Source organism: Chlamydiota bacterium (assembly GCA_012729785.1).
Taxonomy (GTDB): domain Bacteria; phylum Auribacterota; class Tritonobacteria; order UBA1439; family UBA1439; genus UBA1439.
In genome coordinates this window covers 1-55650 of sequence record JAAYCL010000042.1, presented here as the reverse complement: position 1 = coordinate 55650, position 55650 = coordinate 1, and the positions used below count along the sequence as shown (strand labels likewise).

Below are 55650 nucleotides of genomic sequence, written 5' to 3'. Positions count from 1 at the left end.
GTCCCGCTCCATCCTCTTGATGGCGTACCCGGTGCGCACCAGTTGCACATGCTGCCAGACGTAGAGGAGCGACAACGAGACCGCGATGACGGCGACGAGCATCCATCTGCCGGTGAGCGCGGCGGTCGAGAACCCCTCGTTGAGCCTCCGGTTCCTCTTCCTCATCCCCGCTCCTCCTCCGCCGCCGCGCGCCGCGTTCAGGCGCACTGCAGGGCGGTTTGGATCGTGTCCCGCACGAACGGTTTCGAGATGACCGTCTGCGCGCCGCGCTCCATCGCCGACTCGGCGTAGAGCTCGCCGAGCGCCGACATCACGATGACCGAGGTGCGCGGACAGATCCGCTTGAGCTCCCCGAGCAGGTGCAGACCGTCCATCCGCGGCATCTGCACATCGGTGATCACGTAGTCGTACCCGCCGCCGGCGGCCTTGCGAAGCGCCTTCTCGCCGTCCTCGGCCTCCTCCACGATGAAGCGCCCGCGCAGGTATATCCCGATGAGCCTCCTCACGACCGGCTCGTCGTCGACGATCAGGACCCGCTGCATCGCTCCGCCCTCCCCGCCTCGAGCCGCGGAATCCGAAAACGCGCCGGGAGCAGGACCGGCGACGGCAGGGACCTTTAGGGTTGGAGGTGCATCATTGACGAGCTGCACCGCGCAGCTCCTGGTCTCTTCAATGGATGCGGATAAAGATCTTCCGTCCATCCCGGCCTGCCCCCGTGTGCGCGTTCAACGCCGTTTACAGCTTCTCCGCCGCCCGCAACCGCGCGCTCCGCGCCCGCGGGTTCGCCGCCGTCTCCTCGGCTGTCGGCCGCAGCGGCTTGCGCGTGATCAGCCGCAGCGCCGCCGCGGCGCCGCACCCGCAGACCGGCAATCCCGGCGGGCAGATGCACCCGCGCGCCCCCTCCGCGAACGCCCTCTTCACGATCCGGTCCTCGAGCGAGTGAAAGCTGATCACCACGATCCGCGCCCCCTTCGCGGCCGCCGCCGCCGCCTGCGGCAGGGCCGCGGCGAGGGCGCCGAGCTCGTCGTTCACCGCGATCCGGAGCGCCTGAAAGATCCGCGTCGCCGGATGGATCGCGCCCTTCCTCCCGAAGCGCCGGTAGACCCGCGACGCGATCCCGGCGAGCGCCTCCGTGTCGCGCGGCGCGCCCGCCCTGAGGAACTCCCGAACGATCGGCCGCGCCAGCGTCTCCTCGCCGTACTCCCTGAAGATCCGCTCCAGTTCCCGCGGATCCTTCTCCCTGAGGAGCGCCTCCGCGGTGACGCCGCGGCGCCGGTCCATCCGCATATCCAGGGGTCCCCGGGCGCGAAACCCGAATCCTCGCGCCGCCGTGTCGAGCTGCAAGCTCGAAACCCCGAGGTCAAAGAGCAGTGCGTCCGCTTCCCCGATCCCCTCTTCCGCGAGCACCGCCGCGAGCTCCGCGAAACTTCGCCGGTGCAACCGCACCGCCGGGCCCGCCTTCTCGAGCCGCCTCCGCGCGATCTCGAGCGCCTCCCCGTCCCAATCGAGCCCCACCAACACCCCGCCGGGCCCGATCCGCCTCGCGATCTCCTCCGCGTGCCCCCCGCACCCCACCGTCGCGTCGACCACGCGCATCCCCGGCCGGAGGCCGAGCAACCGCAGCGCCTCCTCCCGCATCACCGGAAGGTGGGGCGCATCCATCAGGCCATCGGGCGGATGTAGAACCGGTAGTAGTTCCTCGCCCGCCCCGCGCGGTCGATGCTCCCGCTCACGGCCATCATCGACGCCAGCGTCCCCGCGTCGCCCCCCCCCCGCCGCGCATCCTTCGCGCATGCCGCGGTGAGCGCCGAGGCGAGTCTGGGGCACCAGAAGAGGATCTTCTCGGCAAGCGGCCTTCTCGTTCGAGCAGGTCTCATCAGAACCCCCCTCCCGAATTCCAGCTTCCCGAACACCGTCGATCCCGTCGCCGCATGCATCGTCGTGCGCGTCCCCCCGCCCGGTCCCCTCACAGCCCCCGCGCCGCATCGAGCTGCGCGTTGAGCTGTTCGGCGATCTCCTCGAAGTTCTCCCCTCGCTCCTCCTCGTACCTCTTCCAGCTCGCCTCGTCCCATATCTCGAACCTGCTCAGCATCCCCGCCACCACCACGTCCCGGGTGATCCCGGCGAGCGCGAGGAGGTTCTGCGGGAGCATGATCCGCCCCTGCTTGTCGCATTCGACCTCGGAGGCGTTGGAGACCATGCCCCGGAGGAAGTCCCTCGCCTTCCCGGCGGTGAGGGAGAGCTCCTTGAACTTCGCCATCAGGAGGTTCCACTCGCGCGGGGTGTAGACGTAGACGCAGCGCTCGATGCCGCGGGTCACCCAGAACTTCTCGATGTAATTCTCGCGGAGCGCGTCCCTGAATTTGGCGGGGATGATCAGGCGTCCCTTGCTGTCAATCGAATGTCTGAACTGGCCGTAGAACATTGTCTTGACACCTCGGGCTTAGAAGCGCTTACACCACTTTACTCCACTTCTCACCACTCTGCGCCAAAATATAGAGTAGTCCCCCCACTATGTCAACGAGAAAAATCAGTATTTTTCCAATTCCGGTATGTCGTTCTCCCGGTATGTCGATATGTCGTTTGGGAGCGGAATTCGACGGTGCGGCCGGTGGGAAGAAGAATGGTGTGCGCCTGTATACCGCGGGAAAGAGGCGTATGGAAAAGGGCCGTGCCCGACAGGCCCGACGCGTCTCAGTACCTGCCCCTGCACTTCTCGACGGGGTATTTCTTCTCGTTCCTGACGATCTTCTTCTCGATGCACGAGGAGAGATCGAGGCCCAGCGCGTGGCAGAGACTCAGGGTGTAGATGGCGATATCCGCGATCTCCTCCTCGATCCTCTTCCGCAGCCGCGGGGAGGCGGCCTTCCGCCGCGCCTCCTCCACCTCCATCCACTGGAAGAGCTCCATCAGTTCGGCCGCCTCGATGCTCACCGCCATGCTGAGATTCTTGGGCGAGTGGAACTGCTCCCACTCCCGCGCGCGGATGAAGCGCGCCACCGCCCCTTTGAGCGCCGCGACGGTCGCGGTCCGGTCCTTCATCGCTCCTCCCCCCGTCCCGCCGCGCCGCCGAGTTCCGCCTCGAGTCTCTGCACAAGCCCCGCGATCTCCCGGAGCAGCGCCGCGGAGAGGAGCGTGGAGACCTCCGCCTCCCGAGCGAGCGACCGGAGCGTCCCGAGAAGCCGCTTCAGCGCCGCCCGCTGCCGCGTCGCGAACGCCTCGTCGGGATCGAGCTCCCGCCGTTGCGTGATCATCCGCGTGAGCTCGCGCTTGACGTCGCCGGGGTCGTTCCCCTTCTCGAAGACCGACGAGCGCAGCGCCGCATAATCCTCCTCGTCGATCTTCTTCCCCTCCTTCGCGCGCCGCAGGAGGTCGATCGACTCGACCGGCGGCACCCTGACCGCCTCGGAGGAGTCCAGGTACTCCTCGTCGAGGTACGGCGAGCGCTCCTTCTCGAGGAAGTAGTACGACTTGAGGAGCTTCAGCGCCGTCGCCTTCCGTATGCCGATCTCCCCGGCGGTGTAGGCGTCGAAGGTCGTGTAGCCCCACGACTTGAACAGCTTGTCTTTCCATGCCGTGTAGAGCGCCCTGCCGAGCTCCACCCATGAAACCTTGAACTCCTTGGCGCTCTTCAAGATCCGGTGCCGCAGCGACCCATCCTCGACGCCCCGCATCGCCTCCTCGATCCGCCCCACCGCCTTCGTCTTCAGCGTGTCCATTTCGCATTCCTTCCGTTGCGCAGCGGGGGGTAGTATATGCCCTGCGAGCGGCAGACGCAACCGCGCCGTGGGAAACCCCGCGCGCCGACGCGTCCGCGGCGCCGAAGGGGTCGCCGTTCCCCGTTGCCCTCCGCGCGCGGGCTCGGGTATACTGCTCTGGGAAACCGGACAACACGAGGGGGCCGCACCGCATGAAGACGATCGCAGCAGCAGCCGTTCTTCTCCTCCTCGCCGGCGCCGCGCACGCCGGCGGGGTCGACATCAAAATCGTCAAGGAGACCATCGCCGTGAGCCCGATCGACGCGCAGGGGTTCGTCGTCGTCCAAGGGGCGCCGGGGACCGTGATCGGCGGGCTGGCGCCGGTGCGGGTGATGGCGCAGAGCAAGAAGACCAAGCAGAGCGCCGCCGGGATGGTCGCCGCCGACGGCTCGTTCGCGGTGCGGATCCCCTCGATGCTGAAGGACTCGATCAAGCTGACCTTCCTCGGGGCGGACGGGAAGAAGAAGGACCGGAAGGTGAAGGTGGAGGCGATGGGGCAGATGCTGGTCCCCCCGCCGGGAGTGGAGACGGTGACCGAGCAGGTGGCCCTGCCCGCCGGGGCGCCCCCCGATCCCGAACCGCAGCTCGTCCCCGCGGACGCGCCTCCCCTCCCTCCCCCGCCGTCCGAGGCCCCGAGCGACGCCGAGATCGTCGAGGGGGAGCGCGCCTTGGACGCGGCGGGGATGGTGGAGTAGGCGCGCGCGGCGGGGGACGCCCGGACGGCCGGATTCAGTAGCTGAACCGGAGGGTCTCCTTCCTGATCTTTCCGTCGGGCTGGTGGATGACCGAGCCGACGCACCGGTCGTTCAGGAAGTAGACGGTCCGCATCACCGGCTTGGCGCCGGGCCGGGAGGGGTAGTAGTAGTTCCACTTGCGGTCGTGGCTGATGCCGTTCTCCGTGCGGGGTTTCCTCCCCACCCCGATCTTCTCGCGCGGCTCCCCGAACCTGCGCAGCACCCGCGCATGATCGCTCGCGAGCGCGCTCCTCTTCCCCGACGCCGCCGCGCCCCCGAAGACCCCGCCGAGCGAGTCGAGCACCCCCTGCAGCCGGTCGCACCCGCAGCACAGGCCCGCCCCCGAAAGCAGCAGCGCCGCGGCCGCCATCCGAACCGATCCGATCTTTGTCATCCGCACCGCTCCGCTTGGTATCACCGCCTCGGTTCCCCCTCACTCCACGATGATGTTCGTCAGCGTCCGCACCACGCCGGGGACGTTCTGTATCTGCGAGACGATGAACTCCCCGAGCATCCCGATGTCGTCCCCCTCCACGCGGGCGATCAGGTCGTAGGGGCCCGTGACCGAGTGCACCTCCTTCACGCCGCGGATGACCGCGACCCGGTCCCTGATCTCAAGCGCCTTGCCCTGCGTGACCTCCACGAATATGTACGCGCGCACCGCCATGGCAAACCTCCCGGTTGCTGCTCGCCCTTTTGTAGCACACCCGCCGCCCTGAATCAACCGCGCCGATTCGGCGCATCGTGAACGCGGCGCGGTGAACCGAGCCGATGCAGGCGCGGGCGCCCGAGGGGGTGCGCGGGCTCACGGCGCTCACCCCGCCCCCCTCGAGGCGGCGGGCGCCGCGGCCGAGGTTCCGCCACCGGAGGGAGCAGGAAGAGGCCTCGGGGAGGGCGGGGTCCTCCTCCATCCATCGGCGCGGAATCTCGATCCCCGGCCGCATGATCGGTTTCTCGGACGCATCGGAGCGGGCCGGGCGCGGCGCAGGCGAGAGTGGCGGGGAGGCACCGCGCGAGGGCGAACCGCTCCATCGGGCTTGTCTCCGCCGGCGGCGGCGCTCCGACGCGGCGGGACGCGAGGAGATCCGGCGCGTCAGCTCCCGCGCATCAGGGGACGACGATCTCCCGCTGCGCCAGATAGCCGTCGACCGCGCTCTCGGGACCGGTCGGCGCCACGCCCGCCGGCACGAGCCCGGCGACGATCCGGTAGCCCCCGGAAACGCCCTGCGGGACGGTCAGGGCGAGCAGCCGATGCGAATACGCGCCCGCGAGCCCCGGGATGGAGACGGCCAGCGGCGCGGCACGGTTCAGGAGGGAGGCGGGATCGGCGGGATTGAACGAGTAGACGGCGCCCTGCGGACTGAAAATGACCGCCCACGCATCCACCGTCCGCCCCGACCAGGGCTGTACCGTCACGTCGACGGTGAACGGGGCTCCCACCGTGGGAGGGTCGGGGGCGCATGAGAGGAGCACCGGAGGGACCGGCGTGGGCACCGGGCCCGCGGAGGCGTCGTAGACAAGGTAGCTGACCGCGCATGAGACCCTCGCGGCGCCATAGCGTATCCGCATGTAGCCGTCCTCGCCCCAGTCCCGTCCGTACGAGTTCCGCAGGATCCAGTATCCCCCTCCGCCATCCGGGGGGCTGTCGTCCCATCCCACAAGCGAGACCGCGTGGTCCGTCTCCGTCTGGTCGCCATCCGGACAGTCGGTGTTGGCGTCATCGTAGACGCCTCCCGTATAGGCGAGGAACGCATCGTTCGTCAAAACCGCCGCGTCCACCGGGCCGTAGGCGTTTATCGCGGTCTTGATCGCCTCGATGTCGCCGCTGGTGATCCGGTGCCAGGATTTGAACACCGCCCGCGGGGCGGCACGGGCCGCGTCGGGGCACGCCTGCGAATCCTCGTCGGCATACCGAAACACCGACTCGAACGGAATCCCCTCGCGGGTGAGGGCGTCGAGCTCCGCGTATTTGTAATCGGCGCCGCCGCAGCCGTAGAGGTGGGTCTGGTACTCCGGCAGTGCGCCGAGACACCAGACGATGAACGCCTCGGAGAAATCGACGCAGGCGCCGTCGTACATGCCGAGGGCGAAATTGTACGTCCCCTCCGCCGCGGCCGCCGCGGCGAAGGCGTAGCACGAGCCGCAGGTCCCCTGGTTCCGGATCGGGCCTATGTAGGAGCGTCCGGCGAGGTCGCGCCAGTCGAACTTTTCGGGGAGCGTTTCCCCGAGGCGGTTGGCCAGCGGGCCGATGTCGTCCGCGGCGGAGGCGACGACCGCGCCCGGACGGCGGCCGCGCATCGCCTCCCGCGCATCCGGGGAGAGATCGTAGACCCAGGTGCGGCCGACCGTGAACGAGTAGCCGTTGTGCCTGATCTTGAAGCGGAGCGTCTCCAACGAATCGCCGCGCTCGAAGCGGAGAAGCTCCCTCGGCGCGCCGGCGGCGGGGGCGCCCCACGGGACGCAGGCGACGACGATGAGGAGGACTTTTTGCAGACGCGGCATCGAACGTTTCCCTTTGTTTTTCAATGTAGCACGGACTGCCGGCCCCCGCAATACGGGCCTTCCGGAGACGCCCCCCTCCCTGAACTCTGGTATACTGTATCGTTGGAGGAGACGAATGACCACGCGCGGCCGCGGCCCCGTCGTCAGGGGCGCCGTACATCTTTTCTACTGCCACGAGCTCGCCTACGCGGTGAAGGTGGACACGCTCGAGAGGCTCCTCAGCGCGCAGCAGACCGAGGGGGTCCTGTCGATGCGCCGCTCCAGGAGCCACTACCTCCGCTTCGAGAATCTGCCGCTCATCATCCGGCTCGGCGAGGAGAAGGTGCGGCTCCGCCATGCGGCCGTGTCCGTGTCGGTGCAGGCGCGCGTCTTCGACTACGGCGTGGTCAGCCTCCGCTTCTCGCTGCCGTTCCACGGCGGCCTCGAGACGCTCGCCGCCCTCTCCGCGGAGCTCTCCGAGGAGGGGCCGTTCCCCGCGCTCTCGGCGCACTACCTCCGGAAGGTGCGCGGCATCGTCGCCCCCGCCCTCCACCGCCCGATCGAGAGCGACCTCGTGGAGGACTATACCATCATCCATGTCACACGCCTGGACGAGCCGCTGACCGAACAGGAGTTGATCGAACGGCACGGAGACGAGATCGCGAGGATCCTCAGGGCCGAGGAGCGTCCGCTGAGCGCCCAGGAGACGGCCAACGCCCTCTCGAACCGCATCTCCTACTACCCCGACGACCTGCTCGTGGTGGACTGGGACCGGGCGTTCATCTACGACCGGGAGGAGCACACCGACCATATCCACATCATCGAGTTCGCCAACACCCAGCTCCTCGAGATGCGGTACTACGACTGGTGGCTGGACGGGGAGCTGGACGCGCTGGAACGCGACATCCGCCGGGAGGGGGGGCGCGGGTCGACCCTCGTCGGGACGGGGGTGCGCCGTCTCTCCAAGCGCACGATGCTGCTGATGGCGGAGGTCGTCTGGCTCACCGACCAGATCGACAACTCGCTCAAGGCGATCGACACCCTCTACGCCGCGCGGGTGCACCGCGCCATCGGCGCGCGCCTCTATCTCAACGAATGGAAGCGGGGGCTCGACCGCAAGCTCGCGGCGCTAGGCGAAATCTCCGACACCCTCACGATGCGCGCCTACAACATGCGCTCCAACCTGCTCGAACTGATCATCGTGCTGCTCATCCTGTTCGAGATCGTGATGGCGTTCGTCCGGGCGGCCTGAGCGCCCTACTCCTCCCGCAGCGTCTTCCCGGTCCGCTCGTTGACGAGCTTCACCGTCTCGATGTGGAACTCCTCCCTCGGCTCGATCGTGACGGTCCCGCGATAGTGCTCCTCGAGCTCCCGCAGCGCCTCCCGGTCCCCGTGCTCGAGGAGCCGGCAGACGCTCGGGTGGGCCTGGACGCGGATCGGCAGCCGCCGCAACCTTCGGGTCCCGCGCAGCGCCAGCTTCACCAGGCGCTGCACCTCGATGCTCATGCTCTCCGCCGACTTGACCTTGCCGCCGCCGCCGCAGTAGGGGCAGGCCTCGTAGACGGCCTCGCTCAGGCTCTCCTTCACCCGCTCGCGCGTCATCTGGAGTATCCCCAGCGGCGACAGGGAGAAGATGTTGGTCTTGGCCTTGTCCCGCCGCACCGCCTGCTCCATCGCCTTCTCGACCATCCGCTGGTGCTTGCGGAAATGCATGTCGATGAAGTCGATGATGATGATCCCCCCGATGTTGCGGAGCCGTATCTGGCGCGCAGCCTCCTCGACCGCCTGCATGTTGGTCTCGAGGATGGTGTCGTCGATGTTGCGCTTGTTCAGGCACCGGCCGCTGTTCACGTCGATGACCACCATCGCCTCGGTCTGGTCGACGATCAGGTAGCCGCCGCACCTGAGCCACACCTTCCGGCGCTGCGCCTTCTCTATCTCCTTCTCGATCCCGTAACTGTCGAAGACATGGTCGCGGTCGCCGTGGTAGACGATCTTCGCCCCCATGTTCGGCATCAGGGCGTCGACGAAGCGCGCGATGGCGGCGTGCTCGTCCTTGGAGTCCACGACGATCTTCGATACGTCCTCGGTGAGGGAGTCGCGGAGCACGCGGAGGACGAGGTTGAGCTCCTCGTGCACGAGGGAGGGACAGGCCGCCTGCGGGGCCTGCCGCTGGATGCCGCGCCAGAGGTCGGTGAGGTAGCGGATATCCTTCTCGAACTCCTCCCGCGATGCGCCCTGGCCGACGGTGCGGACGATAAACCCGACGTCGTGGGGGGGCTGAATCTCGCGGAGGATCTGCCGGAGCCGGCGGCGCTCCGCCTGCTCCTCGATGCGCCGGGAGATCCCGATCTGCCGCGCACCGGGCATCATCACCAGGTAGCGGCCGGCTATGGAGAGGTTGGTGGAGAGGCGGACGCCCTTGGTGCCGATCGGCTCCTTGATGATCTGGACCAGCACCTCCTGGCCCTTCTGGATCAGCGTGTCGATCGGCTCCCGTTTCAGCTCCCTCGGGGAGAGTTCGATCCCCTCGACCTCCTCGCCCGCGATCTCCCTGCAGGCGGCCACCTCGCTGGTGATGTCGGAGGCGTGGAGGAAGCCGTTGCGATCGAGCCCGATGTCCACGAAGGCGGCCTGGATCGCCGGGAGGACGTTCCGGACCACCCCTTTATAGATGTTGCCGACGAGCGTCTTCTCCTGCGCACGCTCGATGAGTATCTCCTGGAGCTTGCCGTCCTCCAGTATGCCCACGCGGGTCTCGCGGGGCTCGACGCTGATGATGATCTGCCGGTCCATCGAACTGGATCCTTTCCGGTCCGCGCGACGCGTTGCACGGAGCCGTGCGGAGAGGGCGGGCGCGCCGAAAGACCGGGAGGATCGCCTCCCAGGGCGGCCGGGCGGCCGTGTCCCGGCCCCCGCCGCTTTCGCGCCCTGTCACCGTTCCGAACGTACGTTGCATCAGGTGGCTCCGACGGCGGCCGCGTGTCCGGTCACCGCCTCTTCAACGCAGGCCCGCGCGGCCTGTCCTGTGACGTGTCCCTGCTCGTGTGGAGCGCCGTGCGCGTGACGGGGATCTCCCTCGCGCGCTCCGCCGGCACCCCGAGCAGCGCCTCGAGAAGCTCGTGCGGGTTCAGGTTCCCCTTGTCCCCGACGCCGACCGTGCAGGTGAGCCGGACGGTGCCCCCGGGGCCTTCTCCGCATTCGAGCCGGTGCACAAGGGGACGTATGTCGCGGTACCGCTCCCCTTTCGCGGTATGCTTCTTCACGACGATGCTCGCGGCGGCTTGCGCGGCCGCGATCTTCTCCGCGGCGCCGTTCGCCTCGGCGCCGCACAGCTCCGCCTCGTACGTCGCGCGATCCAGTTCCGCGCAGAGCGACGGGCCGTCTTCCGGGACCGGCCGGAGCTCGACGACGCGAACCCCGGCGGGGAGGGCCTGCTGAAGCCGTTCCCGCGCCCCCGAGAGGTCGCAGCCGACGTCGAACGCGACGTCGAGCATCTCCCGTTGTCCCGCCACGCCAAGCGGCAGGGGCGGGCCGAACGACACGGACGGATGCGGCGTGAATCCGCGCGACATCCTCACCGGCAGGCCGGCTCTCCTGAACGCCCTGTGCCAGAGCCTGATGAGATCGAGGTGGGAGATGAACCTAATCAGCCCCTCTTTGGAGTAGGTGACCCGGTGCATGACGCAAGGGACATTATCGCATACCCCCGCCGACCGGCAAGGATAAATAACGGCGCGATCGGTTGCCGATCGAGGCGCGCCTCCGTGCCGCCGCCCGGAACCGGCGCACGCACGCCCCCCGCCGCGGCGCGCGCGGGGCGGAAGGCCCTCGCCTCGTCAACCGCGCCTCGCCGGATCCCTGCGTGCGAGCGTGACGCTGAACGGGAGGAAGCCGAACCTCGCGTAGAAGGCGCGCGCCCGTTCGTTTCCCTCCGCCACGACGACCGACCGCGCCAGCGCCCCCTCCCCGTCCATCCAGTCCAGCGCCCGCCGCACGAGCTCGCTTCCGATCCCGCGCCCGCGGAATCGCTCGTCGACGAAGAGCGAGTCGATCTCCCCGTCCCCGTTGGACTGGACGGAACCGGCGCAGTAGGCCGCGTCCCCGACTCCGGGGAGGACGGCCAGCTCTATCCGCACGGCGCCGCGGCGCGCCTTTTCGAGGAGCGCCGCCTCCCTGAACGAGAAGCTGAATCCCGCGAACCTGTCCGCGAAGTGCGTCGAGAGCCCGCGCTGGTGGCGATTGAGCTCCTCCCAGAGCGGCCGGACGCGCGGCAGCAGCTCCGCGCCGCCCGCGACGAACTCGATCCCCTTCACCTCGTTCACGCCCTCCTCACCTCTCCGCGAGACGACGCACCGCCGACTCGAACTCCTCGAGGTCCACCCGCGTGTTCCTGCACGGCCCCTCGGGCCTGCGATTGGCGATGCAGAGGACCGGAATGCCCCCGATGCCCGCGATCCCCTCGAGCAGTTCGCGCTCGCAGGCGACCGCGATCACCCCGGACGGCTTCAGGTCCCGCACCAGCGCCCGCGCGAGCCGCCCGCCGGTCGCGACCGCCATTTGGAACCCGTACCGCTCCATCAGGGGCACGAGGTTCGAGAGATCGCATCCGCCGCACCGGCGGCAGTTCCGCACATCCATGCTGACCGCCTGCGCGCACCCCTCGCGCTGGAGGCAGCGGGGAAGAAGAACGAGCAGGCCCCCGCCTCCCGGACGCGCCGCCCCCCGGACCGCCAGGGCGTTGCTGTAGGCGATGAACGAGGCCCCGACCGCTTCGGCGGAGCGGCCGAGGAGGCGTCCCGCCGCGCGGCAAAGCGGGTAGCACGCGCCCAGGAGCGCCCGCCGGACCCCGGGCGCCCGCCCCAGAAGGTCCTTCCCAAGCCCGGCGGAGAGCCCCTCGACGGCGATGTACGCGCCCCATGCGGCGGCGAGCGCCGCCAGCGCGCACCAGGAGGCCGCCGCGGCGGACGGGTGCCATGCGGCGAGATGCGGGGCGAGCAGAAGCCAGAGGCCCGCGGCGGCCGCGGCGAGCAGCGCGGAGACGGCGGCGGTCAGGGAAAGGTACAGGACCGGCGTGGCCCGGCGTTCCGGCTCCTCCCCGGCCCGCCCCCGACTCCTCCGGATCCCGCTCCGTCCCATGCGGCCGCCCTCCCCCGTCTCCCCCATTATCGCACAGTGCCGCCCGGCCCGCCCACCCGTTCACCGCGCCGCCCCCGGCCCGCCGCCGAGAAGGCGCCGCGCGCCGGTCAGCCCCCCCCTTCCATCTCCTCGATCCAGCCCTGTACCTCCGCCGCGTCCGGCGCGTCCGGCCGCAGCTCCAGGTAGGCGCGGTAATGCTCGGCGGCCGCTTTCGAATCGGCCGCCTCCCGGTGGCAGATCCGCGCGAGGCTGTAGTGCGCATCCGCGTGGGAGGGGACGAGATCGATCACCTTCTCGTACTCCGCGATGGCCCCCCCGTAGTCGCGACGCGACGCGAGGACCTCGCCGAGCTGGAAGCGGGCGTCGGCGAACGCGGGGTCGAGCGCGAGCGCCCTGCGGAACTGCGCCTCCGCCTCCTCCCTCTTCCCGAGGCGGATGTAGCAGACGCCGAGGTTGTACCAGGCGAAGCGCATCTCAGGGGAGAGCTCCCCCGCCCTCCGGAACGCATCCGCGGCCTCCGCGTGCCTGCCGATCTTTTCGTAGACATTCCCAAGGCCGAACCAGGCCGTGCTCATCCCCGGCTGCGCCTCCAGCGCCCTGCGGTAGTAGCCGATACACCGCTCCTCCGGGAACCCCGCGCCGTAGCGCTCGGAACCGGAGAACTCGCTGAGGAACGCCAGGCCGAGGCACGCGGCCGCGGAGGACGGGTTCCGCCTCAGCAGCGCCGAGAAGAGGCGCTCCGCCTCCGCCCGGTCCCCCCCCGCGACGGCGGCGCGCGCCCGCCCGAGGAGCTCCTCGTCCTCCTCCCGCCCCGGGGCGGGGGATGCGGCCGGGGCGGGCGCCTCCCCGCCGAGGGCGGTGTCGAGGTCGAGATTCTCGGCCCGCAGCACCGGCATGAGGGCGAAGGCGCTGCGGGCGGCGCGCCGCGCCTCCTCCTTCCGTCCGGAATCGAGGTAGAGCCGCGCGAGGGCGAGGTGCGTCTTCTCGTCGTCAGGGAACGCCGCGGCGGCCGCCCTCAGCGCCTCCTCCGCTCCCCGTGCGTCGCCCCGCGCGGCGAGCACGACGCCGAGACTGTATGCCGCGCCACGAAGACGGGGGTCCAGCCCCAGCGCCCTGCGGAGCGATTCCACGGCGGCATCGGTCCGCCCCAGCTCGGCCTGCGTGATGCCCAGGTTCAGGTGCGCCTCGGCCATCCGCGGATCGAGCGCCGCGGCGGCCTCGAACTCATCGATCGCCTTCCTTTTCAGGTGGAGGACGCGGTAGCAGCTGCCGAGGTTGTTGCGCGCGGCGGCGGCCAGGGCGGGACAGGCGAGCGCCTTCTCGAACTCCGCCGCCGCCTCCGCGTGCTTCCCCATCCGAGCGAGCACGAGACCGAGCCGATAGGCGAGCGCGCAGGCGAACTCTCCGTCCCCTTCAGGCGCCTCGTCCGGGGCGGCGCGCCGATAGGCGTCCAGCGCCCGCTCGAGATCCCCCAGCTTCTCGTAGCAGTAGCCGAGACGGTAGTACATCCCCTCGTCGGGGATGCCCGTAAGGATCGCCTTCTTGAGCTCGGCGATCCCCCGTGCGAAATCCTTCGAGGCGCCGCGGCGCGACGGATCCACCTCCGGATCCACGAGCCGGTACCGCCGGTCCCAGCGCAGAAGAAACTCCGTGGACGCCCCCTGCGTCTCGAGCGGCGGCGGGGAGGGGACAACGGACGGCGTCGGGGATGGCGGTGACGGCGGAACGGCAACGACCCCCGGTTGCCGTGAAGAGGCGGAACCGCCCCCCGCCGGCGGCGCGGGGATCGCCGCCCCCGCGGCGATGCCCGGCAGGAGGGCGGCGAGGATCAGGGCGGCCGCGCCCGGGCCTGCTGCCGCGGCGGCCCGCGCACGGCGGAGGGTGCGCACACTCATCGCCCAGAGTATACCACAGCGGGGGCGGGCGTCCGGGGAGAGGGCCCTCGCCTCTCAGTCGACGCAGATCCGGTCCCTGTTGCGCTGGAAGAGCTTCTCCCCGATACCGGGGACCTTCTTCAAATCCTCGATGCGGTTGAATCTCCCGTTCGCCTGCCGGAACTCGACGATCATCGCGGCCTTCGCCGCCCCTATCCCGCTCAAGGCGTCGAGCTCCTGCGCCGAGGCGCTGTTGATGTTGATCCTCTCCTTCGAGGCGGAACGGGCGGCCGCGGCGCCCTGTGCAGGCGGACCCGGCCCTCCCCCCGCGTCCGACCCGCCGGCCGAGGCGACGGTGATCCGCCCGAACTGTTTGACGCCGATGCCGACGCCGTTGCTCTCCAGCACCAGCGCGCCGCGCGGGCCGTACGGGGCGCCGCACGCCTTCAGCTCCGCGACGTCGCCCGTAAAGAGGAATCCGGGGAGCGCCGCGTCCACGGGCGGCTGCGCGGGCGCCGCGCCGGCGCGCGCGCCCCTGGAGAGCAAAAACGAGTTGCCTCCGTGGACGATGCAGAGGCTCACGCGCCTGCCCCCCGCCGCCTCGTCCCCGAACGATCCCGCGCGCACGACGTACATCCTGACCGGCCCCAGGGCGAGGTTCTCCATCGCCCGCACCACCCGGTAGTCGACCTCCTCTCTCCTGAGCAGGTCGATATACTCCGCGTAGCGCGCCTCCCCGCTCCCGAAGCCCGGGTCGAACAGCTGCGCGACCTTGAAGCGCCGCATCAGTTCCACGACCGAGCGCAGGCAGCCGCCTTCCGGCTCCGCGCCGATCAGCACGGCGATCTCGCCGACGCCCAGCTCCGCCAGGTAGCCGGCGATCCGCTCGCCCTCGCCGTCCCGCCCGCCGACGAAGACCGCCGTCTCCCCTCCGGGACAGCGGCAGACGAACGAGCAGCCGGAGGCGCCCGCGTCGAGGCAGTGGATCTTGAGGAGCCCCGGTTCCTCCACCCTCCTGCAGACGGTGCGGCACGCGGGACAGCGCCCCGCCGAAGCCTGCTGGAGGACGGTGAACACCTCCCCGCAGCGCCAGCAGCGGAGCGCCGTCTTCTCGGCCTTCTGCGCGCCGGCCGGCGCGGACAGCAGGGCGACGAGCGCCGCCGCCAACGCCGCGCGGCGCCGAACCGCCGGAGATAGACGATGCAGGACGCGACGCGCGCTCACGGCTGCCCCGGCTTCGCCCCCGCTTTCCGTGCGCCTCGTGCGCCTACGCCGACGCGGGCGCATCTGTCTACTACAGCAAGATTCGTGCCCAAGCCGCCGCGACCGGCCTGGCCGCGTACAGCACACAACGTGTTCGGGCGCAAAACGCAACGATGCCGGTTCGTGCGGGATGCCGGGGACAGGCGCGGGGAGGGTGTCAACGCCGGTTGTCACTGTCAACCTTGGTTGCGCCGCTCTCGTGCACGCGATACGAGGCGCGAGGCCGACAACCGGAACGGAAGGAGCCCCGGGGCGGGGCGGATGATGCGCCTGAACCGGGGATTGTCACCTGCTCAAGGTGAGGAACCCGGAGGAGGACGAGGAGCTGCCGGGCAGCGGCAGGCGCCCCTTCAGGAAGCTCCTCTCGTACAGCTGGGCGACGTGCACCACGGGATTTCCCATCCCCTGCCGCGCGAGCTGGTCCTCGAGCTGGAGGATGCAGCCCGGACAGGAGGTCGCCACGATGGTTGCCCCGCTCGCGCGGATCGAGGCGACCTTCGCCTCCCCCAGGAGACAGGAGATATCGTAGTGGGAGAGACTGAAGCTGCCGCCGAGACCGCAGCAGTCCCCCGCCCTGTCCATCTCCACGTAACGGGCACTCCGCCGGAGGACCTCCCGGGGCGGCTCCCCCACCCCCCTGCCCCACCGCAGGTGGCACGGATCGTGGTAGGTGACCGTGTCGTCGAGGGGGAGGTTGCTGTAGCCGAGGCGCGCGTGTATGAACTCGGAGATGTCGGTGATCTTCGCCGCGAGCGCCTCGGCCCCCCCGAGCAGCCGCGGATAGTCCCGCTTCATCGTGAGGGCGCACGAGGCGCACCCGAAGACGACCGCGTCCACCTTCCCCGGCTCTAGACAGGACAGGTTGCGCCGGGCGAGGCGGCGCGCCGCCTCCTCGTCGCCGGAGGCCAGTACCGGCGCCCCGCAGCAGAGCTGGGCCTTCGGGACGATCACGTCCACGCCGTGCAGCGAAAGGATCTTCAAAATCGACGCGGCGATGTCGGGATAGACGTAGTTGAGCAGACAGCCGAGGAAAAGCGAGACCTTGATCTCCCCGCGCCCCTTGTGCAGCTCCGGAAGCGAATGCAGCGCCGAACGCCGGGCGAGCGCGGGGACGCTGCGCCGCCCTTCGTAGAGGAGCGGAAGGTGGCGCAGCGGCTGCGCCCGACTCCTGCGGAGAAACCGCTGGGTGAAGCGCGCGAGACGCACCGCCGCGTCGTAGAGCCGGCGGCGGGGGAGGACGTGCCGGAACAGCAGGCGCGCGGGGAGCGGGATGCCGAACCGGCGCGCCGCCATCTCCCGGGCGCGCTGCATCAGAAGATCGACGCGGACGCCGCTGGGGCACTGCTCCACGCAGCGCGTGCACCCGTAGCAGCTCGTCAGCAGCTCGGCTGCGCGCGCGCTGAACGGCGCGGCGCCGTCGAGGATCGACTCCATCAGGTTGATGCGCCCGCGGGCTGCCCGCGCTTCGTCCCTGGTGGCGAGAAACGTCGGGCACACGGCGCGGCATTTCCCGCAGCGCGCGCAGCGCGCGATCTCCTGCCGCAGCTCGTGTATGCACGGATCCGTCGCCATGGGGCGCGCCCCCTCCGAACCGCCGCCCGCACCGCGCGCGGGGCCCGGCCCGGTTCCCTCGGAATCAGTCCGGGAATATCTTGCCCGGATTGAGGATCTCATTCGGGTCGAGGAGTCGCTTGATGCTCCGCATCAGGGCGATCTCGCGCGCCCCGACCTCCCAGCTGAGGAAGCGGGCCTTGGCGGTGCCGATCCCGTGCTCGCCCGAGATGCTCCCCCCCGCCTCCAGCACCAGGCGGAACAGCTCCTCGACCGCCTTCTCCGCCCTCCCCCGCTCCGCCGCGTCCGCGGTGTCGTAGAGGATGTTCACGTGGATGTTTCCGTCGCCCGCATGCCCGAACGAGGCGATGGCGACCCGGTTCCGCTCCGCGATCGCGGCGGCGCCGCGGAGCAGATCCTTCATCCCGCTCAGCGGCACGCAGACATCCTCGTTCAGCTTGCCCGGGCTCAAGGCATAGAGGGCCGGAGACGCCGCCCGGCGTATCTCCCAGAGCAGGTCGGCCTCCGCCCGGTCAGGCGGACAGTCGACGGCGAGCGCGGAGGAGGATTCAAGGAGCCCCGCCATGCGCCCAACCTCCCGGGACGCTTCCTCCGCGCTGCCATCGGACTCCGCGAGGACGATCGCCCGGGTGCCCGACGGCATCGGGAACGGCTTATAGGCCACGATGCACCGGATGGTCATCTCGTCCATCAGCTCGAGCGTCCTGGGCAGGATGCCGCTCCGCATGACGCCGTGCGCCGCGTCCACGGCGTCGTCGACACGCCGGAAGAACGCCATCACCGTCCGCACGCACGCCGGGAGGGGGATGAGGCGCAGGACGGCGCGGGTGAAGACGCAGAGCGTCCCCTCGGAGCCGACCAGGAGGCGGCCAAGGTCGTACCCGACCACGCTCTTCAGGGTCCGGCTCCCCGTGTGGACGATCTCCCCGGTCGGCAGCACCGCCTCCGCCGAGAGGAGGTAGTCGCGGGTCACGCCGTACTTCACGCAGTGGAGCCCCCCCGCGCACGCCGCAAGCGTCCCCCCGACGGTGCAGAACCCGCTGCTCGCCGGGTCCGGCGGGTAGAAGAGGCCTTTCCGCTCGACGGCGGCCTGGAGGTCGGCGAGGACCACCCCGGGCTCGACGACGGCGACCAGGTCGTCTGGATCGACGGAGAGGATGCGGTTCATCCGCGCCATCTCGAGCGCGATGCCGCCGCGCAGCGGGGACGCGCCCCCGGTGAGCCCGGAACCGGCCCCGCGAGGGTAGACGGGCACGCGCCGCTCGTTGGCGAGGCGGAGCACGCCGGAGACCTCCGCGGCGGTGGCGGGCCGCACGACGACGTCGGGCACGGCGCGCACCTTCGCGGCGTCGACGCCGTAGCAGGCGAGCTCCTCCGGCGCCGACACGACGTGGTCCTCTCCCACGACGGCCGCAAGGGCCGCGAGGAGGCCTTTGGCATCGTCCATTTAGCGGTTTCCTCCCGCCGCCGTGCGCGGCGTGGCACCATGGTACCATCGCCGGGGAGGGGCTTCAATCCTGCAACGGGGCCCCCGGTCGATCTTCGTCGATCTTCGGCGTTGACTCCGCCGCGCGCGATCGTCTACCATGGCACCCTGCACGCTGCACGCACCACCATCCACGGGAGGGCGCCGACGATGCGCGCGTACGAGATCATCCTCAAGAAGCGGGACGGGAAACGCCTGGAGGACCGCGAGATCGAGTTCATGATCGAGGGGTACACGAAGGACGCCATCCCCGACTACCAGATGGCGGCGTTTCTGATGGCGGTCTTCATCCGCGGGATGGCGCCGGAGGAGACCACGGCGCTCACGATGGCGATGCTCCGCTCGGGGGACACGATCGACCTGGGCGCGATCGGCAGGAAGACCGTGGACAAGCACTCCACCGGCGGGGTCGGCGACAAGACGAGCCTGGTTCTGGCCCCGATCGTCGCGGCGAGCGGCATCCCGATCCCGATGATGAGCGGCCGCGGCCTCGGTCACAGCGGCGGAACGCTCGACAAGCTCGAGTCGATCCCCGGATTCCGCACCGACCTCACGGAGGCGGAGTTCGTCGAGGCGATCAAGGCCACCGGGCTCGCCATCATCGGGCAGACCCGCTCGCTCGCCCCGGCCGACAAGAAGATCTACATGCTCAGGGACGTGACCGCCACGGTGGACAGCATCCCGCTCATCTGCGGCAGCATCATGAGCAAGAAGCTCGCCGCGGGACCCGACGCCTTCGTCTTCGACATCAAAACCGGCAACGGCGCCTTCATGAGCACGATGCCGCTCGCCGAGGAGCTCGCCCGCACGATGACCGCCGTGGCGAAGAACGCCGGAAAGGATGTCGTGACCCTCATCACCGACATGAACCAGCCGATGGGCCGCGAGATCGGCAACGCCCTCGAGATACGCGAGACGATCCGGGCGCTCAGGGGCGATTGTCCGGAGGATCTGAAGGAGCTCGTGCTCGGGCTCGCCCAGTGGATGATGGTCTTCGGCGGCGTCGCCGGGAACGTCGATGAGGGGCGCCGCATCGCCGAGGAGAACCTGTCGGGAGGCAAGGGCCTCGAGAAGTTCAGGCAGATGGTCGCCCGGCAGGGCGGCGACCCGTCGGTCGTGGACAACCCGGATATGCTCCCCACCGCCGCGCACCGGGGGGAGATCGTCGCGGCGCAGGACGGATGGATCGGGTCCGTGGACACCCTCGAGGTCGGTCTCTGCGGCGTGGCGCTCGGGGCCGGGCGCGACAGCGTGGATGCGAAGATCGACATGGCGGTGGGCTTTACCGTCAACAAGAAGATCGGCGATGCGGTGAAAAAGGGCGAGAGTCTCCTGACCGTCCACTACAACGACCAGAAGAAGGCCGACGCCGTCCGCGGGCGTCTCCAGAGGGCGTTCCGCATCCAGGGCTCGCCCGCGAAAAAGCCGCCGATGATCTACGAGACCGTCACGCCGTAAACGGCGGGGACGGCCGGTGCGCCGGGGGCCGTCGAGCCAGCCGGTCCGGCGGGCTCGGCGGCTTTTTGGGACTTGCCGCCCACAGGGGGGCATGCTATGCTTTTCGGATCAGGGAAAGGAGGTGTATCCATGAGGTGCCTGGCAGCAGTGGTGCTTCTGGCGGTGGTCGCCTCGTTGCTGTGCGTCTCGCCCCTTCAGGCGCAGTGCAAAGAGGGACAGGTGGACATCAACACGGCGACAGCGGCCCAGTTGAGAACGGTCAAGGGCATCGGCGAGAAGAAGGCCGAGGCCATCATCGAGGGGCGCCCGTACAGCAGCGTCGACGACCTGGACAGGGTCAAGGGCGTGGGCGCGAAGACCCTCGAGAAGTGGCGCGAGCATCTGTGCGTGGGCAAGAAGAAGGCCGCCAAGGCCTCGGTTCCCGCAGCGGTTGAGGAGCCGCAGGAGGAGGAAGCCAAGCCCGCGGAGATCGAATAGCGAGTCGCATGGGGCGCGCGGAGGGGGACCCCGAACGGGTCTCCCTCCGCCGTTTTTTCGGCGCAGACAAAGGCGGCGGGGATGTGAAGCCTTTCAAGGTTCCCGCGTGCATCGACGGATACCTCAGGGACCGACTGCGACCTCCGTATGCGGTCTCCTCGCCGCTGCGCTTCCCCCTCCTCCCTTCCCCCCCTCCTTCGGGCGTCGAGGGCGCCGTCGAGGCGCTCCTGGACGCCGCCGCCGCGCAACGCCCCGTTGAGATCTCGGTCGAGGATTCCGGGGATGCCGTCGCTGCGGCGGCGATCGTCCTGGCCCTCGCGGCCCGCCTCGACATCCCCGCGCCCCGCCTGCAGGGCGATCTGTTCGACGCCGTTCCCGCGCGGCCGAGCCTCCGGGTGACGGTTCAGGGCACACGACTCGGAATCCTCGAGGGCGGGGCGGGCGTTTCGATTTGTCCCCCCCCGGGATGCTCGCTTTCCGGAGCGGCGCTCGCCTTGGTGGACGCCGCGGCGCGCCGCGGCGCCTTGGACTATCCGTCCGACTTCGTCGCATTCGATTTCGAGACCACCGGCAGGGACCCGTGGGCGGACGAGATCATCGAGATCGGCGCCGTCAGGTTCGCCGACGGCGCCGAGGTCGAGGCCTACTCGACCTTCGTGAAACCCGGCGGCCCCATCCCCGAGGAGATCAGCGGGATCACGGGGATCACGGAGGAGATGGTGCGGGACGCGCCCGCGGCCCCGGACGCGCTGCGGGGACTCCTCGGCTTCTGCGGGGGGCGCATCCTGGTCGCCCACAACGCCCCCTTCGACCTCGCCTTCCTCCGGCAGCAGACGCTGCTCGGCCTCGGCCGCGAGGCGGGGGGGCGCGCCGAGGACACGCTCGCCCTCTCCCGGTGGCTCCACCCGGACGCGCCCGGCCACCGTCTCGGGGATATGGCGCGCCTGATGGGCATCGCCTTCGAGGGGTGGCACCGGGCGGTGAACGACGCGCGGGCGGCCGCGCTGCTCTACCTCGCGCTCCTGAGGGAGGGGGCGGGGGCGATCCCCGAGCTCAGGGTGCGGGAACAGCTCGAGCTCGCCGCGCTGGGGACGCTCGCGTCGGGGCTTCCGCTGGAGGGGGCGAACGGCCTGCTGGTGACGCACGGGATCAGGATGGCAACGCGCGCCTTCGGGCTCCGGGGCTGCGCGCGCGCCGAGCGGCTGGACCCGCCGCCACCCCCGCGCGCGGTGGCGGAGATGCTCCTCTCCCTCGACGACCGGGTGAAGCAGCGCGCCGCGCTCCACCTGCTCGCCCCCGCGGTCAGCCCCCGATGAATTGGGAGAACGTCCCCGCCTCGAAGACGAACCCGCGCGCACCGAGCTTCCCGGCGTCCTCGGCGCCGAGGAGCGCGAAGAAGAGCGTCGCCTGCGCGACCTCCTCACCCTGGCGGGTGATGCGGCAGGCGACCCGCGCCCCCTCCTCCCGCCGCTCCTCGATTCTGGCGGTCACCTGGAGGCGGTCGCCGGGGCGGGTGAGCGCCGTGAATACGGCCCGGTCGATCTTGGCGAGGATGACATCGCGCCGGAAGCCGTGGAGCTTGCCGACCAGGATGCCCCCGGTCTGCGCCATCGACTCGATGAGGAGGCTGTGGGGCATCAGGGGGAACGACGGATACTGGTCGTGCATGAAGTCGAGGTCGGACGGGACCGTGCGGACCGCCTCGGCGGACTCCCCCGCCGCGGTCTCGCGCCACTCCTCGATGTGAATCCAGCGCATCGAATCACCCGTACAGGATTGCGCACGCCACCGCGTGCCCGCGCGTCTTCGCGACGGAGAGCTCGATCGACGACGCGCCCATCTCCCGTCTCCTCCTCTCCGCCCCCCCCGAGAGCCGGACCTCCCAGCGGCCTCCCGGCGTCCTGACCACGGAGACCTCGCGCCACCGCGGCCCCTGCCCCCACCCGCGCCCCAGCGCCTTGAAGACCGCCTCCTTGCCGGCGAAGGCGCAGGCGAGGCGGAGGTCCCGCCGCACGGATGCCGGGCCGCCGCGCGCGGATAACTCGGCGGGGGTGAAGACCCTGCGGAGGCGCGGCGTCCCGTGGCGGAGGAGACGGGCCATGGAGCCGATCTCGACGATGTCCGCGCCCACGGAGAGGGGAACCGGGCGTCCGGGCGTCCCTCCCCGCTCAGCCGAGCATGCTCTCGACATAGCGGTTGATCATCTCGACGGTAAAGAGGTTCGAGAAGTTGCTCACGCGGGGGTCCTTCTCGAACGAGGCGAGGTTCGCGCACGGCATCCGCTTCCTGAGTTCCTCGATGCCCCGCGCGGTCACCTTCCCGTCCTTGACGAACTGGTCGTTGGAGAGGATGTTTTCGGGGAAGAGGCCGCCGCGGGGGATCTTGATGCCGAACGCCTTCTCGAGCCTGAAGACGATGTCGAGGAAATCGATCGACTCGGCCCCGAGATCGTCCATGATGCGGGCGCCGGGAACGATCTCGGCCTCCTCGACGCCGAGCGCCTCCACCAGACACTCCTTGATCTTCCCGTAGACTTGGCTCTTGTCCACCATCTCCCCCTCCTGCTCGTATTCCGGACGCCGCGCCCGACGGCGGCGCAGTGCTCACGCGTTCGTTGTCCGCTGCCTCCGCGACGTGAGACGCGAATAGAGAATTATTCTATCGCAGCGCCGAGGCCGCCGTCCACAGCAATCACCTGCCCGGTCAGGTACGAGGCCGCGGCGGAGGCAAGGAACAGGACCGTCCCGACGATGTCTTCGGGCTCCGCGAAACGCCGTGCGGGGATCCGTTTTTTGAGCCTGTCGCCGGCGAGCCCGCGCACCGTCTCCGTCATCTCCGTCACCACCATCCCCGGGGCCACCGCGTTCACGGTGATCCCGCGCGGCGCCAGTTCGAGCGCTGCCGCCCGGGTCAAGGCGTTCAGCCCCCCCTTCGACGCGGCGTAGTTCGCCTGGCCCCGCCCGCCGCGCTCCCCGGCGAGCGACGAGACGTTGATGATCCTCCCGGACCTCCGGAGCACCATCCCCGGGACGACCGCGCGCATGCAGTAGAAGGCGCCGCTCAGGTTCGTGTCGATCACCTCCCGCCACGCCTCCGTCTCCATCGAGGCGAGCAGGGCGTCCCGCACGACCCCGGCGCAGTTGACGAGGATCTCGATCGGTCCGTGCGCCGCCTCGGCCGCCGCCGCCGCGGCCGCGACCGCCTCCGGGTCGCCCACGTCGCAGCAGATCGCCATCGCCGCCGCGCCGTGCCTCCGCATCTCGGCGACTGTGCGCTCCGCGGCCGCACGGTTCCTGGCGTGGATGACGGCGACGGAGGCGCCGCGCCGGGCGAACGCGAGCGCGATCGCCCTCCCGATGCCCCGCGCGCCCCCGGTGACCAGCACCGACGCGCCCGTGAATACGGCCTCCATCAGCCCTCCCGCCTCGACTCCGTCACAATCCCCTGTCGCACTCCATGAGCGAGGGGAGCCGCTCCTCCAGAAGCCGCGCGATCGTCTCGTCCGTCTGAGCCAGTCCGGGGCCGAGTCGGGCGAGGGGCACCCGCCTGAGGACGAACCGCCCGAGGACGGCGTTTTTGTCCCCCGTCCTCCCGCTCCCCTTGAAGGAGGCCTCGCCGCCGCCTCCGTGCACGAGCTCCACCTCGACCCTGAGTTCGTCGCCGGGCTTCACGACGTTCCCGTAGCGCACCGCCCGCGCCTCGCGGAGGACGATGACCGGCGGGGAGAACCCCTCGCTCAGACGCATCAGCCAGGCGCCGGCCTGCACCATCGCCTCGAGCATCAGCACCCCGGGCAGGATCGGAAACGAGGGGAAATGGTCGGCGAGGTACTCCTCGCCGCGCGACAGCACCTTCAGCGCCGAGAGGCGTTTCCCCTTCTCATACCCGACGATCCTGTCGATCATCGACAACGACATCCCGCCCCGCCTTTCCGGAACGAACGCCTCATGCAGTCCCCCCGGCGTCCGGCTCCGCCTCGCCGGTCCCGGTCCCCGCGCCCGCGGGGGCCGGCTCCGCCTCCGCCGCCGCCGAACCGGGGGCGGCGGGGCGCGCATCCCGGCGATGCCCCTTCCCGAACTTGACGGAGACGACCTTCGAGACCCCGGACTCCTCCATCGTGATCCCGTACATCACGTCGGCCATGCTGATGGTGCGCTTGTTGTGCGTCACGATGATGAACTGCGTCTGCGCCAGGAACTGCCCGAGCATCCCGAGGAAGCGGTTGATGTTCGATTCGTCGAGCGGGGCGTCGATCTCGTCGAGGACGCAGAACGGGCTCGGCCGCACCTTGAAGATCGCGAACAGGAGCGCCACCGCCGTCAGCGCCCGCTCCCCGCCGGAGAGAAGGGAGATGGGCTGCTGCTTCTTGCCCGGGGGGCGCGCGACGACGTTGATGCCCGCCTCAAGGAGATCCACCCCCTCCTCCAGGAGGAGGTCCGCGCCCCCCCCGCCGAAGAGCTCCCGGTAGATCCCCTTGAAATTCCCCCTGATCGCCTGGAACGTCTCGGAGAACATCCGGGTCGTCTCGGCGTTGATCCTCGCGATCGCCTTCACCAAAGACTCCTTGGCGGAGAGGAGATCGGCCTCCTGCGTGGTGAGAAACGTCAACCGCCCGGCGAGCTCCTCGTGCTCCTCGAGCGCCACCATGTTGACGGGCCCGATGCGGCGGAGCTTCTCCCTGAGTTCCGCCCCCTCCGCCTCGAGCGCCGCCCACTCCTCGGCGGAGGCGTCGTCCGCGGCGGGGACCGGATCGTCTCCGTACTGCTCGCGGATGCGCTCGACGACACGGGCGCGTTCCGCGCCCCGCTCGGCGAGGGACACCGCGACCGCCGCGGCCCGGTCCTTCACGGCGCCCATCGCCGCGACCTTCTCGCGCAGAAGCTCGTCCAGTTCCCGCTGCCGTTCGTACAGCGAGGATTTGCGCGCCTCCCGTTCCCGCGCGTCGGTCTCGGTCGTGTCCCGCTCGGCGAGGAGGGCGTCGATCGAGCGGCGCAGCTCCTCGTTCTCCGCGGCGAGCTCGAGGCGCCGGGACGCCTCGCGATCGCGCTGGGCGGTCCTGGCGGCGAGCGCCTCCCTCCCCTTCGCGATTTCTCGCGCGACGCGCTCGCGATCGGCGCGGAGCGCGCGTTCCCGCGCCCCCGCCGCCGCGAGCCGCATCTTCACGTCGACGGCGGCGGCCTGCCGCTCCTCGAGCCCCCGGCCCGCCGCCTCCGTGTCCGCCTGCGAGGCGGCCAGGTCGTCCTGGATCGACTTCTCCCGCGCCTCGCTCTGGGCGATCTCCCGCCCGATCCGCTCCTCGCGGGAGGCCGACTCGCGCCGCTGTTCCTCCAGCTCCGCCGCCTCCAGGCGCACCGCCGCGAGCTCGGCCGCGAGCCGCTCGAGCTCCCCCGCGGACTGGGCCTCCTCGGTCCGGGCCTCCGCGAGCTCGATCTCCCCCCGGCGGAGCGTCTCGCGCGCCGCCCCAAGCGCCTCCTCGCGCAGGCGGCACTCCTCCTCCCGCCCGTTTCGCGAGGCCGTGTGCGCCTCCCGGTCCCGGGAGAGCGTTTCGGCGCGCTTCGAGAGCGCGTCGAGGTCGCGATCGCGCGTGATGAGCGGCGACGCGGCGCGCCCTCGTCCCACCGTCTCCATCGGCCCGCCGGCGACCAACAGCTCCCCGGAGAGCGTGGCGAGGCGCGTCCCGGGGGCGCACGAGCCGAGCAGGGCCGCCGCGGCGGCGAAATCCCGGACAAACCAGGTGTCGCCGAGCAGGAAATCGGCGGCCGCGGCGGCCTCCGGGTCGCAGTCGACCCGGTCGCGGGCGCATCCGACGATCCCGTCGCCGCTCGGGGGAGGGAGGGCGCCCTTCGCCGCGAGGCCGGCGCAGGGGAGAAACCCCGCGTCGGAGACGTCGCCCAGAAATTCGATCGCGGCGCGGGCGTCCGCGACGGAGCTCGTCAACAGGTACTGGAGCGCGTGCCCGAGAGCCGCCTCGAGGGCGCGCTCGCAGCCGGGGTGCGCCCTGATCCTCTCGGCCGCCGCCCCGATGACGCCCACCAGGGCGGACCCCGGACGCCCCGCCTCTCCCAGGACGGCCCGCACGCCTTCCGCGTAGCCCTCGCGGGACGCGCGGTAGCGCGCCAGAACCGCGCGCTCCGACTCAACGCAGGCGAGCTCCTTGTCGACGGCGCGGATCGCCTCCCGCGCCCGCGCCGCCTCGGCGCCTGCGTCCGCCGCAACCTTCGCCGCCCGTTCCACCCCGGCCGCCGCCTCGCGGCACGCCGCCTCGAGCTGCTCCCGGCGCGCCTTCCGCTCCCGCAGCTCCTCGCGCGCCCGCCCCTCCTTCTCGGCGAGCTCGCCCTCCTCGACGCCGAGGCGGGCCCCCCTGAGCTCCGCCGTACGCGCGCCGTAGCGCAGCCCCGAGAGCTCGTTCCGGTTCTGCGAGGCGCGGTTGATGAGCTCGATCAGCTCCCCCCGCTGGCGCTGGGTTTGCTCCTCGGCCGCGCGCAGCGCCAGGCGGAGCTCCTCGCACGCCTTCTCAGCCGCCTCGAGGTCCGCGGTCGCGGCCCGGCACTCCGCCTCGGCCGCCGATTGCGTCTCGGCGAGCGCCCGCTCCTCTTTCTCGAGCGCCGACAGCGCCTCCCCGAGCTCGGCGATCTCCCGGGCGCAGGCGCCCTCGCGCTCCTCCAGCTCCCGTATCTGGCGCTCGTTCGCCTCGATGCGCGTCCTGCCGCCCTCGATGCTCCCGCTCACCCCCACGCGGCGGGCCTGGACGGAGTCGAGCTCCTCGTCGATGGCCCGCAAGCGCTCGTGCAGCGCCTTCCCCTCCTGCTCTAGCGCGGCGATCGTGTTCGTCGCCTCCTGCTCGTCGCGCCGCGCCGCGTCCCGTTCGACCCGGATCGCCTCGATCGCGGCGTCGAGATCCGCGAGCCGCTTCCCCGCGCAGCGCAGGTCGATCGCCTTCAGCCGGTCCCCCGCCTCCCGCGCCCGCCGGGCCCGCGCGGCCTGGCGCTCCACGGAGACGAGCTGCCTCCGCACCTCCCTGATGATGTCGCTCAACCGGACGAGATTCTCCTCCGTGGAGTCGAGCTTGCGGAGCGCCTCGCGCTTCTTCTCCTTGTATTTGGTGATCCCCGCCGCCTCCTCGAAGATGAAGCGCCGGTCCTCCGGCTTGGAGCTCAGCACCATGTCCATCTTCCCCTGCTCCATGATGGAGTAGGCGCTCAAACCAATGCCGGTGCCCGCGAACAGATCCTCGATGTCCTTGAGGCGGCACGGGGCGCGGTTGATCAGGTACTGCCCCTCGCCGGAACGGAAGGCGCGGCGCGTGACCGTGATCTCGCGGTAGTCCACGGAGAGGGCGGCGCCGACGTCGGTGAGGGTGAGGGACACCTCGGCGAGGCCGAGGGGCTTGCGGAGGTCGGAGCCGTTGAAGATCACATCCTCCATCCTCTGGCCCCTGAGGAGACGCGCGTTCTGCTCCCCGAGAACCCAGCGGATGGCGTCAGCGATGTTGCTCTTGCCGCAGCCGTTGGGACCGACGATCGCCGTGACCCCTGGCTCGAATTCGATGCGGGTCCGGTCGGCGAACGACTTGAATCCCGAGAGATCGAGGGATTTGAAATGCATAACTCTTCACGCACCGGGGGCGGCGGACGCGGTGCGGGCCCCGTCCGTCATCGCCCCGCCTTCCTTCGGCGCTGGATCTCTCTGGTGAGGCGCGGGACTATCTCGAACAGGTCGCCGACGATGCCGAAGGTCGCGACCTTGAAGATGGGCGCGTCGGGGTCCTTGTTGATGGCGACGATGGTGTCGGCTGACTGCATCCCCACGAGGTGCTGTATCGCGCCGGAGATCCCGCACGCGATGTACAGCTTCGGCTGGACCGTCTTCCCCGTCTGCCCGACCTGGTACGCGTAGGGCACCCAGCCGGCGTCGACGGCCGAGCGCGACGCACCGACCGCAGCGCCGAGGGCCTTGGCCAGCTCCGAGAGGAGGGCGAACTGCTCCGCCCCCCGCATCCCCCTGCCCCCCGACACGATGACGTCGGCGTCGGCGATGTTGACCGTCCCGGCCGTCTCCTCCACGCTCTTGAGGACCCGCGCGCGCGTCGACAGCTCCTCCTCCGCGCACGGGATCTCGACGATCTCCCCCGCGCGGCCCTCGTCGGGCGCCGACGCCTTCATCACCTTGGGACGGACGGTCGCCATCTGCGGCCGGTGCCGCGCGCACAGGATCGTCGCCATGATGTTGCCGCCGAACGCGGGGCGCGTCTGCGCCAGGTGCCGCGTCTCCTCCTGGATCTGGAGCCCGGTGCAGTCGGCGGTGAGGCCGGTGCCGAGCTCCACGGCGACGCGGGGGATGAGCGCCCTGCCGATGCAGGTGGCGCCGGCGATGACGATCTCCGGCTTCTGCTCCCGGATGATCCGCGCGAGGATCCTCGCGTAGGCCTCGTCGTTGAACCCCTCGAGCGCCTTCGACTGGGCGACGAGCACCCGGTCGGCGCCGAAGGCGATGAGGCGTCGGGCCTGCGGGGCGACATCGTGTCCGATGAGGACCGCCGTCAGCGCGCCGCCGGCGTCCTCGGCGAGCCGTCGCCCGGCGCCGAGCAGCTCGAACGAGACGTTCTGCACCGTGCCGCGCTTCTGCTCGGCGACCACCATCACGCCGCGGTAGCCCGGCGGCGCGGAGGGGACGGCCCCGTCCTTGCGCAGCACGAGCGCGTCGTACGGGCAGGAGTCGACGCAGGCGCCGCAGAGCGTGCAACGGTCGTTGACCTGGACGATGGAGCTCTCGATCGAGAGGGCGTCGTACGGACACGCCTTCAGGCACGCGCCGCACCCGACGCACTTCTCCTCCACCACCTCGAGCCGCGCCATCGCCGCTTCTCCTGCGGATGTCCGGGGGCGGAAACCGTGCCGCGCCCGCCGGCCCTCAGCCGAGCTTCAGCTTCTCGATCTCGTCGAGGAGCTGCCCGACCTGCTCCTCGGGCTCCCCCTGCAGCATCCTGCCGGCGCCCCGCTGGGGAGGCGGGAAGACCTTCTCCACCCACGTCGGGGAGCCATCCAGGCCGATCCTGGCGGGATCGGCGTCCATCTCCGCGGCGCTCATCGTGCGCAGCGCCGCCTTCTTCGCCCGCATCTTCCCCTTCAGCGAGGGGAGGCGGGGCTCGTTGATCTCTTTGGTCACGGTGAGGAGGGCCGGCAGCGGGGTTTCGACCAGGTCGTACCCCTCCTCCATCGACCTCTCGACCGTCAGCCGCCCGTCCTGCACCTCGACGATTTTGCGCACGCAGATCGCCTGCGGCAGATCGAGCTGGACCGCGATGCCGGGGCCGACCTGCGCCGTGTCGCCGTCGCTCGCCTGCTTCCCGCACAGGATCAGGTCAAAGGCGCCGAGCTTCCGGATCCCCTGGGCGAGGACATAGGAGGTGGCGAGCGTATCGGAGCCCTTGAAGGCGGCGTCGCAGAGGTGGACCCCCTCGTCGACGCCGAGCGCGATCGCCTCCCGGAGCGCGGACGCGGCCTGCGGCGGCCCCATCGTGATCACGGTGACGGTGCCGCCGTGCTTCTCCTTCAGGCGGAGCCCCTCCTCGATCGCGTACGCGTCGAACGGGTTGATGATGCTCGGGACCCCCTCCCGGATGAGGGTCAGGGTTTCCGGGTCCATCCTCACCGAGGTGGTGTCGGGCACCTGTTTGATGCAGACGATGATCTTCATCGCAGTGGAGATGAAAACGCGGGTTTCCGCAGCCCCCGATCGTTCACCCTCAGTCCTTCTTCCCCGCCAGCTCCTTGACCATCTGGGAGGCGATGATCGTGCGCTGGATCTGGTTCGTCCCCTCGTAGATCTGGGTGATCTTCGCGTCGCGCATCATCTTCTCGACCGGGTACTCCTTCATGTAGCCGTAGCCGCCGAGGATCTGGACCGCGTCGACGGTGACCTGCATCGCCGTATCGGAGGCGAAGACCTTCGCCATCGCGGACTCCTTGGAGATCCGCTTCTCCCCGCCGTCGATGGCGCGCGCGACCGCGTAGACGAGGGAACGGGCCGCTTCGATCTTGATCGCCATGTCGGCGAGCATGAACTGCACCCCCTGGAAGGAGATGATCGGTTTGCCGAACTGCTCGCGCTGCCGCGCGTACGAGGCGGCCTCGTCGAGCGCCCCCTGCGCGATCCCCACCGCCTGCGCGGCGACCCCGGGGCGCGACGCGTCGAACGTCTTCATCGCCACGATGAATCCCTGCCCCTCCCGGCCCAGCAGGTTCCCGGCGGGGATGCGGCAGTCCTGGAAGACGAGCTCGCGCGTCGCGGAGGCGCGGATGCCGAGCTTGTTCTCCTTCTTCCCGAAGTCGAAGCCCGGGGTGCCCTTCTCCACGATGAAGGCGCTCGCGCCGCGCGAACCGCGGGACTTGTCGGTCATCGCCACGACGGTGTAGATCTCCGCCTCGCCGCCGTTCGTGATCCATTGCTTGGTCCCGTTGAGGACGTAGCTGTCGCCGTCCTTGCGGGCGGTCGCCTGGATCGCCCCCGCGTCGCTGCCGGCGCCCGACTCGGTGAGGGCGAAGGCCACGAGGCGCTTCCCCGCCGCGATCGCGGGCAGATACTTCTTCTTCTGCTCCTCGCTCCCGAAGAGGAGGAGCGGGAAGGTCCCCAGGGCCGTGGCGGCGAGGCAGAGCGAGATGCCGCCGCAGACCCGGCTGAGCTCCTCCACCGCGATGCAGAGGTCGAGGACGCCCCCGCCGGTCCCCCCGTACTCCTCGCCGATGTAGACGCCGAACAGGTTCGAGTCGGCGAGGACCTTCACGATCTCCCAGGGGAATTCCTGCGCCTCGTCGAGCTCCGCCCGCACGGGGAGGATCTTCTCCCGGGCGACGGTGGCGGCGATCTCCTTGATGAACTGCTGCTCCTCGGTGAGGAAATAGTTCATGGCGTCCCTGTAGCTCCCGTCTGTCCGGCCCCCGCGCCGAGGCGGGGGCGTCCCTGTGCGTTCGCCGCGCCCGGCGCGCAAGACGGCGCCGCCGGGATGGGGTGCGGAGGCGGTGCGGGCGGCGCTACGCCTCGAACTTCCGCACGGCGAGCGTCGCGTTCTGGCCGCCGAACCCGAACGAGTTGGAGATCGCGATGGTGACCGTCTGCTCCCGCGCCGTGTTCGGCACGCAGTCGAGGTCGCACTCCGGATCCGGGTTCTCGTAGTTGATGGTGGGGGGGATGATGCCGTGGATGATCGTGTACACCGTGCTGATCAGCTCGACGCCCCCGGCGGCGCCCAGCAGGTGCCCGAACATCGACTTGTTCGAGCTCACCGGCATCGTGCGGGCGCGCTCCCCGAATACCGCCTTGATCGCCTGCGCCTCGCACCGATCGTTGAACTCCGTGGATGTTCCGTGCGCGTTGATGTAGTCGACCTCGGCGGGGGGGATACGGCCGGTCTCGAGGGCCATCCGGATGCACGCCGCCGCCCCCTCCCCCCCCGGGGCGGGGGCGGTCATATGGTAGGCGTCGGCGCTCGCCCCGTACCCGACGAGCTCCGCGTAGATCCTCGCGCCGCGCTTCCGCGCGTGGTCGAGCTCCTCGAGGACGACGATCCCGGCCCCCTCCGCCATCACGAAACCGTCGCGGTCCCGGTCGAACGGGCGGCTCGCCCGCTCCGGGGCGTCGTTGCGCGTGGAGAGGGCCTTGAGGGCGCAGAAGCCCGCGAAGCCGAGAGGGGTGACCGCGGCCTCGCTGCCGCCGGCGATCATCGCGTCGGCGGCGCCGGAGCGCAGGACGAGAAACGCCTCGCCGATGGAATGCGCCGCCGAGGCGCATGCGGAGACGATGCAGCAGTTGGGCCCCTTCACCTTGAGCTGCATCGCGATCATCCCGGGGGCCATGTTGACGATGAGCATCGGGATGAAGAACGGGGAGATGCGCTGGGGGCCCTTGGTCACCATCAGGGTGTGCTGGTCCTCGATCGTCTTGATGCCCCCGATGCCGGAGCCGACGATGACCCCCACCCTCCCCCGGTCCTGCGTCTCGAGGTCGATCCCGGAGTCGGCGACGGCCATCTTCGCGGCGGCGACGGCGAACTGCACGAAACGGTCCATCCGCCGCGCGTCCTTGGGACTGACCCACGCGCCGGGGTCGAACCCCTTGACCTCCCCCCCGAACCTGGTCGGGAACGGGGAAGGATCAAAGGCGGTGACGCGGCCGATGCCGCTTCGGCCGTTGCAGAGCGCCTCCCACATCCGGGGAGCGCTGTTGCCGTTGGGGGCAATCGCGCCCACGCCGGTGATGACTACACGCCTCACGCCGTCCCGCTCCTCTGTCCCGGACCCGGCACCCTACTCGTGCTTCTGACAGCGCTCCTCGATGTACTTGATCGCCTCGCCGACGGTCTTCAGATTCTCCGCGTCCTCGTCGGGGATCTCCGCATCGAACTCCTCCTCGAGCGCCATCACGAGCTCCACCGTGTCGAGGGAATCGGCCCCGAGATCGTCGATGAACGACGCGTCGGGCGTGACCTCGTCGGGGTTGACCCCGAGCTGCTCGACCACGATATCCTTGACCCTTTGCGCGATATCCGACATGATACACCCTCCTCTTGTGTGCGACCGATTCCGCCCGAGAACGCCCCCCCTACATGACCATTCCGCCGTCGACCACGATGGTCTGCCCGGTGATGTAGCTCGCGAGATCCGAGGCGAGGAACAGGGCGGCCCCCGCCACGTCGGCCGGGGCCCCGAACCGTCCCAGCGGGATCATCGCCTGCATCCTCCCCTTTATCTCGTCCGGGAGGACGCCGGTCATCCGGGTCTCTATGAATCCGGGGGCGACGGCGTTGACGGTGATCCCCCTGGAGGCGAGCTCCTTCGCCACCGACTTCGTGAATCCGATGAGCCCCGCCTTGGAGGCCGCGTAGTTGGCCTGCCCCGCGTTGCCGATCAGCCCGATGATCGAGGCGATATTGATAATCCTGCCGGCGCGCTGCCGCAGCATCGTCCGGGCGACCGCCCGCGTCACGTTGAAGGCGCCCTTCAGATTGACGGCGATGACGGCGTCCCAATCCGCCTCGGCCATCCTCAGGATAAACGTATCCCTCGTGATGCCGGCATTGTTGACGAGTATATCAATCCGCTTCATCGAGTCAACGATTTTGTTCACCGCCGCCTGCGTCTCGTCCGACCGGGAGATGTCCACGGCGAGGGCGACCGCGCGGCGGCCGAGCGCCTCCGCATCGAGGCGCGTCTTCTCGAGCGCATCGGCGTCCCGGTCGAGCAGGGCGAGATCCGCCCCCTCCCGCGCAAAACGCAACGCGATCTCCCTCCCGATCCCCTGGGCCCCTCCGGTCACGAGCGCCGCCTTCCCCTCCAGCATCACGTCGCACCTCCCGTATCCGCGGCCAGGGCCGCCCGCAGCCTCTCCAGGCCTTTGAGGTCCCCGACGTTCGCCGCCCTCTGCGCCCGGTCGATGCGGCGCAGGAGGCCGCTGAGGACCCTTCCGTGCCCAAGCTCGATGAAGAGCCCGGCCTTCATGCCGATGATGAACCGCACGCTCTTCTCCCAGAGCACCGGCGCGCAGAGCTGGCGCACCAGCGCCCCGCGGATCTCCTCCGGGTCCGTGGCGGGAAGCCCGGTCGCGTTGGCGATCACCGGGTACCGCGGCGGGGAGATCGTGGCCGCCGCCACCGCCTCGCGGAGCCGCTCCTCGGCCGGTTTCATCAGGCGCGAATGGAAGGCGCCGCTCACCTGGAGCCTGACCACCTTCTGGGCGCCCCGGCGCCCGGCCTCCTCCATCGCCGCCTCGACGGCGGCCACGCACCCCGAGATCACGACCTGCCCGGGACAGTTGAGGTTGGCGATGCCGATGACGCCGCGCGTCTCCTGCGCGGCGCAGATCTCCCCGACCGTTTCCGGGGAGAGGCCGACGATCGAGGCCATCGCGCTCGAAACCAGGTCGCACGCCTCCTGCATCGACTCGGCGCGCCGCCGCACGAGTGTGAGCCCGTCGGCGAAGGAGAGGGATCCGGCGGCGACGTGCGCGCTGAATTCGCCGAGGCTCAGGCCCGCGGCCGCAATCGGGACGGGAAGCCCCGGCACGGCGGCGAGGAGGGCCTTGAGGCATGCGATGCTGACGGTGAAGATGGCGGGCTGGCTGTTCTTCGTCAGGGAGAGTTCGGCCTCGGGGCCCTCGAAGCAGAGCCGCGCGAGGTCGAAGCCGAGCAGCCCGTTCGCCTCGTCGAAGACCCGGCGCGCCTCGGGGAAGGCGCCGGCGATCTCCCGGCCCATCCCCGGCTCCTGGGACCCCTGTCCGGGGAAGATGAAGGCGATCCGTTGCGCGGATGCCATTCGACGCCCCTCCCGCCGCGGCCGCGGCGTCAGACCGTCAGCACCATCCCGCCCCAGGTGAGACCGCCGCCGAAGGCGACCACCAGGACGCGGTCGCCGGGCCGGATCGCGCCGCGGCGCATCCCCTCCTCGAGGGCGACCGGGATGGAGGCGGCCGAGATGTTGCCGCAGTGATCAACCGTGACGTAGACCTTCTCGAACGGAACAGCGAGCTTCTTGGCGACCGCCTTGAGGATCCGCATATTGGCCTGGTGCGGGATCACCCAGGAGATCTCTCCCGCGGTCATGCCTGCGCGCTCGAGCGCAATCTCCGCCGCGTGGCACATCGCCGTCACCGCCTGCTTGAACGTCTCCTTCCCCTCCATCCGGAGATAGTGGAGACGTTTGTCGACCGTCTCGCGCGAGGCGGGGGTCCGCGACCCGCCCGCGGGCAGGTAGAGCAGCTTCTGGAAGCGCCCGTCCGCGCCGAGGTAGGCCGAGTGGATGACCGGCCCCTCCGCCCCGGTCGGCGCGAGGACCGCCGCCCCCGCGCCGTCCCCGAAGAGGACGCAGGTGTTCCGGTCCTCCCAGTCGGTGATCGCCGACAGTTTCTCCGTCCCGATGACGAGGGCGTTGGCGTAGCGGCCGTTGCGCACGCATTGCCAGGCGATATCCATCGCGTAGATCCAGCCGCTGCAGGCGGCGTTCAGGTCGAAGCAGGCGGCGCGGAAGGCGCCCAGATGTTCCTGGACGATGCAGGCGGTGGAGGGAAACGCCATGTCGGGGGTGACGGTGGCGATGATGATGAGCTCGACGGCATCCGGCGCCAGGCGCGCCCCGGAGAGGGCCTGCCGGGCGGCCTCGAGAGCGAGGTCGGAGGCGGCCTGGTCGTTTCGCGCGATCCGGCGGGTTCGGATGCCGGTCCGCTCCACGATCCACTGGTCCGAGGTGTCGACCATCTTCTCGAGGTCGGCGTTGGAAAGCACCCGCTCGGGGGTGTAGGCGCCGAGGCCGACGATGCCGACCCTGCGCACGCACGCCGTCTCCACGCCGCCGGTCTGTTCGGGATTCGCCATCGCCGTCACTGCGCCTCGTAGAGCGACGCGACCTTCTCGGTGATCGCGTCGTTGACCTTGTAGTTCACGAAGCTCTCCGCCACGCGGATGGCGTTGCGAATCGCCTTCGCGTTGGAGCTCCCGTGGCAGATGATGCAGTTCCCGTTGACCCCGAGAAGCGGGGCGCCGCCGTACTCGGTGTAGTCCCCGCGGCGCGCGATGCGCTTGAACGACCCTTTCAACAGGAGGCCGCCGAGGCGGTGCCAGAAGTTCCTCGAGACCTCCTCCTTGATCATCTTCATCATCGCCCAGGCGAGCCCCTCGGTGCACTTGAGCACGACGTTGCCCACGAAGCCGTCGCAGATGATCACGTCCACCTTGTAACCGTAGACGTCGCGGCCCTCGACGTTGCCGATGAAGTTGAGGTTGGCGTCCTCGAGGATCGTGAAGGTGTGCTTGACGAGGGCGTCGCCCTTGCCCCGCTCGGTGCCGATGCTGAGGAGGCCGATCCGCGGGTTCTCCTTGCCCTGCACGAGGCGGGCAAACGCGTCGCCCATGATGGCGAAACCGAGGAGGTGCTCGGGCTCGCAGTCGATGTTCGCCCCGGCGTCGATCAACACGCCCACCCCCCACGGGGTGGGGAGATAGGTGGCGATCCCGGGCCGGTCGATCCCCTTGAGGAAGCGCCACTTCAGCTTCGTGGCGGTGATGACGGCCCCGGTGTTGCCGGCGGAGATCATGGCGACGGCGTCGCCGCGCTTCACCAGATTCGCCGCCTCGCCGATGGAGGAGTGCTTCTTCTTCCGTATCGAGGTGATCGGGTTCTCGCCCATCTCGATCACCTCGGGGGCGTGGACGAAGGAGATGTTGCGGGCGGCCTCGGGCTTGTCGAAGCGCGCGACCTCCTTCCGGAGCTCCTCCTCCCGGCCGACGAGAACGATCTCGCGCTCCGGCTTGTGCTCGATCGCTTCCAGCGCCCCCTGCACGATGGCGCGGGGCGCGTGGTCACCCCCCATTGCGTCGAGTGCGATCTTCACGCGTTCACTTTTCCTTGATCGTCATCACCCGCCTGCCCTTGTAGAAGCCGCAGGCGGGACAGGCCCGGTGGATGGGTCTGGGTTGGGAACATTGCGGGCAGATCCCGGGGCTCGAAACCGCCAGTGCGTGGTGGGACCTGCGCTTCCTCGTGCGGCTCTTGGACTGTTTGCGCTTCGGCGTCGTCATCGGTCTTTCTCCGGGGGAGGTTCAAGCCCCTCAAGGGCGTTCCACCGCGCGTCCCCGCGCGGGGGCGGACAGGAACACGGCTCCAGATTGCGGTCTCTGCCGCATCGGGGGCACAACCCCCTGCACTCCGCCCGACAGAGCGGCTTCAGAGGCAGGGCAATGATGATATCTTCGCGCACACTCTCCGTCAAGTCGATTATCTCCCTCTCATGGACCGTGCGGGTGAAGAAATAGCGGGGGACCCTGAGTCTCTCCCCGTAGGTCTTCAGGCATCGGGAGCAGACGAGTTCGAGGGGGAGCTCGAGGCTCCCCCGCGCGATAAGCTCGCGGCCCGCCAGCTCCAGGCGGAGGTCGTACTCGAGCGGGCCGGCGGGGGCGATCCCCGCGCACTCGAGCGAGAGCCCGTGCGCATCGAGCGCGCCGGCGAGCCCCATCCCCTCGGGAGGGATCTTCTGGATCTCCAGCACGATACCCATGCACACCCTCCCCTGCCGCGCGGCGGCGCACGGTACGGCCGCGCCGTTTCGCGGACCCGGCGCGGACGGCGCCGTCGCCTGGCGGGACCGCGTCACCGCTTCCTCCCCCCCTTCTCCCGCAGCATCGCCGCGACCGATTCGGAGACGAAATCCCGCACGTCCCCACCGAGGGCGGCGATCTCCTTGATCATCCGGGAACTGAGGTAGGAGTACTGCTCGCTCGGCATCAGAAAGATCGTCTCGATCTCGTTGTAGATCTTGCGGTTGGTGAGGGCCATCTGGAACTCGTATTCGAAATCCGAGAGCGCCCGAAGCCCCCGTATGATCACCCCCGCGCCGCGCCGCTTCGCGTAGTCCACGAGGAGGGTGTCGAAGCTGTCCACCTCGACGCCGGGGATCTCCTTGGCGGCCTCCCGCAGCATCCCGAGGCGCTCCTCGACGCTGAAAAGCGGGGACTTCCCCTCGCTGACGGCCACGGCCACGACGAGGCGGCCGAAGATGCGCAGGGCGCGTTCCATCACGTCGATGTGCCCGTAGGTGACCGGATCGAAGCTCCCCGGATAGATCGCCAGCGTCATGACAACCTCGCTGTTTCGCGGCGGAGGCTGCGGGAGAAGGGGCCACAACCGATCCCGCCGCGGTTCTCGACGGATCGACGCGGTCGGCGCATCGCGCGTTCGTCGAAGTCGCGCACGCCGAAAGGTCCCGTGGCGCCCCGCGGCAGGACCGTGGTGTTCCTCCGCGCCCCCGACGGCGCGCACCAACCGCCCGTCCGACGCCGTTACGGAACGGTGAAAAAGGAGAGCGCCGTCTCCCCATAGCGGCGCTGCTCCAGCATGCGGAGGACCCGGAGACCGTCCGGGGGCTCGTCGAACCTGCAATGCTCCGCCGCCACGAAGGCGCCGCGGGCCAACGTAGCACAGCCGTCGAGCGCGAGCAATATCTTTCTGAACTCGCTCGCCCCGTTGCGCAGGCGCGGAACGCGGGGGGTATCGCCCCCCGGAGGCGCCCCCCTGCCTCCGTGCGGCGCCCTCGCCCCGGTGGCGTACGGAGGATCGACGAAGACGAGGGTGAAGCGCCCCGCGGGCCCCGTCGGCAGCTCGAGCGCCCGGGCGGCGTCGAGGCGCAGCACCGCGGCTCTTTCCCCGAGGCCGAGTGCGGCGATGTTGTCCCGCAGCACGAGGCAGGCGGCGGGCGACTTCTCGACGAAGAGGCAGGTCGCGGCGCCGCGGGAAAGGGCCTCGATCCCGAGATTCCCCGTTCCCGCGTAGAGATCGAGCACCCTGGCGCCGGCGACGCGCGGACCGAGGACCGAGAAGAGCGACTCCTTCACCCGGTCAGCCGTGGGGCGCACGGCGACCCCGCGCGGCGCCCGCAGCCGCCTGCTTCCGAACTCACCCGCGATGATGCGGACCATCGCAGCCGCCCCCCTACCCTGTCACGCCCAGCAGGAACCTCCCCTTGTAGTTCCTGCGTACCAGCGCCCGCAACGGCGCGTGCTCCTCCTTTTTCAGCATCCGGTCCTCCTCGGCGATCCGATTCGCCGTTTCCCGGGCGCGATCGAGGAGCTCCCGATCGCCCGACAGGTCCGCGAGCCGCAGGTCCGGCCCCCCGTGCTGCCGGTCCGAGAAGAATTCCCCCGGCCCCCGCAGGGCGAGGTCCATCTCCGCGATTTTGAAACCGTCCGTCGTGGAGACGAGCGCCTCCAGCCGCTTGCTCGCCTCCTCCGTCGCGGGCTCGCCCGCGACCAGGAAGTACGACCTCCCCTTTCCGCGCCCGATCCGCCCGCGCATCTGGTGGAGCTGCGAGAGGCCGAACCGCTCCGCGTGCTGCACCAGCATGATGCACGCCGCCGGCACGTCGAGCCCCACCTCGATCACCGATGTCGCGAAGAGCACCTTGATCGCCCCCGCGCGAAACCTCTCCATCACCGCGTCCCGTTCCTCCCGCGGCATCCTGCCGTGGAGCACCCCCACCGCGACGTCAGGGAAGACCTCGCGTTTGAGTTTCTCCGCCATCCCGGTCGCGTCGCCGAGCGGCAGCTTCCCGCTCTCCTCGACGAGCGGGTAGACGATGTACGTCTGCTTCCCCTTCAGCGCCTCCCCGCGTATGAATCCGAGCGCCGCCGCCAGCTTCTCCGGGGGGACGAGGTGGGTCGTGACCTTCCCGCGCCCCGGCGGCATCTCGTCGAGGATCGAGACGTCGAGGTCTCCGTAGAGGGTGAGGGCGAGCGTCCGCGGGATCGGCGTCGCCGTCATCACCAGCACGTCCGGATTGCTCCCCTTGGCCTTGAGGCGCGCGCGCTGCGCGACGCCGAACCTGTGCTGCTCGTCCACGACCACGATCCCCAGGCGCGAGAAGGCCACCTCGCGCTGGATCACCGCGTGCGTCCCCACGACAAGCGCCGGCCGGTCCCGGCGAATCGCCGCGCGCACCGCCTCCTTCTCCGCCGCCTCCATCTCGCCGATGAGCAGGTGCGGCGCGATCCCCGCCGGGGCGAGGAGCGCGGTGAGCGTCCGCCAGTGCTGCGCGGCGAGGATCTCCGTCGGGGCCATCAGCACCCCCTGGTGCCCCGCGTCGACGGCGGTGAGGAGGGCCGCCGCCGCGACGACGGTCTTGCCCGACCCGACGTCGCCCTGGAGGAGCCGGTGCATCGGATGGGGCTGCGCCATGTCGCCTCGGATCTCGCCGATGACGCGCCGCTGCGCGCCGGTGAGGGGGAACGGGAGCGCCGCGAGAAACCGGCGGTACCGCGGGCCGTTGCCGGCGGACCTCGCCGCGCCGGGCTTCTCCGCGAGCTGCCGCTTCTTCAGCACCATCGCCAGGGTCATCAGCAGGAACTCGTCGAAGACGAGGCGCCTGCGCGCGCGTTCGAGCTCCGCCGGGGTGCCGGGGAAGTGGATGCCGCGCAGCGCCGCGGCGGTCGCGCAGAGACCCAGGGCATCTCGGAGGGCGGGAGGAAGGATGTCGGGGACCGAGCCGGCGAATCTCTCGAGGCACGCGTGCACCATCCCGCGGAGAGCGCGCTGTCCGAGGCGCTCGTTCGCCGGGTAGACCGGGACGATCCGCCCCGTATTCAGGAGGTCGTTTCCCTCCCCCCCGAGCACCTCGAACTCCGGTCCGACGATCTGGAGCTCGGGCCGCCTCTGGACCTTCCCGGTCAGGATCAGTTCCTGCCCCACGGAGAAGCGCCGCTCCAGAAACGGCTGGTTGAACCAGGTGGCATAGACGACGCCGGTGTCGTCCCCCACCGCGAGCTGGAACAGACTGAGCCCGCGCCTCAGCCGCTTTGTCCCCATCGTGAGGATCCGGCCCCGCACCGTCTCCTCCCTCCCCTCCTCGAGGTGCGCGATCCTCCGTATCTGCCGCCGGTCGTCGTAGCGGCGGGGGTAGTGGCGGAGCAGATCCATCACGCTGCGGACGCCGAGCGTCTCGAGGAGGGCCGCCCGCCGCGGCCCTACGCCCTTCACGTACTGGACCTTCACCCCGTCCAGATCTTCCCTTTCGGGATTCGCGCCCTTCGGACCCATCCCGCCCCTCTCGCCTGTTTCCCCGCACAGGCGGACCTCGCCGTCGCGGCACCCCGTACGGGTTCCGTCGGTTCCGGCGGGGAAAGTATCTCAACCTTGGCGAGAAAAGTATTGCACAAACGCCCCGGGGCGTCTATTATGCGGGCCTACACGCTGAGATCAAAGGAGTCACCCGATGGCGAGAGTATGTTCGATCTGCGGCAAGCGCCCGGTGGCGGGCAGGAGATACGTGCGGCGCGGTTTGGCGAAGAAGAAGGGCGGCGTCGGCAGGCGCATCACCGGCGTGGCCAAGCGGCGTTTCATGCCCAACCTCCAGAGCATCCGCGCCGTCATCGACGGCACGACGAAGCGGATCCTCATCTGTACCGGCTGCCTCAAGGCCGGCAAGGTCACCAAAGCTGCCTGACCGCAGACGTTGTATCCAATTGCTTGCCCTGCAATGAAATGCGCCTTTAATCGTCCCGAGGACGATTAAAGGCGTATCTCTTTCCTCCCGAAACAGTTACGTACAACGTCTACAATTGCTGACGTGCGTACGGATGGCGGCAAGGAAAACGGAGCCGAACTGTCTGCACTTCTTTTCCCCCACTCCGTTGACTTCCATGAATTCCGCGGGAGTGCAGGGTCTCCTGCGGGCCATGTCGCGGAGCGCGGCGTCGCCGAACACGACATACGCCGGGACCCCCTTCCTGCGCGCGACATCCCTTCGCACCGCACGCAGCTCCTCGAATAGTCCCGCGTCCACCCCCTCCCACGAGTCCTTTGCCGTCCTGGCCGTTCTGGGCCGGCCTTTCGCGGGCGCGAGCAGGCGGGGGCTTTCCTCCCCCCTCAGCACGCGCCAGCCCTTCTCGGTGACCTTGAGGACGTGGTAGTCGCCGGTCTTCCGTACGCACCCCTGCGCCGCGAGCTGTTCGAGCCAGTCGCGTACGGCGCGTTGAGGGAATGCGGACAGGATGCCGTAGGTGCTCAGCGCATCGTGCCCGTTCCCGAGAATCCGCTGATCGCGCGAACCGATCAGAACGGCGGCCGTGTAGTCGCCTCCGAACCGCTCCCCGAGACGCACGACGCAGGAGAGGATCTTTCGGCCGAGCGTCAGGGGGTCCTCCACGCAGTCCAGATCCCCGAGGCACACGTCGCAGGCCGCGCAATTCTCCCTGTCCTGGCCCTGCCCGAAGTAGTCCAGGATCGCCCGGTGCCGGCACACCACCCCGGTGCAGTACCGGTACATGTCGTTCAGCTTGCGGATGGAGATCTCACGCGCCTCCGGCTTCTCCCCGCGCATGATCCGGTTCCAGATTCCATAGTCGCCGCCGGAGTAGAGCAGGCAGCACTCGGCCTCGAGCCCGTCGCGGCCGGCCCGTCCGCTCTCCTGCTGGTAGTGCTCGATCGACTTCGGCATCCCCGCGTGGATCACGTACCGCACGTTGGACTTGTCGATGCCCATCCCGAAGGCGATGGTGGCGACGATGATGCCGCACCGCTCCTCGATGAAGGCGTCCTGGCTCGCCTTCCGGTCTTCGTCCGCCATGCCCGCGTGGTACGGCATCGCGCGATAGCCCTTCGCGGCCAGGGCGGCGCACAGATCGTCGACATCCGCCCGCCGGATGCAGTAGACGATCCCCGATTCGCCCTTGTGCCGGTCCAGGACCGCTTGGACCTGTTGCATCCTTGCCGTGCGCCGCTCGACCTTGTAGACGAGATTCGGCCGGTCCATCGAGCCGACCAGCTCCTCGGGATCCTCCAGACGCAGGTACCGCGCGATGTCGCGGCGCACCGGCTCCGTGGCGGTGGCGGTGTAGGCGTGGACGGCGACGCCCGGCAACGCATCCTTCAGCAGGCCCAGCCGCCGGTACTCCGGCCGGAAGTCGTGCCCCCACATGCTCACGCAGTGGGCCTCATCGACGGCGAAGAAGGAGGGGCTGGCCCGTTGGAGAAACTCCATGAAGCCGTCCGCGAAGATCCGCTCCGGCGACAGGTAGAGGAGCTTGAGCCCCTTCTTCCGTATCCGGTCCAGAACGGCTCGACGCTCCCCGGGCGTTTGGGTGCTGTCGATGCGCGCCGCGGGCACCCCGCACTCCGTCAACGCGTCGACCTGGTCCTTCATCAGCGACAGCAGGGGGGAGACCACGACCGCCATGCCCGGCATCGTGACCGCCGGCGCCTGGAAGCAGAGCGACTTCCCTCCCCCCGTCGGCAGGACGACGATGCAGTCGCGGCCCGCGACGACGCACCCCATCGCCCGCTCCTGGAGCGGCAGAAACCCCTCGTAGCCCCAGTACTTCCTCAGCGCCTTCTTGACGCCCTCGATCATGTCGGCCCCGCCCGCATCGCGGTGGATTCCGCGCGCTTCCGCCCTTCGCGCCCGCGCTTCCCGCCGCGGAGCATCGACGTCCCGGAATGCATCAGCAGTGTAATCAGTTGCGGGGGGTGTGTAAAGACGCGGCGATAGGAGCGGGGCGGGTCACCAGGCACTGCGGCGATGGGCGCTCCCATGATCGCACGCGTACACGCATTTTTCAGGGTCGATAAACGCCTGTACGGCCATTTTTGAGGGGGTAAAACGGCGTAACACGCTGGTGTTGAGAAGGGTATCGTGGTCCGACCCCGATTTGAACTCGCTCGTTGAGTTCGGCTACCTTCTCTATGGCGCGCCACGCCCTGCTGGTACTCATCGCTGCCGGATCCTTTCAGAAACTCCATCTCCGCCCGATCGAGGTGTGACGTGCGGTCGGTTTTCAACCGTATCAGATCCTGCCTCCGCACAACGCGAAGGACGATGCCTTTCCGCCGCTTCTCGGTATGCGCACGCGCGATCATCTTCTTACGTAGCGGCGAGTTCCTGCACCTTTGCAAAGGCAAGATCGAACGGAGAAGGCAGCCTCGGATCGGTCATAGCGGTTCGGTTCCCTCACTCAAGATTCCGATGTAGGTGTCGTAGGCGAAGAGACGGTTTCTCTTGCGCGCGCCTATCTCCTTGACGATCCCGAGATCGGCGAGATGCCGGATGGATGAACGGACCGTCGGCTCGGTCAGATCCAGGGCGCGCGCGGCCGTGGGGACCGTCGTAAGGGGTTTGCGCTTCAAGTACTGATACACGCGCAGCGCGGAACCCGCAGGGCGTCCGATCCTCTGGATACGCTCTCGATCCTCTTCGAACAGTGCGAGAAGCCTCGTCGCGGTATGCGCGGCTTGATCGCACGTGGCTTTCACCCCCCGCAAGAAATACTCCAGCCAGCCCTGCCAGTCCCCTTCGGTCCTCACCTTGCCCAGGAGTTCGTAGTACTGCGCACGGTGTTTCTTGAAATACAGACTCAAGTACAGCAGCGGCTCCTTGAGCACGTTTTCCGCACAGAGGAGCAGCGTGATCAGCAGCCGCCCGAGCCGGCCGTTCCCGTCCAGAAACGGATGGATTGTTTCGAACTGCACGTGGCTCAAGGCGGCCTTGATGAGCGTGGGGGTCGGGAGGGGATCGTTGTGAAGGAATTTTTCAAGGGCGCCCATGCACTCCATGACGTTTGCCGGCGGAGGCGGGACGAAGAGCGCATTGCCCGGCCGCGTGCCGCCGATCCAGTTCTGCGATCTACGGAATTCCCCCGGATCCTTGTCGTGCCCGCGCCCCTTGGAGAGAAGGATATGGTGAATCTCTCGAATCAGGCGGAGCGACAGAGGGAAACCTTCCCCGAGCCGCTGCACGCCGTGCGTCAGGGCGGCGACGTAGTTCGATACTTCCCGGACGTCATCCCGCGGGACTCCTGGGACGCCCTCGTCCTCGAACAAGAGCAGGTCGGCAAGCGAGGATTGCGTCCCCTCGATCTGCGAGGAGAGGACCGCTTCCTTGCGGATGTACATGTAGAGCACCAGTGATACCTCCGGCAGCGCCGACGCCAAACCGTCGAGTTTGCCGAGGGCTCTGTTGGCTTTCTCGTAGAGATCCTGGATCGCGGCAACCGAGGGCATGGCGGCGGGTGGAAGAGGATCGGGGATGAACGCCCTGCAGACTTCTCCCGCCGTCGAGATGGCTACGTAACGTCCTGAAGGGGTTCTTGTTGTCATGATATGCAAGATCTTTTCTTATCCTAAACGATAGGAAAAGATAGCATCTTATCTTTTCCCATGCAAGATAATCTTCAGGGGAGACGTTGTATCCAACTGATTGCTCCGCAAAGAAATACGCCTTTAATCGCCCCCGGGGCGATTAAAGGCGTATTTCTTTTCACCCGAAGCAGTTACATACAACGTCTACCGGGATGACAAAAATGCAGCGAGACTTCTGCGACACGACACTACATCCCGCGGGCTTCGAGGATCTCCTTGACCTTCATCAGGCGGACACGTGAGCTGCGGTCCGCCTCCTCGAGCTTCGCCTCGATGGTTTTCCTGGCCGAGGCGATCCCCGGTATCATAACGTACTCGAGCGCGTTGACGCGGCGGCGCGTCTTCTCGATCTCGCGGACGAGGCGCCGCAGAAGCTCCTCGAGCGAGGCGAGCTCGACGATCATCGGGAGCAACGAGCCGAGCCGGCTGGCGGCGAGATCGAGCTCGGGCGGCGTGGCGACGAGGCTGTACGCCATCTCGACCCGGAACTCCCCCATCGAGAACGACGGGGCTCCGATGCCCATCACCCGCACCGTGTCCGCCGTGATCACGGCCTCGCCCCGGCACTCCTCGAGCGCGCGCGACACCGTCTCCCGCGAGGAGCTCGCGGCGGCGAGGGCGAAGAGGCCGAGCGTCCGCGGCAGCGCCCCGTCGACGAGGCGGCGCTTCCGCCGGTACTCCGCGACGCGCGGGATGAACTCCTTCACCAGCCCCTCGAGTTTCTCCTTGAGGAGCTTGTGTCCGCGCACCGACAGGTCGAGGCGCGCGCGGAGCTTGAGCAGCTCCATCCGGTTCGGGTTGACGGCGATCTGCATAATGTCCGGTTGCAAGCCGTACGCTATAAGTTCAGCTTGCGTAAGTACTGTGAGCTTGCAGCTTATAGCTTCTTGTAGTACTTCCTGATCTGCTCCACCTTGATCCGCTTGAGCTCCTCCTCTGGCAATATGCCGAGGAGCCGCCATCCGATGTCGAGGGCCGCGGCGATCTCCCGGTTCTCCGCCTCCCCCTGCGCGATGAACTCCTTCTCGAAGCGCTCGGCGAACTTCACGTAGAGGACGTCGATCGGCGTGAGCGCCGACTCGCCGAGCACCACCGCGATCTCCTTCGCCGACCGCCCGCGCGCGTAGGCGGCGTAGAGCTGGTTCATCACCCCCGAGTGGTCCTCGCGCGTCTTCCCCTCGCCGATGCCGCGGTCCTTCAGTCGCGAGAGCGAGGGGAGGACGTCCACGGGCGGATAGATCCCCTCGTTGTGCAGGGAGCGGGAGAGGATGATCTGCCCCTCCGTGATGTAGCCGGTGAGGTCGGGGATCGGGTGCGTCTTGTCGTCCTCGGGCATCGTGAGTATGGGCATCTGCGTGATCGAGCCGCCCTTGCCCTTGATCCGGCCGGCGCGCTCGTAGATCGTGGACAGGTCCGTGTAGAGGTAGCCGGGGTAGCCGCGGCGGGAGGGGACCTCCTTCCGCGCGGCCGAGACCTCGCGCAGCGCCTCGCAGTAGTTCGTCATATCGGTCATCACCACGAGGATGTGCATCCCCACCTCGTAGGCGAGGTACTCCGCGGCGGTGAGCGCCATCCGGGGCACCGCGATCCGCTCGATCGGCGGATCGTTGGCGAGGTTGATGAAGAGGACCGCGCGCTCGAGGGCCCCGGTCCTCTCGAACTCCCGCATAAAGAAGTCGGCCTCCTCGAAGGTGATCCCCATCGCGGCGAAGACGACCGCGAACTGCTCGCCGGTCTTCAGGACCTTCGCCTGCCGGGCGATCTGCGCGGCGAGCCGGGAGTGCGGCAGGCCCGACGCCGAGAAGATGGGGAGCTTCTGCCCGCGGACGAGCGTGTTGAGGACGTCGATCGTGGAGATGCCGGTCTGGATGAACTCCATCGGGTAGTCCCGGGCCTCGGGGTTGATCGGGATGCCGTTGACGTCGAGGTACTTCTCCGGGATGAGGGCGGGGCCGCCGTCGATCGTGCGGCCGAAGCCGTCGAACACCCTCCCGACGATGTCGCGCGAGAGCCCGATCTGGAGCCCCTTGCCGAGGAACTTGACGCGCACCGAGCCGGGGGTGAGGCCGCTCGTCCCCTCGAAGACCTGCACGAGCGCCTTGTCCTCGTGGACCTCGAGGACCTGCCCGTGCCGCACGGCGCCCCCGGGCATCAGGATCTCGGCGATCTCACCGAAGGCGACGCCGCCCACGTCCTGCACCAGCATCAGCGGTCCGACGATGTTCTCTACGGTCAGGTATTCCTTCCTCATAGCCGTTCTCCGCGTAATTTGAGGGCCTCGATCGCAGCGCGAACCCGCTCCCGGAGCTCGTCGAGCCTCCCGAGCTCCTCCTCCGGCACCCCCTTCGCGCGGGAGATCTCGGCGCGCACGGGCAGGGCGATGACATCGTCGAGCTCGGCGCCCACGGCGATCGCCGCGTACGCCCAGTGGTAGAAGGCGATGATGATCTGCAGCAGCTTGAACTGCTTGGGGAGCGAGGTGTAGGTGTCCACCGGGTCGTGCGCGTTCTGGTGAAGGAAGTCCTCGCGGATCATCTTGGCGGCCTCCATCAGGAGGCGGTCCTGCGCGGAGAGGGCGTCCATCCCGACGAGCCGGACGAGCTCGTCGAGCTCCGACTCCCGCTTGAGGATGGCCATCGCCCCCTGGCGGTTGTTCGCCCAGTACTGGTTCACGTCCCGGCTGGCCGCCCCATCCACGAGCTCCTGGTAGAGGGAGTAGCTCTGGAGCCAGTTGATGGCGGGGAAGTGGCGCTGGCCCGCGAGCTTGTCGTCGAGGCGCCAGAAGACCTTGACCACCCGGAGCGTCGCCTGGACGACCGGCTCGGAGAGGTCGCCGCCGGGGGGGCTGACGGCCCCGATGACCGACAGGCTCCCCTCCCGGTCCGCGCTCCCCTCGCAGACCACCCGCCCGGCGCGCTCGTAGAAGCTCGCGATGCGGGAGGCGAGGTAGGCGGGGTATCCCTCCTCGCCCGGCATCTCCTCGAGCCGCCCCGACATCTCGCGCATCGCCTCGGCCCAGCGCGACGTCGAGTCGGCCATCAGGGCGACGCTGTACCCCATATCGCGGTAATACTCGGCGATGGTAATGCCGGTGAAGACGGAGGCCTCGCGGGCGGCGACCGGCATATTGGAGGTGTTGGCGACGAGGACGGTGCGCTCGATGAGCGGGCGCCCCGTGCGCGGGTCGGGGAGCTGCGGGAACTCGATCAGCACCTCGGTCATCTCGTTGCCCCGCTCGCCGCAGCCGACGTAGACGATCAGGTCCGCGTCGGCCCATTTCGCCAGCTGGTGCTGGACCACGGTCTTGCCGCTGCCGAACGGGCCCGGCACGCAGGCGGTGCCGCCCTTCGAGATGGGGAAGAACGTGTCGAGCACGCGCTGACCGGTCACGAGCGGCTTCTCGGGCGGGATGCGCCTCTTCACGGGGCGCGGCGTCCGCACCGGCCACCTCTGGAGGAGCGGCACGTCCCGCGTCCCGTCCGCCGTCCGGAGCGTGGCGACCGCGTCGTCGAGCGTGAGCTCCCGCTCCGCGACGGACTCGACCGTCCCCTCCATCCCCGGCGGGACCATCACGCGGTGCTCGATGACGGCGGTCTCCTGGATGACGCCGAGGATGTCCCCCCCGCGCACCCGGTCGCCCTTCTTCGCCCGCGGGACGAAGCGCCACTTCTTCGTCCGGTCGATGGCGGGGGCCTCGGCGCCGCGCACCACGAAGTCGCCGTACTTCGCGCGCAGCCGGTCCAGCGGCCGCTGCACCCCGTCGAAGATGGAGGTCAGGAGCCCCGGGCCGAGGTCCACCGTGAGGGGCGCCCCGGTCGACACGACCGGCTCCCCGGGGCCGATGCCGCCCGTCTCCTCGTAGACCTGGATGGAGTATCGCCCGCCGCGGATCTCGATGACCTCGCCGAAGAGGCCCATCGTACCGACGCGCACCATCTCGTACATCCGGGCGCCCTCGAGCCCCTCGGCCACGACGAGCGGCCCGCTCACCTTCACGATCGTCCCCTGGGTCTTCCTCTCGCTCATCCCTCGTTCTCCTTGGCGCCGGCGAACAGTGCGTAGGCCGAACGGTTCAGACGGCTCGATCCGCGTTCATACTGCGTGATCCGCGTTGCTCCGCATCCCGCTTCGCTTCGTCGCGCCCTCCGCGGCCAACGCCCCCTACTCCTCCTCGATGCGGGCGACCTGCTCGCCGACCGACTCGGAGGACGCGCGCGCGATCAGGTCCACGCCCACCGACCGGACGATGGCGTGCCGCATCCTCTCGAGCCCCGCGCTCTTCTCCCGCCGGCGCGTCGGGATGACCAGGAGGGCGTGCCTCCCCTCCTCCTCGAACTCCCCGACGGCGTCCGGGGCCAGCGCGGCCGCCTCCTCCGTCAGCAGGACGAGTGAGCCGGGGGGCTCCTCGGCGAGCCCCGCGAGCGCCCGCCGGACCCCGTCGGCGTCCTCCGCGGGCCTGAGCACGGCCCCCGCCGCGCGGAACGGCAGAATGACCTGCGCGTTCCCGATGACCAGCATCCGCCCCTCAGCCATTGCGCAACCTCGTCCTGACGTCGGCGCGGTCCAGCGGGGTCAGCACCGCCGCGATGCAGAGCCGCAGGTTCAGGTGCTCGACCCAGAGCATCCTGACGTAGAAGAGGACACGCCCCGGGCCGCTGACCTCGTACGCCGCGCCCCGCGCGACGGCGGTGAGGAAGTCGTCGGCCTGCCGCCCGAACGTCTCGTCGAACTTCTCGGCCGTCGGCTCGAAGCCTGGCGGCGCGATGAGTTTCGCGAGCGCCGCCGGGTCCTTGCCCGCGCCGGCGAGCGCCCGGCGCGGCGGCGCGGCGAGCGCGTCCCGGAAGAAGAAGCCGTCGAGCCACTCCATCCCGAGCCCCTCCCGGAAGGCGCGCCAGCAGACCCCGAGGACCGCGAGGGAGATGCGCGCGTCGAGAAACGGGGCGAGCCCCGGGCGCGCCGCCGCGATGCGGCGCAGCTCCCCCAGGAACGCGGAGTCCGTCCAGAGCGAGAACGCCCTGACGGGCTGGGAGGCGAACAGCCCCCGCCGCTCCGCGGGCACCGAGAAACCGGCCAGCCACGGGTGCCCGCCTCCCAGGCGGGACGCCCAGCGCTCGACCTCCTCCGCGGATCCGCGCGCCACATCCGATTCCGCGAGCAGCCCGTGGACGTCGCGGAGCTCCGCCTCGCGCCGGACGATATCCACGGGCCCGTCCGGGGGGCACCCCTCCCCGAGCGAGTCGAGGCATTCCCGCAGGTGCCCGTCGAGGACGCGGTCGTACGCCTCGAGCGACGCCGGATGCGGGAAGAGCTCCCCGTAGGTGGTCTTGCCGAGGAGGGCGGCCGCCGCCGCGGCGTCCGGGGCGTCCAAGAGCTCCCGGAAGAACGCCCCGTCGAGGAGGTCCCGCTCGAGCGCGGCGCACCGGCCCGACACATACCCCCACTCCGCGGCCGATTCAGTCCGCGCCGCCATCCCCCCCCCCGAAGAGCTCGCGCTCGAGGCGCGGCGCCATCTCCCTCTTCCGCTCCTCGAGCCACCCGTCGAGCGAACGCTCGACCACGTACTGCGCGGTCCTGACGACGAAGCCGCTCTCGAAGGGCGCCCGGGCCCCGGACATCGTAAACGCCGCCTCGGCGGGGCGGGAGGCGTTGGCCTCCCGCACCAGCTCCCCCACGAGGGCCGCGTCGCGCTCCGCCGGGACCACCTCGCCGCCCCGGGGCGCGTCGACCGTCGCCAGCCAGGCCGCGAGGATGCCGCGGTAGCGGCCGGGCGGGATGCGCAGCGCCTCCTCGCGCGCGGCGGAGAAGATGCCGTCGATCACGCGGTTGCGGGCGGCGAGGAGGGCGAGGCGCGCGTCGCGCCGGGAGCGGGAGACCTCGCGGAACGCCTCCTGCGAGAGGCGGAGGCGCTCCGCCTCGATCTCCGCGAGGGCCTTGCGCTCCTCCTGGACCCGGGCCTCCTCGAGGAGGCCCCGGAGCCCCTCCCGCGCCTCGGCGACGACGTGGGCGGCCTCCGCCTCGGCCTCCGCCCGCACCGCCCCCCGTATCCGCTCCATCGCGCGGTTCATTGGGCGGCGGCGCCCACGGTGACGGCGCCGGGCGCGGTGACCCAGATGATCATCAGGATGGCCGCGAGGAGCGCGATGACCGCGTACGTCTCGACGAGCGCCGGCAGGAGGATGGCCCGCCCGCTCTCGTCCGGCTTCTTGGCGGTGAGGTTGATCGCCGCGGCGGACGTCTCGCCCTGGAAGATGGCGCTCTTCCACTCCACGACGCCGGTGGCGAGGCCGATGAAGAAGATGGCGATGCCGACGAGCGGCGTCGTCTCGACCTTCCCGCCGATCAGACCGCACCGCAGCGCGATCATAATGGCGCAGATGAAGCCGTAGAAGCCCTGCGTGCCGGGCAGGGCGATGAGGACCAGCAGCTTGCCGAAGAGCTCCGGCTGCTCTGAGAGCACGCCGCCCGCCTGCGCCCCCGCGACGCGTATCCCCTTCGCGCTGCCCAGGCCCGAGAGCATCACCGACGCCATGGCCCCGGCCACGGCCCACGCGAACCCCGTCTGGAGAAGATAGTGACTCAACAGTGCGACCATACCCCCCTCCTCTTTGACGGACCGCCCGTCGCGGACCCCGCCGCGCGACGGCCCGAGTCCCCTCATCCGCCGAGCTGCACGCTTTCGCTCGAGAAGCCGTGCGGCTCGAACCACCGCCCGTCCCCCTGGTAGAAACGCCCGAAGAACTCGAGGAGGATCAGGCGCGCCGAGTGCACAAAGGCGCTCAGGATGCTCATCACGAAGTTGAACAGGTGCCCCGCGATCATCACGAGCACCACCAGCACGCCCCCGCACCACCACGCCGACATGGCCCCCCCGAGGGCGGGGAAGACGCTCGTCACGATCTCGGGGACGATGGTGGCGATGATGTTGAACGACATCCCCACGATGTAGGTGTTCAGCCCGAGCGCGAGCAGGCGCGAGTAGCTGAGCACGTCGCCCACGAACGAGGTCGTGCCGTACGACCCCAGGATGCCGTAGAGGCTGACGAGGCCGGTGACGATCCTCGCCGGCCACCCCTCCTGGTCGCGCCCCTGGGTCAGGACGAGCCCGGCGGCGGAGAGGACGACGAGGCCCCCGCTGACGCGCGTCAGCAGGGAGCCGCCCGCGCCGCCGATGGCCGAGACGGCGAAGACGAGCAGTCCCCCGAGGTAGACGAGCCAGAGCACCCCGTCGAAGAGCGCCCCCGCGACGTTCCCCTGCCGCCAGTCCTTCATCGCGCGCAAGAGGATGCCGTAGAACTGCGTCGCCACCCCGATGCCGAGGGAGAGCACGAGGGCGACGACCGGCTTGGCGAGCATATCGATGAGCGTGGTCGCCTGGACGAACCGGAGGAAGGCGTTGTCCTTCCCGAGGTAGTCGGCGGAGTAGATGTCGGCCGCCCAGCTCCCCGTCACGACCCCGAAGAGGATGCAGCTCGCGCCGCAGTACAGGAAGAGGCGGAAGAACTCGCGTATGTTCTCCTGGGCGGCGTAGCGCCGCATCAGCCGCCAGGAGCACCACGAGAGGAGGAGGCCGTAGACCACGTCCGCGAAGCAGATGCCGAAGAACGCGAGGAAGACGGCCAGGAGGAACGGCGTCGGGTCGAAGGTGAAGTAGTTGGGGAGGCCGAACATACTGATCAGGAGCTGCCCCGGGCGGGCCCACCGCCCGAGCCGGATGGAGACCGGCACGCTCTCCGACGGCTCGGGGTCGGCGAGGGCGACGCCGGCCCCGGGGAACGCCTCCTCGACGGAGGAGGCGAGGCCCCTCGCGTCAGCCTCGCGGACGTAGCCGCGGGCCACCCCGACCTTCCTGGAGCAGACCATCGCGGAGGCGCGCTCGCCGCGGCGCTTCTCGCTCTCCCAGTGCCCCTTGAGGCACCGGAGCATGCGAACCGTATCGGGGGCGAGCAGCTCCCGGATCGCCCGGTCGCAGCCGGCGAGCCCCTCCCGGACCGCCGCCTTCTCCGCCTCGATTCCGGCGAGGCGCTCCGCGGCGACCCCGTCGAACTCCGGGTAGTCGCGCACGTGGAAGCCGTGGGCCCGGAGGATGCCGGCGCACCGCGCCGCGTCCGCGGCGAGCCCGGCCCCCGCCAGGACGATGCGCTCGCCCTCGCGCCTCCTGATCTGCCAGGCGAGCAGGGCCGAGGCCTCGGCGTCGCGGGCGAGGTTCTCGACCCGCGCGGCGTCGCCGTCGAAGACGATGCAGAACGTCCGCCGGAGCCCCTTGAGTCGCGATAGCGGCGCGGCGACGAAGGAGAACTCGCCTAGGAGGCCGCGCTCGTGCTCGAGGTGGTGCATCCTCGCGAGGAGGCCCTTCCGCTCCGCGGTCTTCTCTTTCACGCGCCCGTGGAGGCCCTTGAGATCGACGCCCCGGAGCGCCGACTCCATCTCACCCGCCGACACCACCGCCTTGACCGGCAGCATCGCGTCGAGGAAGCTCTTCTTGGCGGGAGCGACGGCCTCCGCCTCGGCGAGGAGGTCCCTGATCCAGGCCAGGCGCTCGGCCGCCTCCTGGCAGTCGATGCAGAGCGGCCCGCCCGCCCCGGAGAGCCGGGCGAACTCCCCGTCGCAGCGCTCGAGGTGGAGCACCCCCCGGTCGAAGAGCCACTCCTCGACCGCCTCGCCGTCCCGCGCGGGGAATAGGAGGGTGATCCGCTTCATCCGCTCGATGGCCACGCCTTACCCCTTCAGAAGCATCTCGACGATCCCGCGGACGCAGCCCCCGGCGCGGGCGGCGCGCACCGCCTCGACCGCCGCCACGTTCCGATCGCGCTCGCGGGCGACCTGCGCGACGGACTCCGCGAGCGAGGCCTCGTGGGCGCGCGCCAGCCGCTCCTTTTCCTCGCGGACGCGCCGCGCCGCCTCCTCGCGGATCCGCTTCCGCCCCTCCTCGGCGCCGCCGAGTATCTCCTTCGCCTCCGCCTGGGCCGCGGCGACGATCTTCGCGGCCTCCTCCTCCACGCCGAGTATCTCGTCCTCGAGGTTCATCGCTTCGCCCCCCTCCGCGCCCGTCCGGAAGTGCCGGCACTTCGGCCATCGTGCCACAATCGGCACACCCGCGCAACGAAAATGGGGACACGAAAAATGGGGCGCTTCCCGCGGGGCGCGGGACAGGCGGGCGCCGGCGGCGGGGCCTGCCGCGTCCCATAGGACCCATAGGTCCTATAGGACCTATGGGACACCTGGAACTGCACTGCGGAAGGGCCTCTTTTCTCCCCTTTTCGGCTTGAGGGGCCGCCGTCCCTGTGGCACAATCGCGCCGCATGAAGACGCGCTTCGCGGCGCTCGCCTGCGCCGCACTCGCGGCCGGCGCCCCGGCGGGCGCCGACACGCTCACCTACAGGGACGGACGGACCCTCCGCTGCGTCATAGAGGAGGAGACGGCCGCCGCCGTCACCGTCGTCCTTCACGGCCGCCGCGTGGAGATCCCGCGCTCGCTGATCGCCTCGACAACGCGCGAGGACGGCGCCGAGAACGCCGCGCTCCTGGGAACCTGGGAGCGGGCGCGAAGGGCGGACAAGGCCGCGACCCCGGGGCCGCCCACGGCGCCTCCGCCCGATCCGCCGCCCGCCGCAACGCCTTACGCGGGGCTCCCGGAACCGGCGGACGCCGCGGAGAGCCACCCGCCCCGGCCCGACCCCCCGGACCGGCGGCGCGAACTCCGATGGAAACAGGAAGTCGGGGCGGCCATCCGTGAACGCCGGGTCCTCGTCGGGATGACGGAGCGGGAGGCGCGGGCGGCGTGGGGGAGCCCCGACCTCACGCATCCGGTGCGGGGGCCGCACACCTCGACCGACCGGTGGACCTACCGCCGCGAGGGGGAGGGCCTGGTGGACCTCTATTTCGAGAACGGCGTACTGACGCAGATCAACCGCTGAACGAAAGGAGCGTCTCCCGGTGAACCGCCGCGGATTGTCTTTCGCCCCGCTCCTGGCGGCGTGTATCGTTTCCCCCGCCGCGGCGGACACCGTGACCTGCGCGAACGGTTCGCGCTACACGGGCGTCATCGCCGGGGAGACCGACACGCATCTCGTCCTCCGCGTGGGGGGGGCGGAGCTGTTCTTGTCGCGCTCCTCCATCGTCTCCGTGCGGAAGGACTCGCCCGAGGAGGACCGGCGGCTGGCGGAGGAGTGGCAGACGCGCGACGCCCGCTACAAGGACGAGAGCGCGCAGGCGGAGAGCAACCCGCCCCCTCCCGGGCCCGCCCCCTCCCCGACCCCCGTTTCAAACGAGCAGCCGGAGGAGGAGACCGGCCCCGAGACGGGGCCGTTCGTCTTCCCCGCCCAGCCCCCGTTCAGCGGCCCCGCGGCCCCGCCCTCCCCCGACCCGGTCGCCGAGCGGCTCTCGCGCGAGCGCGCGGTGCGCGCGGCGATCCGCCGGAAGGAGGTGCTCCCGGGGATGACGCCGCGGGAGGTCCGGGACGCCTGGGGCTGGCCCGATTTGACGCACCCGGTCCACGGCGTCGGCGTCTACACCGACCGCTGGATCTACACCCGCGACGGCGCCAGGACGATCGTCTACTTCAACCGCGGCACGGTGACGCGCGTGGAGCCTTAGCCGCCCTCTCCGCGCTAAAAGGGTGTAATCGCAATACGATAATGTCCTATTCGTGCAAAGTTAAAATGTCCTATTCGGGAGTTGGTAAACTGCCCGCTTTCCGTGACGGGGAAGGGGGGCAAAGTGACCTGGAAGGGCATGCTGGTTATG

At 69.8% G+C, this 55650-nt stretch carries 57 protein-coding genes (1 of these 57 only partly in view); 8 read left to right on the top strand and 49 right to left on the bottom strand.

Annotation, left to right across the window (positions count from 1 at the left end):
* From GXY35_10715 to GXY35_10685, 7 genes are all read right to left on the bottom strand, one after another.
* On the bottom strand, positions 1–165 hold the 5' portion of the coding sequence (locus GXY35_10715) for a hypothetical protein (protein ID NLW95049.1). Its footprint begins 258 nt before the window's first position; the window shows 165 of its 423 coding nt (coding positions 1–165); it begins with the start codon at positions 163–165; the stop codon falls past the left edge of the window.
* Positions 166–197: 32 nt separating this feature from the next.
* Positions 198–542, bottom strand: a complete 345-nt coding sequence (locus GXY35_10710; protein NLW95048.1) for a response regulator — start codon at positions 540–542, stop codon at positions 198–200.
* Between the two features lie 193 nt (positions 543–735).
* Positions 736–1662 carry a 16S rRNA (cytosine(1402)-N(4))-methyltransferase RsmH gene (gene rsmH / locus GXY35_10705; protein ID NLW95047.1) on the bottom strand — a complete coding sequence of 309 codons (927 nt, stop codon included), beginning with the start codon at positions 1660–1662 and terminating at the stop codon, positions 736–738.
* Positions 1662–1877, bottom strand: a complete 216-nt coding sequence (locus GXY35_10700; protein ID NLW95046.1) for a hypothetical protein — start codon at positions 1875–1877, stop codon at positions 1662–1664. Before GXY35_10700 ends, rsmH begins: the two co-directional genes overlap by 1 nt.
* Before the next feature lie 89 nt (positions 1878–1966).
* Complete coding sequence (gene mraZ / locus GXY35_10695) at positions 1967–2425, bottom strand: division/cell wall cluster transcriptional repressor MraZ (GenBank protein ID NLW95045.1); 459 nt, start codon at positions 2423–2425, stop codon at positions 1967–1969.
* 269 nt (positions 2426–2694) lie between these two features.
* A complete protein-coding gene (locus GXY35_10690) occupies positions 2695–3042 on the bottom strand; it encodes a nucleotide pyrophosphohydrolase (protein ID NLW95044.1) in 348 nt (115 codons plus the stop codon).
* Entirely contained in the window at positions 3039–3719 is a 681-nt protein-coding gene (locus tag GXY35_10685; protein ID NLW95043.1) for a hypothetical protein, read from the bottom strand. The genes GXY35_10690 and GXY35_10685 overlap by 4 nt, the downstream gene beginning before the upstream one ends.
* A gap of 191 nt (positions 3720–3910) precedes the next feature.
* On the opposite strand from GXY35_10685, the gene GXY35_10680 reads away from it, so the two are divergent.
* Positions 3911–4453: a hypothetical protein gene (locus tag GXY35_10680; protein NLW95042.1), complete on the top strand. Its 543-nt coding sequence runs from the start codon at positions 3911–3913 to the stop codon at positions 4451–4453.
* A gap of 34 nt (positions 4454–4487) precedes the next feature.
* On the opposite strand, the gene GXY35_10675 is transcribed toward GXY35_10680, so the two are convergent.
* The 3 genes from GXY35_10675 to GXY35_10665 all read right to left on the bottom strand — a co-directional run bounded on the left by GXY35_10675 (position 4488) and on the right by GXY35_10665 (position 6994).
* Positions 4488–4886, bottom strand: coding sequence for a hypothetical protein (locus tag GXY35_10675; protein ID NLW95041.1), 399 nt, complete (start codon positions 4884–4886; stop codon positions 4488–4490).
* 39 nt (positions 4887–4925) lie between these two features.
* Positions 4926–5159 (bottom strand): Lrp/AsnC family transcriptional regulator, encoded by a 234-nt coding sequence (locus tag GXY35_10670; protein NLW95040.1) that lies wholly within the window; start codon positions 5157–5159, stop codon positions 4926–4928.
* A 440-nt stretch (positions 5160–5599) separates the two neighbouring features.
* On the bottom strand, positions 5600–6994 hold the full coding sequence (locus tag GXY35_10665) for a hypothetical protein (protein ID NLW95039.1): 1395 nt from the start codon (positions 6992–6994) through the stop codon (positions 5600–5602).
* Positions 6995–7109: 115 nt separating this feature from the next.
* Between GXY35_10665 and GXY35_10660 the strand changes: the two genes are divergently transcribed.
* Positions 7110–8225 (top strand): hypothetical protein, encoded by a 1116-nt coding sequence (locus tag GXY35_10660; protein ID NLW95038.1) that lies wholly within the window; start codon positions 7110–7112, stop codon positions 8223–8225.
* 5 nt (positions 8226–8230) lie between these two features.
* Here the strand turns inward: GXY35_10660 and GXY35_10655 are convergent, their stop codons facing one another.
* From GXY35_10655 to GXY35_10620, 8 genes are all read right to left on the bottom strand, one after another.
* Entirely contained in the window at positions 8231–9769 is a 1539-nt protein-coding gene (locus GXY35_10655) for an Rne/Rng family ribonuclease (protein ID NLW95037.1), read from the bottom strand.
* A gap of 194 nt (positions 9770–9963) precedes the next feature.
* Entirely contained in the window at positions 9964–10656 is a 693-nt protein-coding gene (locus GXY35_10650; protein ID NLW95036.1) for a DUF2344 domain-containing protein, read from the bottom strand.
* Between the two features lie 156 nt (positions 10657–10812).
* Positions 10813–11298 (bottom strand): N-acetyltransferase, encoded by a 486-nt coding sequence (locus GXY35_10645; protein ID NLW95035.1) that lies wholly within the window; start codon positions 11296–11298, stop codon positions 10813–10815.
* Positions 11299–11305: 7 nt separating this feature from the next.
* Positions 11306–12112, bottom strand: a complete 807-nt coding sequence (locus GXY35_10640) for a DUF116 domain-containing protein (protein NLW95034.1) — start codon at positions 12110–12112, stop codon at positions 11306–11308.
* Between the two features lie 107 nt (positions 12113–12219).
* Positions 12220–14007, bottom strand: coding sequence for a tetratricopeptide repeat protein (locus GXY35_10635; protein NLW95033.1), 1788 nt, complete (start codon positions 14005–14007; stop codon positions 12220–12222).
* A 54-nt stretch (positions 14008–14061) separates the two neighbouring features.
* The gene (locus tag GXY35_10630) at positions 14062–15153 is read right to left on the bottom strand and encodes a hypothetical protein (GenBank protein ID NLW95032.1); all 1092 of its coding nucleotides are present in this window, start codon (positions 15151–15153) and stop codon (positions 14062–14064) included.
* A 381-nt stretch (positions 15154–15534) separates the two neighbouring features.
* Positions 15535–16821, bottom strand: coding sequence for a (Fe-S)-binding protein (locus GXY35_10625; GenBank protein NLW95031.1), 1287 nt, complete (start codon positions 16819–16821; stop codon positions 15535–15537).
* Positions 16822–16885: 64 nt separating this feature from the next.
* A complete protein-coding gene (locus GXY35_10620; protein ID NLW95030.1) occupies positions 16886–18268 on the bottom strand; it encodes an FAD-binding protein in 1383 nt (460 codons plus the stop codon).
* A gap of 189 nt (positions 18269–18457) precedes the next feature.
* On the opposite strand from GXY35_10620, the gene GXY35_10615 reads away from it, so the two are divergent.
* From GXY35_10615 to GXY35_10605, 3 genes are all read left to right on the top strand, one after another.
* The gene (locus GXY35_10615) at positions 18458–19765 is read left to right on the top strand and encodes a thymidine phosphorylase (GenBank protein NLW95029.1); all 1308 of its coding nucleotides are present in this window, start codon (positions 18458–18460) and stop codon (positions 19763–19765) included.
* 96 nt (positions 19766–19861) lie between these two features.
* Positions 19862–20242: a ComEA family DNA-binding protein gene (locus tag GXY35_10610; protein ID NLW95028.1), complete on the top strand. Its 381-nt coding sequence runs from the start codon at positions 19862–19864 to the stop codon at positions 20240–20242.
* Positions 20243–20325: 83 nt separating this feature from the next.
* The gene (locus GXY35_10605) at positions 20326–21558 is read left to right on the top strand and encodes a 3'-5' exonuclease (GenBank protein NLW95027.1); all 1233 of its coding nucleotides are present in this window, start codon (positions 20326–20328) and stop codon (positions 21556–21558) included.
* Here the strand turns inward: GXY35_10605 and GXY35_10600 are convergent.
* The 20 genes from GXY35_10600 to recG form a co-directional block, all read right to left on the bottom strand.
* Positions 21545–22000 carry a beta-hydroxyacyl-ACP dehydratase gene (locus GXY35_10600; GenBank protein ID NLW95026.1) on the bottom strand — a complete coding sequence of 152 codons (456 nt, stop codon included), beginning with the start codon at positions 21998–22000 and terminating at the stop codon, positions 21545–21547. The genes GXY35_10605 and GXY35_10600 overlap by 14 nt on opposite strands.
* Before the next feature lie 4 nt (positions 22001–22004).
* Complete coding sequence (locus GXY35_10595) at positions 22005–22433, bottom strand: holo-ACP synthase (protein NLW95025.1); 429 nt, start codon at positions 22431–22433, stop codon at positions 22005–22007.
* The gene (locus GXY35_10590; protein NLW95024.1) at positions 22411–22794 is read right to left on the bottom strand and encodes an acyl carrier protein; all 384 of its coding nucleotides are present in this window, start codon (positions 22792–22794) and stop codon (positions 22411–22413) included. The genes GXY35_10595 and GXY35_10590 overlap by 23 nt, the downstream gene beginning before the upstream one ends.
* A 101-nt stretch (positions 22795–22895) precedes the next feature.
* Positions 22896–23654 (bottom strand): SDR family oxidoreductase, encoded by a 759-nt coding sequence (locus GXY35_10585; protein ID NLW95023.1) that lies wholly within the window; start codon positions 23652–23654, stop codon positions 22896–22898.
* Between the two features lie 22 nt (positions 23655–23676).
* On the bottom strand, positions 23677–24147 hold the full coding sequence (locus GXY35_10580) for a beta-hydroxyacyl-ACP dehydratase (GenBank protein ID NLW95022.1): 471 nt from the start codon (positions 24145–24147) through the stop codon (positions 23677–23679).
* A gap of 40 nt (positions 24148–24187) precedes the next feature.
* The gene (smc, locus tag GXY35_10575; protein ID NLW95021.1) at positions 24188–27847 is read right to left on the bottom strand and encodes a chromosome segregation protein SMC; all 3660 of its coding nucleotides are present in this window, start codon (positions 27845–27847) and stop codon (positions 24188–24190) included.
* 47 nt (positions 27848–27894) lie between these two features.
* Complete coding sequence (locus GXY35_10570) at positions 27895–29097, bottom strand: electron transfer flavoprotein subunit alpha (protein NLW95020.1); 1203 nt, start codon at positions 29095–29097, stop codon at positions 27895–27897.
* Between the two features lie 55 nt (positions 29098–29152).
* Positions 29153–29938, bottom strand: a complete 786-nt coding sequence (locus tag GXY35_10565) for an electron transfer flavoprotein subunit beta/FixA family protein (GenBank protein NLW95019.1) — start codon at positions 29936–29938, stop codon at positions 29153–29155.
* A 49-nt stretch (positions 29939–29987) separates the two neighbouring features.
* Positions 29988–31148, bottom strand: coding sequence for an acyl-CoA dehydrogenase (locus tag GXY35_10560; protein NLW95018.1), 1161 nt, complete (start codon positions 31146–31148; stop codon positions 29988–29990).
* Between the two features lie 124 nt (positions 31149–31272).
* Positions 31273–32511: a beta-ketoacyl-ACP synthase II gene (gene fabF, locus GXY35_10555; protein ID NLW95017.1), complete on the bottom strand. Its 1239-nt coding sequence runs from the start codon at positions 32509–32511 to the stop codon at positions 31273–31275.
* 33 nt (positions 32512–32544) lie between these two features.
* Complete coding sequence (locus tag GXY35_10550) at positions 32545–32790, bottom strand: acyl carrier protein (protein ID NLW95016.1); 246 nt, start codon at positions 32788–32790, stop codon at positions 32545–32547.
* 49 nt (positions 32791–32839) lie between these two features.
* Positions 32840–33577, bottom strand: coding sequence for a 3-oxoacyl-[acyl-carrier-protein] reductase (fabG, locus tag GXY35_10545; protein ID NLW95015.1), 738 nt, complete (start codon positions 33575–33577; stop codon positions 32840–32842).
* Positions 33577–34548 carry an ACP S-malonyltransferase gene (gene fabD, locus GXY35_10540; GenBank protein NLW95014.1) on the bottom strand — a complete coding sequence of 324 codons (972 nt, stop codon included), beginning with the start codon at positions 34546–34548 and terminating at the stop codon, positions 33577–33579. Before fabD ends, fabG begins: the two co-directional genes overlap by 1 nt.
* 29 nt (positions 34549–34577) lie before the next feature.
* Positions 34578–35603, bottom strand: a complete 1026-nt coding sequence (locus GXY35_10535) for a ketoacyl-ACP synthase III (protein ID NLW95013.1) — start codon at positions 35601–35603, stop codon at positions 34578–34580.
* Positions 35604–35608: 5 nt separating this feature from the next.
* Positions 35609–36619, bottom strand: coding sequence for a phosphate acyltransferase PlsX (gene plsX, locus GXY35_10530; protein NLW95012.1), 1011 nt, complete (start codon positions 36617–36619; stop codon positions 35609–35611).
* A 4-nt stretch (positions 36620–36623) separates the two neighbouring features.
* Complete coding sequence (gene rpmF / locus GXY35_10525) at positions 36624–36806, bottom strand: 50S ribosomal protein L32 (GenBank protein NLW95011.1); 183 nt, start codon at positions 36804–36806, stop codon at positions 36624–36626.
* Complete coding sequence (locus tag GXY35_10520; GenBank protein NLW95010.1) at positions 36803–37282, bottom strand: DUF177 domain-containing protein; 480 nt, start codon at positions 37280–37282, stop codon at positions 36803–36805. The genes rpmF and GXY35_10520 overlap by 4 nt, the downstream gene beginning before the upstream one ends.
* A gap of 92 nt (positions 37283–37374) precedes the next feature.
* Positions 37375–37860, bottom strand: a complete 486-nt coding sequence (gene coaD / locus GXY35_10515) for a pantetheine-phosphate adenylyltransferase (GenBank protein NLW95009.1) — start codon at positions 37858–37860, stop codon at positions 37375–37377.
* Positions 37861–38063: 203 nt separating this feature from the next.
* On the bottom strand, positions 38064–38699 hold the full coding sequence (gene rsmD / locus GXY35_10510) for a 16S rRNA (guanine(966)-N(2))-methyltransferase RsmD (protein ID NLW95008.1): 636 nt from the start codon (positions 38697–38699) through the stop codon (positions 38064–38066).
* Between the two features lie 13 nt (positions 38700–38712).
* Positions 38713–40812 carry an ATP-dependent DNA helicase RecG gene (recG, locus tag GXY35_10505; GenBank protein NLW95007.1) on the bottom strand — a complete coding sequence of 700 codons (2100 nt, stop codon included), beginning with the start codon at positions 40810–40812 and terminating at the stop codon, positions 38713–38715.
* 175 nt (positions 40813–40987) lie between these two features.
* Between recG and GXY35_10500 the strand changes: the two genes are divergently transcribed.
* Positions 40988–41218, top strand: coding sequence for a 50S ribosomal protein L28 (locus GXY35_10500; protein ID NLW95006.1), 231 nt, complete (start codon positions 40988–40990; stop codon positions 41216–41218).
* A 96-nt stretch (positions 41219–41314) separates the two neighbouring features.
* Here the strand turns inward: GXY35_10500 and recQ are convergent, their stop codons facing one another.
* From recQ to GXY35_10445, 11 genes are all read right to left on the bottom strand, one after another.
* Entirely contained in the window at positions 41315–43123 is a 1809-nt protein-coding gene (recQ, locus tag GXY35_10495) for a DNA helicase RecQ (protein ID NLW95005.1), read from the bottom strand.
* Between the two features lie 578 nt (positions 43124–43701).
* Positions 43702–44865: a Fic family protein gene (locus GXY35_10490; protein NLW95004.1), complete on the bottom strand. Its 1164-nt coding sequence runs from the start codon at positions 44863–44865 to the stop codon at positions 43702–43704.
* A gap of 230 nt (positions 44866–45095) precedes the next feature.
* Positions 45096–45722: a V-type ATP synthase subunit D gene (locus GXY35_10485; GenBank protein ID NLW95003.1), complete on the bottom strand. Its 627-nt coding sequence runs from the start codon at positions 45720–45722 to the stop codon at positions 45096–45098.
* Between the two features lie 62 nt (positions 45723–45784).
* Positions 45785–47158, bottom strand: a complete 1374-nt coding sequence (locus tag GXY35_10480) for a V-type ATP synthase subunit B (GenBank protein ID NLW95002.1) — start codon at positions 47156–47158, stop codon at positions 45785–45787.
* Complete coding sequence (locus GXY35_10475; GenBank protein NLW95001.1) at positions 47155–48933, bottom strand: V-type ATP synthase subunit A; 1779 nt, start codon at positions 48931–48933, stop codon at positions 47155–47157. The genes GXY35_10480 and GXY35_10475 overlap by 4 nt, the downstream gene beginning before the upstream one ends.
* Positions 48934–49068: 135 nt before the next feature.
* Entirely contained in the window at positions 49069–49440 is a 372-nt protein-coding gene (locus tag GXY35_10470; GenBank protein ID NLW95000.1) for a hypothetical protein, read from the bottom strand.
* On the bottom strand, positions 49433–50377 hold the full coding sequence (locus tag GXY35_10465; protein ID NLW94999.1) for a hypothetical protein: 945 nt from the start codon (positions 50375–50377) through the stop codon (positions 49433–49435). Before GXY35_10465 ends, GXY35_10470 begins: the two co-directional genes overlap by 8 nt.
* The gene (locus GXY35_10460) at positions 50361–50972 is read right to left on the bottom strand and encodes a hypothetical protein (protein NLW94998.1); all 612 of its coding nucleotides are present in this window, start codon (positions 50970–50972) and stop codon (positions 50361–50363) included. The genes GXY35_10465 and GXY35_10460 overlap by 17 nt, the downstream gene beginning before the upstream one ends.
* The gene (locus GXY35_10455; protein ID NLW94997.1) at positions 50969–51499 is read right to left on the bottom strand and encodes a V-type ATP synthase subunit K; all 531 of its coding nucleotides are present in this window, start codon (positions 51497–51499) and stop codon (positions 50969–50971) included. The genes GXY35_10460 and GXY35_10455 overlap by 4 nt, the downstream gene beginning before the upstream one ends.
* A gap of 62 nt (positions 51500–51561) precedes the next feature.
* Entirely contained in the window at positions 51562–53619 is a 2058-nt protein-coding gene (locus GXY35_10450; GenBank protein ID NLW94996.1) for a hypothetical protein, read from the bottom strand.
* Between the two features lie 3 nt (positions 53620–53622).
* Positions 53623–53931, bottom strand: a complete 309-nt coding sequence (locus tag GXY35_10445) for a hypothetical protein (GenBank protein NLW94995.1) — start codon at positions 53929–53931, stop codon at positions 53623–53625.
* A 275-nt stretch (positions 53932–54206) separates the two neighbouring features.
* On the opposite strand from GXY35_10445, the gene GXY35_10440 reads away from it, so the two are divergent.
* Entirely contained in the window at positions 54207–54821 is a 615-nt protein-coding gene (locus GXY35_10440; protein ID NLW94994.1) for an outer membrane protein assembly factor BamE, read from the top strand.
* A 19-nt stretch (positions 54822–54840) separates the two neighbouring features.
* Complete coding sequence (locus GXY35_10435) at positions 54841–55500, top strand: outer membrane protein assembly factor BamE (GenBank protein ID NLW94993.1); 660 nt, start codon at positions 54841–54843, stop codon at positions 55498–55500.
* Positions 55501–55650: the final 150 nt, after the last annotated feature.

Bases quoted from the DNA above. Each gene is read 5' to 3' on its own strand.
- GXY35_10620 (NLW95030.1), bottom strand. From the start codon at position 18,268: ATGGACGATGCCAAAGGCCTCCTCGCGGCCCTTGCGGCCGTCGTGGGA.
- GXY35_10565 (NLW95019.1), bottom strand. From the start codon at position 29,938: ATGAAGATCATCGTCTGCATCAAACAGGTGCCCGACACCACCTCGGTG.
- fabD (NLW95014.1), bottom strand. From the start codon at position 34,548: ATGGCATCCGCGCAACGGATCGCCTTCATCTTCCCCGGACAGGGGTCC.
- recG (NLW95007.1), bottom strand. From the start codon at position 40,812: ATGGGTCCGAAGGGCGCGAATCCCGAAAGGGAAGATCTGGACGGGGTG.
- GXY35_10520 (NLW95010.1), bottom strand. From the start codon at position 37,282: ATGGGTATCGTGCTGGAGATCCAGAAGATCCCTCCCGAGGGGATGGGG.
- fabG (NLW95015.1), bottom strand. From the start codon at position 33,577: ATGCTGGAGGGGAAGGCGGCGCTCGTGACCGGAGGGGCCCAGGGGATC.
- GXY35_10650 (NLW95036.1), bottom strand. From the start codon at position 10,656: ATGCACCGGGTCACCTACTCCAAAGAGGGGCTGATTAGGTTCATCTCC.
- GXY35_10655 (NLW95037.1), bottom strand. From the start codon at position 9,769: ATGGACCGGCAGATCATCATCAGCGTCGAGCCCCGCGAGACCCGCGTG.
- GXY35_10480 (NLW95002.1), bottom strand. From the start codon at position 47,158: ATGAGGAAGGAATACCTGACCGTAGAGAACATCGTCGGACCGCTGATG.
- GXY35_10460 (NLW94998.1), bottom strand. From the start codon at position 50,972: ATGAACCGCGCGATGGAGCGGATACGGGGGGCGGTGCGGGCGGAGGCC.
- smc (NLW95021.1), bottom strand. From the start codon at position 27,847: ATGCATTTCAAATCCCTCGATCTCTCGGGATTCAAGTCGTTCGCCGAC.
- GXY35_10550 (NLW95016.1), bottom strand. From the start codon at position 32,790: ATGTCGGATATCGCGCAAAGGGTCAAGGATATCGTGGTCGAGCAGCTC.
- GXY35_10580 (NLW95022.1), bottom strand. From the start codon at position 24,147: ATGATCGACAGGATCGTCGGGTATGAGAAGGGGAAACGCCTCTCGGCG.
- GXY35_10615 (NLW95029.1), top strand. From the start codon at position 18,458: ATGCGCGCGTACGAGATCATCCTCAAGAAGCGGGACGGGAAACGCCTG.
- GXY35_10700 (NLW95046.1), bottom strand. From the start codon at position 1,877: ATGAGACCTGCTCGAACGAGAAGGCCGCTTGCCGAGAAGATCCTCTTC.
- GXY35_10660 (NLW95038.1), top strand. From the start codon at position 7,110: ATGACCACGCGCGGCCGCGGCCCCGTCGTCAGGGGCGCCGTACATCTT.
- GXY35_10625 (NLW95031.1), bottom strand. From the start codon at position 16,821: ATGGCGACGGATCCGTGCATACACGAGCTGCGGCAGGAGATCGCGCGC.
- GXY35_10685 (NLW95043.1), bottom strand. From the start codon at position 3,719: ATGGACACGCTGAAGACGAAGGCGGTGGGGCGGATCGAGGAGGCGATG.
- GXY35_10455 (NLW94997.1), bottom strand. From the start codon at position 51,499: ATGGTCGCACTGTTGAGTCACTATCTTCTCCAGACGGGGTTCGCGTGG.
- GXY35_10640 (NLW95034.1), bottom strand. From the start codon at position 12,112: ATGGGACGGAGCGGGATCCGGAGGAGTCGGGGGCGGGCCGGGGAGGAG.
- GXY35_10710 (NLW95048.1), bottom strand. From the start codon at position 542: ATGCAGCGGGTCCTGATCGTCGACGACGAGCCGGTCGTGAGGAGGCTC.
- rpmF (NLW95011.1), bottom strand. From the start codon at position 36,806: ATGACGACGCCGAAGCGCAAACAGTCCAAGAGCCGCACGAGGAAGCGC.
- GXY35_10675 (NLW95041.1), bottom strand. From the start codon at position 4,886: ATGACAAAGATCGGATCGGTTCGGATGGCGGCCGCGGCGCTGCTGCTT.
- GXY35_10610 (NLW95028.1), top strand. From the start codon at position 19,862: ATGCTTTTCGGATCAGGGAAAGGAGGTGTATCCATGAGGTGCCTGGCA.
- rsmD (NLW95008.1), bottom strand. From the start codon at position 38,699: ATGGTCCGCATCATCGCGGGTGAGTTCGGAAGCAGGCGGCTGCGGGCG.
- GXY35_10490 (NLW95004.1), bottom strand. From the start codon at position 44,865: ATGACAACAAGAACCCCTTCAGGACGTTACGTAGCCATCTCGACGGCG.
- GXY35_10560 (NLW95018.1), bottom strand. From the start codon at position 31,148: ATGAACTATTTCCTCACCGAGGAGCAGCAGTTCATCAAGGAGATCGCC.
- GXY35_10595 (NLW95025.1), bottom strand. From the start codon at position 22,433: ATGTCGAGAGCATGCTCGGCTGAGCGGGGAGGGACGCCCGGACGCCCG.
- rsmH (NLW95047.1), bottom strand. From the start codon at position 1,662: ATGGATGCGCCCCACCTTCCGGTGATGCGGGAGGAGGCGCTGCGGTTG.
- GXY35_10570 (NLW95020.1), bottom strand. From the start codon at position 29,097: ATGGCGCGGCTCGAGGTGGTGGAGGAGAAGTGCGTCGGGTGCGGCGCG.
- GXY35_10600 (NLW95026.1), bottom strand. From the start codon at position 22,000: ATGCGCTGGATTCACATCGAGGAGTGGCGCGAGACCGCGGCGGGGGAG.
- GXY35_10670 (NLW95040.1), bottom strand. From the start codon at position 5,159: ATGGCGGTGCGCGCGTACATATTCGTGGAGGTCACGCAGGGCAAGGCG.
- GXY35_10475 (NLW95001.1), bottom strand. From the start codon at position 48,933: ATGAGCGAGAGGAAGACCCAGGGGACGATCGTGAAGGTGAGCGGGCCG.
- recQ (NLW95005.1), bottom strand. From the start codon at position 43,123: ATGATCGAGGGCGTCAAGAAGGCGCTGAGGAAGTACTGGGGCTACGAG.
- GXY35_10500 (NLW95006.1), top strand. From the start codon at position 40,988: ATGGCGAGAGTATGTTCGATCTGCGGCAAGCGCCCGGTGGCGGGCAGG.
- GXY35_10440 (NLW94994.1), top strand. From the start codon at position 54,207: ATGAAGACGCGCTTCGCGGCGCTCGCCTGCGCCGCACTCGCGGCCGGC.
- GXY35_10485 (NLW95003.1), bottom strand. From the start codon at position 45,722: ATGCAGATCGCCGTCAACCCGAACCGGATGGAGCTGCTCAAGCTCCGC.
- GXY35_10585 (NLW95023.1), bottom strand. From the start codon at position 23,654: ATGGAGGCCGTATTCACGGGCGCGTCGGTGCTGGTCACCGGGGGCGCG.
- GXY35_10465 (NLW94999.1), bottom strand. From the start codon at position 50,377: ATGGCGGCGCGGACTGAATCGGCCGCGGAGTGGGGGTATGTGTCGGGC.
- GXY35_10590 (NLW95024.1), bottom strand. From the start codon at position 22,794: ATGGTGGACAAGAGCCAAGTCTACGGGAAGATCAAGGAGTGTCTGGTG.
- GXY35_10680 (NLW95042.1), top strand. From the start codon at position 3,911: ATGAAGACGATCGCAGCAGCAGCCGTTCTTCTCCTCCTCGCCGGCGCC.
- GXY35_10665 (NLW95039.1), bottom strand. From the start codon at position 6,994: ATGCCGCGTCTGCAAAAAGTCCTCCTCATCGTCGTCGCCTGCGTCCCG.
- coaD (NLW95009.1), bottom strand. From the start codon at position 37,860: ATGACGCTGGCGATCTATCCGGGGAGCTTCGATCCGGTCACCTACGGG.
- GXY35_10535 (NLW95013.1), bottom strand. From the start codon at position 35,603: ATGGCGAATCCCGAACAGACCGGCGGCGTGGAGACGGCGTGCGTGCGC.
- GXY35_10690 (NLW95044.1), bottom strand. From the start codon at position 3,042: ATGAAGGACCGGACCGCGACCGTCGCGGCGCTCAAAGGGGCGGTGGCG.
- GXY35_10470 (NLW95000.1), bottom strand. From the start codon at position 49,440: ATGGCTGAGGGGCGGATGCTGGTCATCGGGAACGCGCAGGTCATTCTG.
- GXY35_10635 (NLW95033.1), bottom strand. From the start codon at position 14,007: ATGAGTGTGCGCACCCTCCGCCGTGCGCGGGCCGCCGCGGCAGCAGGC.
- GXY35_10445 (NLW94995.1), bottom strand. From the start codon at position 53,931: ATGAACCTCGAGGACGAGATACTCGGCGTGGAGGAGGAGGCCGCGAAG.
- mraZ (NLW95045.1), bottom strand. From the start codon at position 2,425: ATGTTCTACGGCCAGTTCAGACATTCGATTGACAGCAAGGGACGCCTG.